The organism is Actinacidiphila sp. bgisy144, from assembly GCF_057708105.1.
The window spans coordinates 1-56,641 of sequence record NZ_JBYIRM010000026.1 but is presented as its reverse complement, the minus strand read 5'-3'; the positions used below and the strand labels follow the sequence as shown (position 1 = coordinate 56,641).

Annotated in this window: 48 protein-coding genes; 25 read left to right on the top strand and 23 right to left on the bottom strand. The window is 74.7% G+C overall.

Annotated features, from left to right (window positions below; translation table 11 throughout):
- Positions 1 to 108: 108 nt before the first annotated feature.
- The gene (locus tag AC3EVP_RS26545) at positions 109 to 1,122 is read right to left on the bottom strand and encodes an AfsR/SARP family transcriptional regulator (RefSeq protein WP_435133929.1); all 1,014 of its coding nucleotides are present in this window, start codon (positions 1,120 to 1,122) and stop codon (positions 109 to 111) included.
- A 350-nt stretch (positions 1,123 to 1,472) separates the two neighbouring features.
- Between AC3EVP_RS26545 and murJ the strand changes: the two genes are divergently transcribed.
- The 8 genes from murJ to AC3EVP_RS26505 all read left to right on the top strand — a co-directional run bounded on the left by murJ (position 1,473) and on the right by AC3EVP_RS26505 (position 12,605).
- The gene (gene murJ, locus AC3EVP_RS26540) at positions 1,473 to 3,551 is read left to right on the top strand and encodes a murein biosynthesis integral membrane protein MurJ (protein WP_435133926.1); all 2,079 of its coding nucleotides are present in this window, start codon (positions 1,473 to 1,475) and stop codon (positions 3,549 to 3,551) included.
- A gap of 157 nt (positions 3,552 to 3,708) precedes the next feature.
- Complete coding sequence (locus tag AC3EVP_RS26535) at positions 3,709 to 6,126, top strand: phosphatidylglycerol lysyltransferase domain-containing protein (protein ID WP_435133923.1); 2,418 nt, start codon at positions 3,709 to 3,711, stop codon at positions 6,124 to 6,126.
- A gap of 1,009 nt (positions 6,127 to 7,135) precedes the next feature.
- Positions 7,136 to 8,689 carry an ATP-binding protein gene (locus AC3EVP_RS26530; protein WP_435133920.1) on the top strand — a complete coding sequence of 518 codons (1,554 nt, stop codon included), beginning with the start codon at positions 7,136 to 7,138 and terminating at the stop codon, positions 8,687 to 8,689.
- A 1-nt stretch (position 8,690) separates the two neighbouring features.
- The gene (locus AC3EVP_RS26525; RefSeq protein WP_335976972.1) at positions 8,691 to 9,125 is read left to right on the top strand and encodes a roadblock/LC7 domain-containing protein; all 435 of its coding nucleotides are present in this window, start codon (positions 8,691 to 8,693) and stop codon (positions 9,123 to 9,125) included.
- Entirely contained in the window at positions 9,122 to 9,475 is a 354-nt protein-coding gene (locus AC3EVP_RS26520; RefSeq protein WP_335976974.1) for a DUF742 domain-containing protein, read from the top strand. Before AC3EVP_RS26525 ends, AC3EVP_RS26520 begins: the two co-directional genes overlap by 4 nt.
- Positions 9,453 to 10,103 carry a GTP-binding protein gene (locus AC3EVP_RS26515; protein ID WP_435133917.1) on the top strand — a complete coding sequence of 217 codons (651 nt, stop codon included), beginning with the start codon at positions 9,453 to 9,455 and terminating at the stop codon, positions 10,101 to 10,103. Before AC3EVP_RS26520 ends, AC3EVP_RS26515 begins: the two co-directional genes overlap by 23 nt.
- 23 nt (positions 10,104 to 10,126) lie before the next feature.
- Complete coding sequence (locus AC3EVP_RS26510; protein WP_435133914.1) at positions 10,127 to 11,347, top strand: cytochrome P450; 1,221 nt, start codon at positions 10,127 to 10,129, stop codon at positions 11,345 to 11,347.
- Positions 11,348 to 11,360: 13 nt separating this feature from the next.
- Positions 11,361 to 12,605 (top strand): cytochrome P450 family protein, encoded by a 1,245-nt coding sequence (locus AC3EVP_RS26505; protein WP_435133911.1) that lies wholly within the window; start codon positions 11,361 to 11,363, stop codon positions 12,603 to 12,605.
- Between the two features lie 96 nt (positions 12,606 to 12,701).
- Here the strand turns inward: AC3EVP_RS26505 and AC3EVP_RS26500 are convergent, their stop codons facing one another.
- Positions 12,702 to 16,136 carry a glycoside hydrolase family 3 C-terminal domain-containing protein gene (locus AC3EVP_RS26500; protein WP_435133908.1) on the bottom strand — a complete coding sequence of 1,145 codons (3,435 nt, stop codon included), beginning with the start codon at positions 16,134 to 16,136 and terminating at the stop codon, positions 12,702 to 12,704.
- A gap of 211 nt (positions 16,137 to 16,347) precedes the next feature.
- Positions 16,348 to 16,821, bottom strand: a complete 474-nt coding sequence (locus tag AC3EVP_RS26495) for a MarR family winged helix-turn-helix transcriptional regulator (RefSeq protein WP_335976987.1) — start codon at positions 16,819 to 16,821, stop codon at positions 16,348 to 16,350.
- Positions 16,822 to 16,894: 73 nt separating this feature from the next.
- On the opposite strand from AC3EVP_RS26495, the gene AC3EVP_RS26490 reads away from it, so the two are divergent.
- The gene (locus tag AC3EVP_RS26490) at positions 16,895 to 18,346 is read left to right on the top strand and encodes an MDR family MFS transporter (RefSeq protein WP_435133904.1); all 1,452 of its coding nucleotides are present in this window, start codon (positions 16,895 to 16,897) and stop codon (positions 18,344 to 18,346) included.
- Positions 18,347 to 18,395: 49 nt separating this feature from the next.
- Here AC3EVP_RS26490 and AC3EVP_RS26485 read toward each other — a convergent pair whose 3' ends face one another.
- A complete protein-coding gene (locus AC3EVP_RS26485; RefSeq protein WP_435133901.1) occupies positions 18,396 to 19,310 on the bottom strand; it encodes an oxidoreductase in 915 nt (304 codons plus the stop codon).
- Positions 19,311 to 19,334: 24 nt separating this feature from the next.
- Between AC3EVP_RS26485 and AC3EVP_RS26480 the strand changes: the two genes are divergently transcribed.
- The 3 genes from AC3EVP_RS26480 (at position 19,335) to AC3EVP_RS26470 (ending at position 23,192) form a co-directional block, all read left to right on the top strand.
- Positions 19,335 to 20,222: a MurR/RpiR family transcriptional regulator gene (locus tag AC3EVP_RS26480; protein WP_435133898.1), complete on the top strand. Its 888-nt coding sequence runs from the start codon at positions 19,335 to 19,337 to the stop codon at positions 20,220 to 20,222.
- The gene (locus tag AC3EVP_RS26475) at positions 20,222 to 21,076 is read left to right on the top strand and encodes an EamA family transporter (RefSeq protein WP_435133895.1); all 855 of its coding nucleotides are present in this window, start codon (positions 20,222 to 20,224) and stop codon (positions 21,074 to 21,076) included. Before AC3EVP_RS26480 ends, AC3EVP_RS26475 begins: the two co-directional genes overlap by 1 nt.
- 85 nt (positions 21,077 to 21,161) lie before the next feature.
- On the top strand, positions 21,162 to 23,192 hold the full coding sequence (locus AC3EVP_RS26470) for a WD40 repeat domain-containing serine/threonine protein kinase (RefSeq protein WP_435133892.1): 2,031 nt from the start codon (positions 21,162 to 21,164) through the stop codon (positions 23,190 to 23,192).
- A gap of 81 nt (positions 23,193 to 23,273) precedes the next feature.
- Here AC3EVP_RS26470 and AC3EVP_RS26465 read toward each other — a convergent pair whose 3' ends face one another.
- Positions 23,274 to 25,010 (bottom strand): aromatic amino acid lyase, encoded by a 1,737-nt coding sequence (locus tag AC3EVP_RS26465; protein WP_435133889.1) that lies wholly within the window; start codon positions 25,008 to 25,010, stop codon positions 23,274 to 23,276.
- 199 nt (positions 25,011 to 25,209) lie between these two features.
- Positions 25,210 to 26,184 carry an ABC transporter substrate-binding protein gene (locus AC3EVP_RS26460; protein WP_435133886.1) on the bottom strand — a complete coding sequence of 325 codons (975 nt, stop codon included), beginning with the start codon at positions 26,182 to 26,184 and terminating at the stop codon, positions 25,210 to 25,212.
- A gap of 369 nt (positions 26,185 to 26,553) precedes the next feature.
- Here AC3EVP_RS26460 and AC3EVP_RS26455 point away from each other — a divergent pair, with 369 nt between their 5' ends.
- The 5 genes from AC3EVP_RS26455 to AC3EVP_RS26435 all read left to right on the top strand — a co-directional run bounded on the left by AC3EVP_RS26455 (position 26,554) and on the right by AC3EVP_RS26435 (position 32,110).
- Positions 26,554 to 29,970 carry a sensor histidine kinase gene (locus tag AC3EVP_RS26455; protein ID WP_435133883.1) on the top strand — a complete coding sequence of 1,139 codons (3,417 nt, stop codon included), beginning with the start codon at positions 26,554 to 26,556 and terminating at the stop codon, positions 29,968 to 29,970.
- Entirely contained in the window at positions 29,967 to 30,425 is a 459-nt protein-coding gene (locus AC3EVP_RS26450) for a roadblock/LC7 domain-containing protein (protein ID WP_335977009.1), read from the top strand. Before AC3EVP_RS26455 ends, AC3EVP_RS26450 begins: the two co-directional genes overlap by 4 nt.
- A 161-nt stretch (positions 30,426 to 30,586) precedes the next feature.
- Positions 30,587 to 31,003 carry a DUF742 domain-containing protein gene (locus AC3EVP_RS26445; protein WP_335977012.1) on the top strand — a complete coding sequence of 139 codons (417 nt, stop codon included), beginning with the start codon at positions 30,587 to 30,589 and terminating at the stop codon, positions 31,001 to 31,003.
- Positions 30,987 to 31,565: a GTP-binding protein gene (locus AC3EVP_RS26440; protein ID WP_335977014.1), complete on the top strand. Its 579-nt coding sequence runs from the start codon at positions 30,987 to 30,989 to the stop codon at positions 31,563 to 31,565. Before AC3EVP_RS26445 ends, AC3EVP_RS26440 begins: the two co-directional genes overlap by 17 nt.
- A gap of 38 nt (positions 31,566 to 31,603) precedes the next feature.
- Positions 31,604 to 32,110: a DinB family protein gene (locus AC3EVP_RS26435; protein WP_435133878.1), complete on the top strand. Its 507-nt coding sequence runs from the start codon at positions 31,604 to 31,606 to the stop codon at positions 32,108 to 32,110.
- Positions 32,111 to 32,125: 15 nt separating this feature from the next.
- Here AC3EVP_RS26435 and AC3EVP_RS26430 read toward each other — a convergent pair whose 3' ends face one another.
- The 4 genes from AC3EVP_RS26430 to AC3EVP_RS26415 all read right to left on the bottom strand — a co-directional run bounded on the left by AC3EVP_RS26430 (position 32,126) and on the right by AC3EVP_RS26415 (position 35,789).
- A complete protein-coding gene (locus AC3EVP_RS26430; RefSeq protein WP_435133875.1) occupies positions 32,126 to 32,899 on the bottom strand; it encodes an alpha/beta fold hydrolase in 774 nt (257 codons plus the stop codon).
- Positions 32,896 to 33,633: a VOC family protein gene (locus tag AC3EVP_RS26425; protein ID WP_435133872.1), complete on the bottom strand. Its 738-nt coding sequence runs from the start codon at positions 33,631 to 33,633 to the stop codon at positions 32,896 to 32,898. Before AC3EVP_RS26425 ends, AC3EVP_RS26430 begins: the two co-directional genes overlap by 4 nt.
- 153 nt (positions 33,634 to 33,786) lie before the next feature.
- Entirely contained in the window at positions 33,787 to 34,494 is a 708-nt protein-coding gene (locus tag AC3EVP_RS26420; RefSeq protein ID WP_435133869.1) for a response regulator, read from the bottom strand.
- Positions 34,491 to 35,789, bottom strand: a complete 1,299-nt coding sequence (locus AC3EVP_RS26415) for a sensor histidine kinase (protein ID WP_435133866.1) — start codon at positions 35,787 to 35,789, stop codon at positions 34,491 to 34,493. Before AC3EVP_RS26415 ends, AC3EVP_RS26420 begins: the two co-directional genes overlap by 4 nt.
- A 310-nt stretch (positions 35,790 to 36,099) precedes the next feature.
- Here AC3EVP_RS26415 and AC3EVP_RS26410 point away from each other — a divergent pair, with 310 nt between their 5' ends.
- Entirely contained in the window at positions 36,100 to 37,053 is a 954-nt protein-coding gene (locus AC3EVP_RS26410) for a CPBP family intramembrane glutamic endopeptidase (RefSeq protein ID WP_435133863.1), read from the top strand.
- 71 nt (positions 37,054 to 37,124) lie between these two features.
- Here AC3EVP_RS26410 and AC3EVP_RS26405 read toward each other — a convergent pair whose 3' ends face one another.
- From AC3EVP_RS26405 to AC3EVP_RS26360, 10 genes are all read right to left on the bottom strand, one after another.
- Positions 37,125 to 37,529 carry a hypothetical protein gene (locus AC3EVP_RS26405; RefSeq protein ID WP_435133860.1) on the bottom strand — a complete coding sequence of 135 codons (405 nt, stop codon included), beginning with the start codon at positions 37,527 to 37,529 and terminating at the stop codon, positions 37,125 to 37,127.
- Between the two features lie 50 nt (positions 37,530 to 37,579).
- Positions 37,580 to 37,894, bottom strand: a complete 315-nt coding sequence (locus AC3EVP_RS26400) for a helix-turn-helix domain-containing protein (RefSeq protein WP_335977033.1) — start codon at positions 37,892 to 37,894, stop codon at positions 37,580 to 37,582.
- Positions 37,891 to 38,277: a type II toxin-antitoxin system RelE/ParE family toxin gene (locus tag AC3EVP_RS26395; RefSeq protein ID WP_435133857.1), complete on the bottom strand. Its 387-nt coding sequence runs from the start codon at positions 38,275 to 38,277 to the stop codon at positions 37,891 to 37,893. The genes AC3EVP_RS26400 and AC3EVP_RS26395 overlap by 4 nt, the downstream gene beginning before the upstream one ends.
- Complete coding sequence (locus AC3EVP_RS26390) at positions 38,267 to 39,151, bottom strand: FAD-dependent monooxygenase (protein ID WP_435133854.1); 885 nt, start codon at positions 39,149 to 39,151, stop codon at positions 38,267 to 38,269. The genes AC3EVP_RS26395 and AC3EVP_RS26390 overlap by 11 nt, the downstream gene beginning before the upstream one ends.
- Before the next feature lie 100 nt (positions 39,152 to 39,251).
- Positions 39,252 to 39,734, bottom strand: coding sequence for a GNAT family N-acetyltransferase (locus AC3EVP_RS26385; RefSeq protein WP_435133851.1), 483 nt, complete (start codon positions 39,732 to 39,734; stop codon positions 39,252 to 39,254).
- A 115-nt stretch (positions 39,735 to 39,849) separates the two neighbouring features.
- Positions 39,850 to 41,925, bottom strand: a complete 2,076-nt coding sequence (locus tag AC3EVP_RS26380; RefSeq protein ID WP_335977041.1) for an iron ABC transporter permease — start codon at positions 41,923 to 41,925, stop codon at positions 39,850 to 39,852.
- A gap of 4 nt (positions 41,926 to 41,929) precedes the next feature.
- Entirely contained in the window at positions 41,930 to 42,934 is a 1,005-nt protein-coding gene (locus AC3EVP_RS26375) for an iron-siderophore ABC transporter substrate-binding protein (RefSeq protein ID WP_435133847.1), read from the bottom strand.
- The gene (locus AC3EVP_RS26370) at positions 42,931 to 43,812 is read right to left on the bottom strand and encodes an ABC transporter ATP-binding protein (RefSeq protein WP_335977047.1); all 882 of its coding nucleotides are present in this window, start codon (positions 43,810 to 43,812) and stop codon (positions 42,931 to 42,933) included. Before AC3EVP_RS26370 ends, AC3EVP_RS26375 begins: the two co-directional genes overlap by 4 nt.
- A gap of 159 nt (positions 43,813 to 43,971) precedes the next feature.
- Positions 43,972 to 44,751 carry a VOC family protein gene (locus AC3EVP_RS26365; protein ID WP_435133845.1) on the bottom strand — a complete coding sequence of 260 codons (780 nt, stop codon included), beginning with the start codon at positions 44,749 to 44,751 and terminating at the stop codon, positions 43,972 to 43,974.
- A 221-nt stretch (positions 44,752 to 44,972) separates the two neighbouring features.
- The gene (locus AC3EVP_RS26360; RefSeq protein ID WP_435133842.1) at positions 44,973 to 45,374 is read right to left on the bottom strand and encodes a winged helix-turn-helix transcriptional regulator; all 402 of its coding nucleotides are present in this window, start codon (positions 45,372 to 45,374) and stop codon (positions 44,973 to 44,975) included.
- Between the two features lie 130 nt (positions 45,375 to 45,504).
- On the opposite strand from AC3EVP_RS26360, the gene AC3EVP_RS26355 reads away from it, so the two are divergent.
- Entirely contained in the window at positions 45,505 to 46,359 is an 855-nt protein-coding gene (locus tag AC3EVP_RS26355) for an NmrA family NAD(P)-binding protein (RefSeq protein ID WP_435133839.1), read from the top strand.
- Between the two features lie 188 nt (positions 46,360 to 46,547).
- Positions 46,548 to 47,561, top strand: coding sequence for an SMP-30/gluconolactonase/LRE family protein (locus AC3EVP_RS26350; protein WP_435133836.1), 1,014 nt, complete (start codon positions 46,548 to 46,550; stop codon positions 47,559 to 47,561).
- A gap of 13 nt (positions 47,562 to 47,574) precedes the next feature.
- Here AC3EVP_RS26350 and AC3EVP_RS26345 read toward each other — a convergent pair whose 3' ends face one another.
- Positions 47,575 to 48,153, bottom strand: coding sequence for a TetR/AcrR family transcriptional regulator (locus AC3EVP_RS26345; protein ID WP_435133833.1), 579 nt, complete (start codon positions 48,151 to 48,153; stop codon positions 47,575 to 47,577).
- A gap of 71 nt (positions 48,154 to 48,224) precedes the next feature.
- On the opposite strand from AC3EVP_RS26345, the gene AC3EVP_RS26340 reads away from it, so the two are divergent.
- The 4 genes from AC3EVP_RS26340 (at position 48,225) to AC3EVP_RS26325 (ending at position 54,059) form a co-directional block, all read left to right on the top strand.
- Positions 48,225 to 49,121, top strand: coding sequence for an NADP-dependent oxidoreductase (locus tag AC3EVP_RS26340; protein WP_435133830.1), 897 nt, complete (start codon positions 48,225 to 48,227; stop codon positions 49,119 to 49,121).
- Positions 49,122 to 49,234: 113 nt separating this feature from the next.
- On the top strand, positions 49,235 to 49,855 hold the full coding sequence (locus AC3EVP_RS26335) for a hypothetical protein (RefSeq protein WP_435133828.1): 621 nt from the start codon (positions 49,235 to 49,237) through the stop codon (positions 49,853 to 49,855).
- A gap of 145 nt (positions 49,856 to 50,000) precedes the next feature.
- Positions 50,001 to 50,402, top strand: coding sequence for an SH3 domain-containing protein (locus AC3EVP_RS26330; protein WP_435133825.1), 402 nt, complete (start codon positions 50,001 to 50,003; stop codon positions 50,400 to 50,402).
- Positions 50,403 to 50,717: 315 nt separating this feature from the next.
- The gene (locus tag AC3EVP_RS26325; protein ID WP_435133822.1) at positions 50,718 to 54,059 is read left to right on the top strand and encodes an AfsR/SARP family transcriptional regulator; all 3,342 of its coding nucleotides are present in this window, start codon (positions 50,718 to 50,720) and stop codon (positions 54,057 to 54,059) included.
- An 83-nt stretch (positions 54,060 to 54,142) separates the two neighbouring features.
- Here AC3EVP_RS26325 and AC3EVP_RS26320 read toward each other — a convergent pair whose 3' ends face one another.
- Positions 54,143 to 54,469, bottom strand: a complete 327-nt coding sequence (locus tag AC3EVP_RS26320) for an ArsR/SmtB family transcription factor (RefSeq protein ID WP_435133819.1) — start codon at positions 54,467 to 54,469, stop codon at positions 54,143 to 54,145.
- An 84-nt stretch (positions 54,470 to 54,553) separates the two neighbouring features.
- Here AC3EVP_RS26320 and AC3EVP_RS26315 point away from each other — a divergent pair, with 84 nt between their 5' ends.
- Positions 54,554 to 55,804, top strand: a complete 1,251-nt coding sequence (locus AC3EVP_RS26315) for an MFS transporter (protein WP_435133816.1) — start codon at positions 54,554 to 54,556, stop codon at positions 55,802 to 55,804.
- A gap of 10 nt (positions 55,805 to 55,814) precedes the next feature.
- Here AC3EVP_RS26315 and AC3EVP_RS26310 read toward each other — a convergent pair whose 3' ends face one another.
- Positions 55,815 to 56,459, bottom strand: a complete 645-nt coding sequence (locus AC3EVP_RS26310; RefSeq protein ID WP_435133813.1) for a hypothetical protein — start codon at positions 56,457 to 56,459, stop codon at positions 55,815 to 55,817.
- Positions 56,460 to 56,641: the final 182 nt, after the last annotated feature.

The following is a 56,641-nucleotide window of genomic DNA, read 5'->3' as shown; positions in this document are numbered from 1 at the left end:
GTCCGACGGCGTGTTGGCGAGGCGGTAAGGGCGCGGCCCGTGGACCAGGACGGGGACCGGGGCCCGCGTCCTGCTGATCCGCCCGGCCGGGTACGGCGCCCGCGGCGCTCAGCCCGCGCTGCCCGCCGCGGCGTCGCGGCCGAGCCACGACCCGTCCGCCGCACCGAACCCGCCGGCCCCGGCCGCCAACCGCTCGATCGCCGACCGCAGCAGGCTCTGCTCCGACATCAACTGCTCGACCTGGAGCCGCAGTCGGAAGACCTCCAGCGCGCTCGCCGGGTCGTCGGGCGCGGGCTGGACGCTCCCGGGGCGGACCGGCGACGGGAACGGCAGTGCCACCGAGGGGAGTTGACCCGCCCGCGCGACCTTCACGGCCGTACGGTCCGCCTCGCGCACCTCGCGCCGCCGGTCCACGTCCCGCGCCGCGGACGGCACCGCGGACGGCGCCACGGCCGACGGCACCACCACCGGCGGCGCCCCGCGCCGCCCGCTCCTGCCGCGCGCGACCGCCAACTGGCGCCGGAACCGCTCCCGACCCGGGTGCGCGGCCACCAGCGCCTCCAACGGCCCCACCACCTGCCGTTCGACGCCCAGCCGCAGCGCCGCGTCGTACAGGTCCTCCGTCGCCTGCAACCGCTCCTCCTCCAGCCGAGCGGCGGCCCCGGCACACAGCGGGCCGCCGCAGCCGCCGTCCATCGCCGGGCCGCGCCACAGCTTCAGCGCCTTCGTCAGCAGCGTGTACGCGGTGCGCGGGTCGCCCGCGGCGAACCGGCGGGCCTGGGCGGCCTCCGTCCGGAACTGCGTGCTGTCGATCTCGTCCGGCCGGACCTGGAGCAGGTAGCCGGCGCCGCGGGCGACCAGCCGGGGCGCCTTGGCCCGCGCGGGCTCCACCTCGGTCAGCACCTGGCGCAGCCGTGAGACGTGCGCCTGGAGCGCGTTGGCCGCCTTGTCGGGCGCGTCGTCGCCCCACAGCTCGCGTAGGAGCAGGACCGTCGGCACCGGCGTGCCGGGCCTGGTCGCGAGCGCGCCGAGCAGCATGCGCTGCTTGGGGCTGTTCAGCCGGACCCGCCGCCCTCGCGCGTCGTCGTAGATCTCGGCGGGACCCAGGATTCTGACCTGCATGACGTCCTCCACCCCTCGGTGCGGCCCAGGTTTCCCGGTCCCTTACAGCTCAGCACGCGCACCCGGGCGCGGACCTGAGTGGGCGGTACTCAAAGCCGCGCCGGGCGCGCGGCTGGGACCGCGCGCCAGGGGTGCCGACAAGCCCCAAGCGCCCCCGCGCGGCGCCCGTCGCCGCCCCGCCCTGCTCCCGCGTCCCGTCCGGGGTGAGTACCGACCACTCAGGCCACGGCCCGCGGCCGTGTGATCGGCCGGATGCGCACGGGCCGCCGCCGCGGATGAGAAGGTATGCCGTACGGGTGGCGGACCGGGGGTGTCGACCGCGCCCTGGCGCAGCGGAAGCGGAGAGTCCTATGAGCACGCCGGACGGCGGCGACGGTCGGCGTGACCTGCACGGCGAAGGCCCGTACGGCGAGTACCCGCAGTACGGCGAGCAACAGTACGGCGAGCAGCCGCCCGGCCCGTACGAGCAGCCGTACCAGCCCTACGACCATTACCAGCAGGACGAACAGCCCTACGGCCGCCAGCAGTACGGCCAGGAGCAGTACGGCCCCTACGGCTACACCTCCGTGCCGCAGCAGGGCCCGCCGGCCGCGGACCCGTACGCCCACCTGTACCGGGACCAGTACCGCGGCGAGTACCGCGACGACGACGCCGACTACTCCCTCTACTACGCCCCGAACGTCTACGGCAGCGCCAGCGGCGACGTGGCGGCGGAGGCGACGGGGACGTTCCCGGTGATCGACGTCGACCGGGCGCCGCCGCCCGAGGCGGGGCGCGGGCAGACCGCCGGCGGCACCCGCAAGGGCTCGGTGCTCGGTTCGAGCGCCGTGATGGCGCTGGGCACCATGGTCTCGCGCGGCACCGGCTTCGTCCGCAACATGATGATCGCCGCCGCGATCGGCCAGGGTGTGATGGGCGACTCCTACCAGGTCGCCTACACGCTGCCGACGATGGTGTACTTCCTGGTCGGCGGCGGAGCGCTCAACGCGGTGTTCGTGCCGCAGCTCATCCGCAGCATGAAGAACGACGCCGACGGCGGCGAGGCGTACGCCAACCGGCTGCTGACGCTGGTGATCACCGCGCTCGGCGGGGTGGTGCTGGTGATGGTGCTGGCCGCGCCGCAGCTGGTGCGGCTGCTGTCGCCGTCGCTGATGTCCACCCCCTCCAGCGCGCACGTCACGGTGGAGATGGCGCGCTACTGCCTGCCGACGATCTTCTTCATGGGCGTGCACGTGGTGGCCGGGCAGATCCTCAACGCGCGGGAGCGGTTCGGCGCGATGATGTGGACCCCGGTGCTCAACAACGTCGTGGTGATCTTCACCTTCGGCATGTACATCTGGGTGTTCGGCAGCTTCGGCCACACCGCGGTGAGCCCGGGCACCATATCCCCGCAGGGCGTGCGGCTGCTGGGCGTGGGCACCCTGCTCGGCCTGGTGGTGCAGGCCCTGTCGATGATCCCCTACCTGCGCAAGTCGGGGCTGCGCTACCGCCCGCGGTTCGACTGGCGCGGCCACGGCCTGGGCCACGCGGTTAAACTCGCCCGCTGGACCTTCCTGTTCGTACTCGCCAACCAGGCCGGGCTGATCGTGGTCACCCAACTCGCCACCGCCGCGGAGAAGTCGGCGGCCGCGCACGGCTTCGCCAGCGGCACCGGCCTGGCGGCGTACACCAGCGCCCAGACCATCTGGCAGCTGCCGCAGGCGGTGATCACCGTCTCGGTGATGAGCGCGGTGCTGCCCCGGATCTCGCGCGCGGCCTCCGACGGAGACGCGGCCGCGGTGCGCGCCGACATCTCGCACGGGCTGCGCACCTCGGCGGTGGCGATCGTGCCCGCCGCCTTCCTCTTCCTGTCCCTGGGCCCCTGGATCGGCGCGCTGATCTACGGCACCGGCGCCAACGGCGGCCGCTCGGTGGGCTACATGCTCGCCGCGTTCGCCCTCGGCCTGATCCCGTACTCGGCGCAGTACGTCACGCTGCGCGGCTTCTACGCCTACGAGGACACCCGCACGCCGTTCTTCAACACGGTGTGGATCGCGGCGGTCAACGCGGCGGTCGCGGGGCTGTCGTACCTGCTGCTGCCGCCGCAGCGGGCGGTGATCGGCATGGCGTTCGGCTACGGCGTCGCCTACTTCGTCGGGCTGCTGGTGGCGCTGCCGCGGCTGCGGCGCCGGATCGGCACCCTGGACGGCCCGCGCATCCGCCGCACCTACAGCCGGCTGGTGGCGGCCGCGCTGATTCCCTCGGTGCTCGGCTACTTCCTCGCCCGCGCCACCGAGAGCGCGCTGGGCGGCGGGCTGGTGGGCGCGGCCGGGGCGCTGCTCATCGGGCTCGTGGTGCAGGTCGGGCTCTTCCTGGCGATCGCGAAGCGGATGCGGATCGAGGAGCTGAACGCGCTGCTGGGGATGGTGCGCGGCCGCCTGGGCCGCTGACCCCGTCCGCGTCCGGCGCGCATCCCGGCCGGGTCCCGCCCGCGCCCGGCGGATCGCTCGTCTGATCGTCATACAACGTGCCCCATATGCGGCAAGCGTGCCGATCCGTCCCGCGCGTCCCGGTCGGCGCCGCGGCCGCGGGACGCACCCTGGGGCCATGACGTACTGGTTCGGCCGCGCGCACGGCACGCAGACCTCGGGCGCCGGGCGCGAGCAGCTGTTCCTGCTGCTGGGCGGGCTGGTCTGCTCGTTCCTGTTCATCAGGTTCAGCACCCGGATGATCCGGCGGCAGGTGTCCTGGTGGCCGGGGAACGTGCAGCCCGGCGGGATGCACATCCACCACGTGGTGTTCGGCCAGGTGATGATGATCGTCGGCGGGGTGGGCGCGTTCGGGGTGACCGGCGGGCCGGTGGCGCACGACGTGCTCGCGGTGGTCTTCGGGATGGGCTGCGGCCTGGTGCTCGACGAGTTCGCGCTCGTGCTGCACCTGGAGGACGTGTACTGGAAGGAAGAGGGCCGCCGGTCGGTCGACGCGGTGATCCTCGCGGTCGCGGTGATCGGGCTGCTGGTGGCCGGCGAGGCGCCGCTCGGCGGGTACGTCGGCGGCCGGTCCTACGGGTCGTACGTGGTGGCCGCGGTGCTGCTCGGGTTCGTGGTGCTGTGCCTGCTCAAGGGCAAGGTGTGGACCGGGCTGCTGGGCGTGATGGTGCCGCTGCTCGCGGTGGTGGGCGCGCTGCGGCTGGCCCGGCCGCACAGCCCGTGGGCGCGCTGGCGCTACGCCGCCCGGCCGCGCCGGATGGCCCGGGCCGAACGGCGCGAGGAGGGCGCCCGGCGGCGGGTGATGGCCGCGAAGACCGCGGTGATGGACGCGGTGGCCGGGGCGCCGACCCCGGTGTCGCTGGCGAAGCGGGCCGGGCGGGCGCCGGTGGTGCCGACGGTGGTGGAGGTGCCGCCGTCCCGGCTGGAGGTGCTGCTCGCCCGGGTGCTGCGGCCGCTGCGCGCGCCCGGCGCGGCCACCGCCGTGTGGTACCTGCGGCTGGCGGGCGTGGTGGACCTGGTCACCGGGCTGGTCGGGCCGCTGCGGGACCGGGTGCGGGCGGCCACCGGCGGCGAGTACGTCACCGCGTTCCTGGTCGGGCCCGGGTTCACCGGCGCCGCGCTGGCGTTCGTGCTGTCGGTGAGCCTGCGGCGGCGCAAGCGGGCGGCGTGGCTGCTCACCACGGCGGCGGCGGCCGCGTACACGGTGGCGATCGCGGTCTCCATGGCCGCGGTGCCCGGCGCGCACCGGCACGCCGTCAACTGGCTGGCCGTCGGGCTGACGTTGCTGCTGCTGTGCGCGCTGCTGGTCTCGCGCCCGGTCTTCAACGTCCGCGGCGAGCGGCGCAACGTCGCCGTGGGGCTGCTCAGCCTGGTGGTGGGCGCGGCCGTCGCGGTCGGCGCCGGGACGCTGCTGGTGCACGCCACCGACCAGGACCCGCCGTCCCGTTGGGGCCCCAGCGCCCGGTACGCGGTGGTGCGCACGCTGACGCTGTCGGCGATCTTCGACCACCCCGGGATCAGGGTGCCGTGGTGGGCGGACGTGCTGATCAACCTGATCAGCGTGGCGCTGCTGCTGCTCGTGGTGCTGGCGTTCCTGCGCGCGCCGCGCGGCCGGGACCGGTTGCAGCCGGCCGACGAGCGGCTGCTGCGGGAACTGCTGCGGGCCGACGGCGGCCGGGACTCCTTCGGGTACTTCGCACTGCGCCGGGACCGCGCGGTGTGCTGGGCGCCGGGGCGGCAGGCGGCGATCGTGCACCGGGTGGTGAACGGGGTCACGCTCGCCGCGGGCGACCCGGTGGGGCCGCCCGCCGCCTGGCCCGCGGCCGTCGCGCACTGGCTCGCCACCGCTCGCGCGCACGCCTGGGTGGCCGCGGTCGCGCACGCGGGCGACGGCGCCGCGGGCGTCTACACCGCGGCCGGACTGCACGGCATGGACTCCGGCGCGGAACCCGTGGTGCCGGTCGGCGCGCTGCCGCCGGGACCGGCCCGGGTCCGGCAGGCGATGGCCGCCGCCGGCTACGGGGTGGTGGTGCGCCGCCAGCGGGACGTCGCCGAGCCGGAGTGGGTCCGGCTGCGGCAGCTCGCCGACGCCTGGCGGCGGCACGGGCGGGCGGCGGGCGGTGTGCAGTTGGGGCGGCTCGGCGACCCGGCCGACCCGGACTGCGTGGTCGCGGAGTGCGTGGACCGGCACGGCCGGACCTGCGCGCTGCTGGTGTTCGTCCCCTGGGGCGCCGACGGGCTGACGCTGTCGCTGCTGCGGCACGACCAGGAGTCCGGGCAGGGCCCGGTCGACCTCGCGCTGACCGAGGTGCTCTCGCGGGCCCACACCGGTGCCTCGCCGCTGGCCGGGGTGACCCGGGTGTCCCTCAACCTCGCCCCCGCGGGCGGCGATCCGGCCTACGCCGCCTACGGCCCGCACTGGTCGGCCCGCCATCTGCTGTACGAGCGCCGCGCCGAGCTCCCCCGCGTCATCGCCGCCGCGGCCTACACCGAATCCCTCCGCCTCAGCGCCGCCCTCACGCCGCACCATTCCTGACCGGCGGTCGGTTCTTCAGGTCATGTTTTCAGGTCATGTTTTCGGGATGTTTTCAGGTCATGGGCCGGGCGGAATTCGGGAGCCGACACGTCGGGCGGCACGGAGAAACACCGGAATGCGGCGGCGGGGAAAGGGAATTCGGGTCGCGAGCGGCGCCGGCCGGCCGGTCCGTTCCCGGTCCACGCCCGATGGCGCACCCGATGCGCACCCGGACCGCGGGCTTGGCGGGCACGGCGGGGCCGGGCCGCGCGGGGTGGCGGGGGCGGGCCGCACATGCCGACGGCAGCCGTCCGGGTCATTTCCGAAAACGCGGCCGCGCACGCACCGGAAGCGGCGCCGTCGAACGCACCGTCAAGGTGACGGAACATCAACTCCCTTTCTGGTGAACCGTGTTGAATACACCCGGCGAAGCCCGTGGCTCGGGCCACCAGGGGTGATCGGCCCCGCGGGGGCGGGCCGCACCCGAAAGGTGCCGCCGCTGCCGTACTCCGAGACGCCCGGCCACCGGTCACGGTAGGCTCTCGCCCCGTACCTGACCGCGACCGCCCGCGACGCCGGTCGTGAGCCCGTGCGCCCGCTCGGCGCGCCCGCCCCCACCACCCTCGCGGGCCACCGCAACACCCCCCGGAGAAGTGGAGGATTCGGTTGCCCGATCGAACGACTCCCCCGATTCCGCCGCGTTCTCCCGCACCTCCGCACGGCGTGCAATTGCAGCGACTTGGCGCCGTTCAGCCGGCTGTATATGATCGCGAAGTGGCCGCACCAGGGCCGTCCGAAATCGGCCGGGCACCTTCGAATCCAGCACGGCACCTTCCCGCACCGACCGCCCCGCGCGGCCGGTCCGCCGGGACATCACGTCCGCGCATTCCGGCCACCGGCCGGCGCGCCCGCCCGTATGGCACCGGGCCCGCCCGCCGCCGTCGCCACCTGTCAGCGTCCCCCGACCCCGCCACCGCCCGCGGCCGGGCGTCGCGCCGTGCCCTGACTCCTGATTCCCGATGAGGATCTGATGACCACGTTGATACAGGAGGCGGCCGCCGCGCTGCTGCTGGCGCTCGCCCTGGCCGGCGGCGGCACGGCCCTGCGGTTCCGCCGGAAGGCCCGCACCGGGCTGGCCCGGGCCGAGCAGGAACACGCCCTGACCCGGTCCGCGCTGCGGGCCGAGCAGGAACGCGTACGCCAACTGGCCGCCCGGCAGCGGGCGGTGGAGGACGCGCTGGGCTACCTGGCCGGCTCCGGGCTGGCCGAGGCCACCGCCGCGGCCCTGGAGCCGGGCGAGGAGCGCGAGGTCGAGTTCGTGCTGCCCGAGCCGCTGGCCGGCACCCCGCTCGCCCAGCACGTCGAGGACTTGGTCTCCCGGCACACCGCGCTGGTCCGCCGGACCCGGCGCGACGCGCAGGACACCGCGGAGCAGCAGGTGGCGCAGGCCCACGAGGACGCCCGCGACGCGACCCGCGCCGCGGTGCTCACCTTCGCCTCCGCCCTGGTCAGCCTCGGCTCCGAACTCGCCGAGGAGGTCAGCGTCGGCGTGCGCCGCCACGACGGCGACGACGCGTACGAGACGCTGATGGCGATCGACCACACCGCCCAGCAGATGCTGCGCATCGCCCAGGGCTACATGGTGCTGTCCGGCGGCACCCTCGGCCGCCGCCTGCCGGCCACCGAGTTCACCGACATCGCCCGCGCCGCGATGGGCCGCATCCAGAACTACGACCGGGTGCGCACCCAGGAGCTGGACCGGGCGGTGGTGCCGCGCGCGGTCGAGGCGCTGGTGCACACCCTGGCGATCCTGCTCGACAACGCCGTCCGCTACGCCCCGCCGACCTCCTACGCGGAGGTCTCCTTCCGCACCGGGCACAACGGCGTGACGGTGGTCGTGGACGACGCCGGGTTGCAGATGAGCCCCGAACAGCTGGAGCGGGCCCGGGAGATCCTCAGCGGCCGGCAGCCGCTGGACATCCACGCCCTCGGCGCCTACCCGCAGACCGGCTTCCGGGTCGCCGCGCAGCTCTCGGCGCGCTACGGCTTCCGGATCGACCTGGAGGCGCCCAACCTGTTCGGCGGCACCCGCGCGCTGGTCTTCGTACCGGCCGCGCTGCTGACCACGCTCCCGGTCGAGCAGCCGGGCGGGCACCTGCCGGTCCGCACCGCCGCTCAGCCCTACGTGCCGGCGCAGGCCGCGCAGGACCCGCAGCCGTACGAGGCGCCCGCGCCGCGCCGCGCCGAGGCGCGGACCGTCCCGGCCGCCGCCGACCCCCAACCGGCCACCACCGCCGGCGGGTTGACCCGGCGGCGGCGCCGGCCGCAGCCCGCACCGGCGGCCGAGCCCCCGACGCCCCCGGCCGAGGCGAGGCCCGGGCGGCCCGACATCGCCGCCGCGTGGGCCGACGGGTCGCGGCGCGGCCGGGCGCTGTCGGAGCAGCAGGAGCGGGAGCCGTCGGCGCACACCCGGTCGGAGCAGGTCCCGGCGGAGCAGGAGTCCGTACGGGACGCCGGCGCGCGGGAGACCGCCGGACCGGACACGTCGCAGCACTCGTCGGCCACTTCGAAGGGCGGTTCCTGACATGCTCAAGACTCACGACGACAACGCGCTGGGCTGGCTGCTCGACGAGCACCTCGGCACGTGCCCGGGCGTGCGGTTCGCCGTCCACATGACCTCCGACGGCCTGCTCAGCTCGTACACCAAGACCGTCGACAAGGACACCGGCGACAAGCTGGCGGCCGTCACCGCGGCGCTGCGGGCGGCGGGCCTGGCCTGGGCGGAGGTCACCGGCCGCCGCGGCGAGCCCAACGCGGTGCGCCAGCACCTGATCGAGACCGACCAGTGGATCGGGCTCGCCTCGGCCGCCGCGGAGAACTCGCTGCTCGCGGTGTGCGCCGCGCCGGACAGCGACATCGGCCTGATCAGCGAGCGGATGAACGCGCTGGCGCAGCGGGTCGGCCACGAACTGGCCAGCAGGGAGCGCCGACCCGTCGGCGAGGGCGGCAGGGCGCGGTGAGCGGACCGCGGCGGGACCCGGACCTGGTCCGGCCCTACGTCCGCGCCGGCGGGCGCAGCCGCCCCTCGCGCGACGTGCGCCTGGAGTCCCTGGTGATCGCCGCGCCCGCCGCCCCGCCCCAGGGCCTGGCCCCTGACGCCCGCCGGGTGTTCGCCCTCTGCCGGGGCGGCGTGGTCGCGGTGGCGGAGATCGCCGCCGCGCTGGAGCTGCCGCCGTCGGTGGTCAGGATTCTGGTCTCCGGCCTGATCGACTCCGGCCACCTCGCCGCGCCGGTGCGGCGCACCCGCGCCGACGCGCCGTCCACCGAACTGCTGAAGGAAGTACTGCATGGCCTCCGCTCCATCGCCTGACACCGACCGGCCGAAGGCGGCCGGCCCGCCCGGCGACTCCGCTGCCCCACCGGGTTTCGACTATCTGCCGCCCACCATCACCCGCTCGGCGAAGCTGCTGGTCACCGGCCCGTTCGGGGTCGGCAAGACCACGCTGGTGGGCACCGTGGCGCCGCTGGTGCTGCGGATGGACGAGGCCATGACCGAGGCGAGCCTCGGCGTGGACGACCTGCGCGGCACCCCGGAGAAGACCACCACCACCGTCGCCATGGACTTCGGCCGGCTGCACCTCAACGAGAGCCTGGTGCTGTACCTGTTCGGCACCCCCGGCCAGGTCCGCTTCAAGCCGCTGTGGGAGGGGCTGGCCGACGGCGCGCTGGGCGCGCTGGTGCTGGTCGACACCCGGGACCTGGACCGCTGCCACGACGTGCTGGACCTGCTGGAGGAGTACGACACCCCGTACGCGGTGGCCGTCAACCGCTTCGAGGACGGCGTCGACTACCCGCTGGACGAGGTCCGCCAGGCCCTCGACCTGGCCGAGACGACACCGCTGACCACGTGCGACGCGCGGGACCGGCAGTCCTGTGTGGGTGCGCTGATCACGCTCGTCGAGTACCTGAACTCCCGCGAACTGGAGCCGAGCCCGTGACGTCCCCGCCGTACACCGGCCCTGTGCCGGCCCCTGCCGCGCCCGGCCGGCGCGTGCCGCTGCACACCGAGGAGTTCGCCGCCGACCCGCACGGCGCCTACGCCCGGATGCGGGCGGAGTTCGGCCCGCTGGTGCCGGTGGAGCTGGCCCCCGGCGTCCCGGCGACCCTCGTCATCGGGTACGCGCAGGCGCTGCGCATCCTCAACGACCCGCAGCGCTTCCCGGCCGACCCGCGGGTGTGGCAGCGCGACGTGCCCGACGACTGCCCGGTGAAGCCGATGATGGAGTGGCGGCCGAACGCGCTGCGCTCCTCCGGCGCGGAGCACCACCGCTACCGCGGGGCGAACACCGCGAGCCTGGACCGGGTCAACCAGCACCAGTTGCGGGCCACCGTGGAGCAGGTCGCCGCCGAGACGATCGGCGCGTTCAGCCCCACCGGGCACGCCGACCTGCTCACGCAGTACGCCTGGCCGATCGCGTTCCGGGTGCTCAACGAGATGCTGGGCTGCCCCCCGGAGATCGGGCAGCGGGTCGCCGCGGGCATGGCCGCGATCTTCGAGGGCGTGGACGCCGCCGCCGGCAACCTCCTGCTCGGGCAGGCGCTGCGCGACCTGACGTCCGGCAAGCGCGAGGCGCCCGGCGCGGACATCACCAGCTGGCTGATCGGGCACCCCGCGGAGCTGACCGACGAGGAGATGGACCACCAGCTGGTCACGCTCTACGGCGCGGGCATCGAGCCGACCACCAATCTGATCACCAACACGCTGCGGCTGCTGCTCACCGACGACCGGTTCTCCGGCGACCTGCACGCGGGCAGCCTGTCGGTGCGCGACGCGCTGGACGAACTGCTCTTCACCGACCCGCCGATGGCGTCGTACTGCGTGTCGTACCCGCCGCGGACGGTGGACGTCGAAGGGGTGCTGCTGCCCGCGCACCAGCCGGTCGTGATCTGCATGTCCGCCGCGAACAACGACCCGGCGATCGGCGCCGCGCCCACCCGGCGGGTCGGCAACCGCGCGCACCTGGCGTGGAGCAACGGCCCGCACGCCTGCCCGGCCAAGTCGCACGCCTACCTGATCGCCGAGACCGCGCTGGTCCACCTGCTCGACGCGCTGCCGGAGATGGATCTGGCCGTGCCCGCCGAGGAGTTGACCTGGCGGCCGGGCCCCTGGCACCGCGCGCTGACCGCGCTGCCGGTCACCTTCCCGCCCGTCCCCGCACCGCCCGCCGCCTCCCCGAGCTGAACGGAGCACCGCCGTGTCCCAGTCCACCCCGTTCGTATTGGACCCCACCGGCTCCGACCCGGACTCCGAGCACGAGAAGCTGCGCGCGCAGGGCCCGGCCGCCCGCGTCGACGTCCTGGGGGTGCCGGCCTGGGCCGTCACCGACCCGGTGCTGCTCAAGCAGCTGCTGACCGGGCCCGACGTCTCCAAGGACGCCCGGCAGCACTGGCCGGCGTACGAACACGCCGTCGCGACCTGGCCGTTGGCGCTGTGGGTGTCGGTGCACAACATGTTCACCGCGTACGGCGGCGACCACCGCAGGCTGCGCCGGCTGGTGGCGCCCGCGTTCACCGCCCGCCGGATATCCGCGCTCGGCGCGCGCGTGGAGCAGATCGTCACCGACCTGCTCGACGGCCTGGGCACGCTCGCCGACGAAGCCCCCGGCGAACCGGTCGACCTGCGCGAGCACTTCGCCTACCCGCTGCCGATCCGGGTGATCAGCCACCTGATGGGGCTGCCCGAGGAGCAGCAGGCGGACTTCCGCACCGTGGTGGACGGGGTCTTCTCCACCACGCTCAGCCCCGAGGAGGCGATGGCCAACACCGTCCGCCTGTACGGGGTGCTGGACGACCTGATCGCCGCGAAGCGCACCGCGCCCGGCGACGACATGACCTCGCTGCTCATCGCCGCGCGCGACGACGAGGGCGACGGCTCCGCGCTGGACGAGACCGAGCTGCGCGACACGCTGCTGCTGATGATCAGCGCCGGCTACGAGACCACCGTCAACCTGCTCGACCAGGCGATCGCCGCGCTGCTGACCCACCCCGACCAGCTGGACCTGGTCCGCTCCGGCGGCGCCGACTGGTCGTCGGTGGTGGAGGAGACGCTGCGGCTGGAGCCGGCGGTGAAGAACCTGCCGATGCGGTTCGCGGTGCGCGACATACCGCTGCCCGACGGTCAGGTGATCGCCGCCGGTGAGCCGATCCTCGCCGCGTACGGTGCCGCCAACCGGCACCCGGACTGGCACGGCGAGAGCGCCGGGGAGTTCGACGTCACCCGCAGCGCGCCCGGCCCGGAACACCTCGCCTTCGGCCACGGCGTGCACTTCTGCCTCGGTGCGCCGCTGGCCCGGCTGGAGGCGGAGGTCGCGCTGCGCGCGTTCTTCGCCCGCTTCCCCGGCGCCCGGCTCGCGACGCCGCTGGGGGCGCTGCCGCGGGTGCCGTCCCTGATCACCAACGGCCACCAGACGCTTCCGGTGGTGCTGGGCCCGGCCGGCTGAGCAGCGGCGGGCCGCCCGGAACTCCCGGACGGCCCGCCGCCGTTGGGCCGTTGCGGTGCCTCAGCCCCGCGATGCCGGCTCAACGCGCGGAGACGCTCAGCCCACGGAGAGCGCGAACACGTGGATGCCGGAGTCGGCGGGCAGCGTCACCGTGGCCACCGTCTTCGAGGCGTCGAGGGCGCCCCCGGTGGTGTACAGGCTCACCGCGTGCGCGCCGATGGTGTCGGTGGCCGGGCGGTTCCAGTTCGCGGTCGTCACCGCCAGCCGGCTGTTGCCGCCGGCCGCGTTGGCGTACCAGTCGGGGAAGTCCACGCTCAGGTCCTTGCTGGTGCCGTCGGTGTAGGTGACGGTGACCGTGCCGGAGTGCGCGGAGCCGACCCCGGCGCCGAGCAGGCCCAGCTTCGTGCCCTTGCCGCTGACCTCGATGACCTGCCCGTTCGCCGCCACGTTGTCCGGTTGGCCGGGCTGGGTGTCCGGCCAGGTGTAGTCGAGCCCGTCGGCGGTGACGGTGGCGCCGGGGGTGTAGCCGACCGCCGCGAGCTGGGTGGCGGAGTAGCTGTAGCCGCCCGGGTCGAGGTTCCCGGTCGACGGGTCGCTGTCGGCGCTGATCCCCTCGTTGTCGTACGCGGCCGCGAGGGTGCGGTAGGGCACCACGGTGGTGGCGGTGCCGGTGCGGGTCTGCCGCCCGTCCAGGGTGTACGCCGCCTTGCCGGTGAGGGTGGCGGTTCCGGCGGCCGCGTCCGCGGGGGCGGTCACGGTCCAGGAGGTGCTGACCGCGGAGTGCGCGGCCACGGTCGGGTACGACGTGGTGCTGCCGGCGGCGGGCGCGGCGGTCCACCCGGCCGGCACGGTCAGCGCGAGCCGCGCGCCGCGTACCGCGGTGTCACCGGTGTTGGTGAAGGTCTGCCGCACCGTGGCGGTGCTGCCCGCCCCGGTGGTCGCCGCGGCGGTGACGGCGGTGGCCTGGACACCAGCGGTGCGGTGGACCGTCAGCGACGCGGTGAGCGGGGTGTCGGCGGAGGACTCGCCGACGTACACCGGGTAGCTGCCGTCCTGCACGGTCCAGTCGTGGTGGGCGCTGTCCCACACCCGCAGCGCGTCGGCGCCCAGGGTGAGCTGGACCCGCTTGGTCTGGCCGGGCGCCAACCGCACCTTCGCGAAGGTCTTCAGCTCCTTGGGGGGTTCGCCCGAGCCCTTGGGGTGCCCGAGGTAGACCTGCACCACCTCGGCGCCCGCGCGCTTGCCGGTGTTGGTGACGTCCACGCTCAGGCGCACCGGGTCGGTGGTGCCGCTGCCCGCGGTGAGCGTGCCCGCGCCGGGCGAGAGCACGGACAGGTGCGAGAGGCGGAACGTGGTGTACGTCAGGCCGTAGCCGAACGGGAAGAGCGGGGTCTGGTCCTCGTCCTGGTACCAGCGGTAGCCGACGTCGAGCTGCTCGCTGTAGTCGTAGACGCCGTTCACCGCCGGGTAGCGGCCGGGGGCGGCGGCAACCGCGGTCTGGGTGTCGGTGGCCGGGAAGCTGACGGGCAGCCGGCCGCCGGGCGAGGCGTCGCCGGTGAGCAGGGCGGCCAGCGCGTTGCCGTCCTCCTGGCCCGGGTACCACATGTCGAGCACCGCGGGCACGTCCGCGAGCCACGGCATCAGCACCGGGGCGCCGGCCCGCAGCACCACGACCGTCTTCGGGTTGGCGGCGGCGACCGCCTCGATCAGGTCGTTCTCGTTGCCGGGCAGCGCCAGCGTGGTGCGGTCCGACCCTTCGCTGGAGTAGTCGCCGACCACCACGACGGCGGCGTCCGCGCTCTTCGCGGCGGCGACCGCGGCCTGGATCGAGGGGTCGGGCAGGCCCGGGGCCGACCAGCCGACGCTCACCGACGCGCCGCCGGCGTTCTCGTAGTACTCCACGCGCAGGGTGTGCGGCTCGCCCGCGGTCAGCTGGACCGGGCTGCTGGTGGCCGTCTGGGCGCCGTGGTCGCCCCAGTTGTCGACGATCAGCTTGCCGTCGAGGTAGATCCGGCTGCCGTCGTCGCTCGTCGCGGCGAAGGTGTAGGCGGCGGTGGCCGGCGCGGTGACCGTACCGGTCCAGCGGGCCGAGAACCCGTCGGCGGGGATGCCGTCGCCCGGGGAGCCGTTGCCCCAGTCGAAGTCGATGTCGGTGTCGCTGCGGGTGAGGGCCGGGGTGCCGCTGAGCGTGGTGTTGGCGAAGTACTCGCCTTTCAGCCCGGTCAGCGCGGACGCCGGGATCGCCGGATACCCGCTGCCGTGCCCGGCCTTGACCGAGGTGATGTCCACGCCGCTGCCCAGCCGCGCGGTCAGCCCGCTCAGCGGGTCGACGGTCTTGTACGGGGTGACCGCCGAGCTGCCGCCGCCCCCGGTGACCGCGGTGTCGGCGTTCGGGCCGATCACGGCGAGCGAGCCGAGCTTGCCGGTGTCCAGCGGGAGCACCGAGCCGCTGTTCTTCAGCAGCACGCTGCCGTCCTCCGCGGCGGTGCGGGCGAACGCACTGTCCGCGTCGAGGTCGGCCGTGACCGGCGCCTTCGGGTCGAACTGCCCGGTGCGGAACTCCAGCCGCAGGATGCGGCGGGCCGCGTCGTCCAGCACCGACTGCGGCACCTGCCCGGCGGCGACGGCCGCGGGCAGCTGGGCGAAGTACGTGGTGCCGGCGAACTCCTGGTCCAGGCCGGCGTTCGCGGCCGCGACGGTGCTGTGATTGGCCGGGTAGTCGGTGTCCACCACCCCGTCGTACTTCCACTCGTCGAGCAGGATCTCCCGCAGGATCTGCGCGTTCTCGCACGCGTAGGTGCCGTTGACCTTGTTGTACGCGCACATCAGCGACCAGACGTGGCCGTCCTTGACCGCCTTCTCGAACGCGGGCAGGTAGATCTCGTGCAGGGTGCGCTCGTCGATGTCCGAGCTGGACGTGGTGCGGGCGTTCTCCTGGTTGTTGCCCGCGTAGTGCTTGACCTGCGCGGCCACGCCCTGGTCCTGGATGCCGCCGATCTCGGAACTGGCGATGTCGCCGGCGAGTTCGGGGTCCTCGCCGAGCGTCTCGAAGTCGCGGCCGCCCAGCGGGGTGCGCACGATGTTCACCATCGGGCCGTAGATCACCTGGTAGCCGCGGGACCTGGCCTCGGTGCCCATCACCGCGCCGTACCGCTCGGCCAGTTCGGTGTCGAAGGACGCGGCCAGCGACACCGGGGCGGGCAGCGCGGTCGCCGGCTGCCCGTCGCGGACCCCGCTCGGCCCGTCGGTGAACTGCATCCCGGGGATGCCGAGCCGGTCGACGCCCGGGATGTAGCCGGTCGCGTGCGAGCCGCTCGGCTTGGCGACCGCCGTCATCAGCGACGCCTTCTCGGCGTTGGTCAGCTGTGCCAGCAGCAGGTCGACGCGCTTCTCCAGGGGCAGGTGGGCGTTGAGCCAGGGCCGCGCGGTGGCGGCGTCCTGCGGGTGTCCTGCGGCGACGGCCGCCGGCATCGCCATCGGTACGGTCAGAGCGACCGCGGCGGTCGCAGCGGCGACCGCGAGTCGAGCCATGCGCATACGATTTCTCCCAGGTGGGAACGATGCCCCGACCGCTTACGACCGGGCCATCTGCGGGTACCGAGTCGCGCTGTGTCCGCGTTCACAGGGTTCACAGGATGAACGCAAACGCCTGGAAGTGTGCGCCCGACGCATGGCAGCGTCAAGGAAGTGAACAGACCCGCACAACGCGGCGGCCCGCGGCCCAGCCGCCGCTGTCGCCGCGTCAGGCCGGCTGCGACGGAGTGATCTTGCGCAGGAGGTCGCGGAGCGTGGTGACCTCGGCGGAGGTCAGACCGGCGAACGAGCCGGGCGGGGTGGCATCGGCGAGTTGGGCGCGGCGGGTGAGCGCACGGCCCTCGTCGGTCAGGACGATCACCTTGATCCGCCGGTCGGTGGGGTGCTGTTGGCGCGTGGCCAGCCCGCGCCGTTCGAGCGCGTCGACCAGCGAGGTCACGTAGGAGTTGTCGCAGCCCAGCCGCTTGGCGAGCTGCCGCATCGGGACCGGCTCGTCGAGCGGGAGGACGAGCAGCGCCCGTAGGGGCGCCAGCGGCAGCCCCGTCTCCTGGACGATCTGGTGGAAGGCCGCCATCGCGGCCGGATTGTGGCTGATCGCGCGGATGCGCTGCCACGCCTCGGCCGCGGCGTCGTCGCCGTGGTCGTCCGGGACCGGGATCGGAAGGTCTGACGCCGTGATCACAGCGCCACCATAGCCCATGTCGCTGGCATCATCAATAGTTGAGTATGTCAGTGATAGTGCTAGCGTTTTTCCCATGAGCCTCCGCCTGGATCAGAAGCCCGTCGTGGCGACGGTCTACGTCGCCGCCATGTTCATGGCCGTCATGGACACCACGATCGTCAACGTCGCCCTGCCCACGATCGGCAGCGACCTGCACGCCCGCGCCGGCAGCGTCGGCCTGGTCTCGATCGCCTACCTGGTGAGCCTGGCGGTTTTCATCCCCGCCTCCGGCTGGCTCGGTGACCTGATCGGCGGCAAGCGAGCGCTGCTGGGCGCGATCGGCCTGTTCACGCTCGCCTCGGCCCTGTGCGGGATCTCCACCGGCCTGGACGAGCTGGTCGCGTTCCGCGTCCTGCAAGGCGTCGGCGGCGCGGTGATGACCCCGGTCGGGCTGGCGATGCTCTTCCGGGTCTACCCGCCGGCCGAGCGGGTCCGGATCTCCGGTGTCCTGGCGCTGGTCACCGCGCTGGCACCGGCGCTGGGCCCGATCCTGGGCGGGGTGTTCACGACCTACGCATCCTGGCGGCTGGCGTTCTTCGTCAACGTGCCGATCGGCGCGGCGACGTTGGCGTACGGCGTCGCGGCCCTCGCCGGCCACGTCCCCGCCCGCCCCGGGCGGCTGGACGTCAAGGGCCTGCTGCTGTCCGGGCTGGGGCTGGGCTCGGTCATGTACGGCATCTGCGAGGGGCCGTCGCGGGGATGGACGGCCGCACCCGTCCTGGCCGCGGTCGGCGCGGGCGCGGCGCTGCTGGCGGCACTGGTCCTCGTCGAGTCGCGGGCGGCGCACCCGCTGGTCGACCTGCGGCTGTTCGGCAACCGCATGTTCGCCTGCGCGACGGGCCTGTACGGCCTCGGCTCGGTCGCCTACCTCGGCGCGCTGTTCCTGGCCTCGCTGTTCTTCCAGGACGCGCTCGGCCTGTCCGCGGTGCGCGCGGGCCTGACGGTGTTCCCGTCCGCGCTCGGCGTCATGGCCGGTGGCCAGCTGGTGACCCGCGTGCTCTACCGGCGCTTCGGACCGCGTCGGATCGCGGCCGCCGGGCTGCTGGTCATGGCGGGCACGCTGGCCTCGATGACCGGGGTCGGCACCGGCGCCGCCACCGGGAGCGGCACCGTGCCGGTGCTGCTGGCCATGCTCGGCCTGGGCCTGGGCGTCTCCTTCGTGTTCATCCCCAGCCAGGCCGCGTCGATGGCCACGGTCTCCAAGGAGCGGACCGGGCGGGCGTCCTCGCTCTTCAACGCGGGCAAGCAGCTCGGCGGCGCCGTCGGGGTGGCGCTCCTCAGCAGCGTGCTCGCGGCCACGGGTCCGGCGCGGGGCGGCAGCGCGGGCCGCGCCGCCGCGGACCTTGGCGCGTACCACGCCGCGTTCCTCGTGGCCGCGGCCGTGTCGCTGCTGGCCCTTCCGGTCGCGCTCGCCGTCCGCGACGCGGACGCCGCCGCGACCATGGCGCCGCGTCAGGCCCCGCGCCCCGCACGGCAGTCGGGCTGACCGTCGCGACGTACCGCCGGCCGCCGGACCGGAGTCGGTGCGGCCGCGGTCACCCGGGGCCGTCGCTCGCGGCGGCCAGCAGCGGGACGAGGACGTCGCTGATCGGGGTGGGGATGCCGTGGGCGCGGGCGCGGCGCGGGATGACGCCGTTGCGGATGTCCCACTCGAGCGGGCGGCCGGCCTCGCGGTCGGCGAGGATGGAGGTGCCCAGGTCCGGCGGGAACGCCCGGAACGCGTCGACGATCTCCTGCGGCACCTCGTCGCCGAGCACCGCGCCCTCGGCCCGGGCGACCCGCAGGCACTCGCGCAGGTAGTCCGCCGTCAGCCGGGCGATGTCGGCGCGGGCGTACATGCCGGCGCGGCGCCCGGCCAGGACCATCAGCCCCGCACCCGCGTTCTGGAGCAGTTTGCGCCAGGCCACGGAGGTGAAGTCCGCGGCGAGGTCGACCAGGCACCGGGTGCCGTGCAGCGCGTCGACGACCACGCGGGCCGCGGGCACGTCCGGCAGCGTCAGGCGCGCCTGGCCCCGCAGCCGCACCGCGCCGTCCGGCTGGGCCTCGGCCGGGAACCACACGACCGAGGGCAGCACCGGGCAGCCGGGCGCGTACGGGGAGATCGCCGCTTCCTGCTCGACGCCGTTCTGGAGCGCGCAGACCACGGTGCCCGGTGCGCACAGCGCCGCCAGCCACGGTGCCGCGGCGGCGACCTGGGTGGACTTGACTGCCAGCAGCACCAGGCCGACCGGTTCGGCGTGTGCCGGGTCGGTGCGCACCGGGCCGGGCACGGCCACCAAGCCGTCCTCGTCCCGCAGTTCGAGGTGCGCGCGGGGTGTGCGGCCGTAGAGCGCCGGGGTGCGGCCGGCCTCGTGCAGGGCCGCCGCGACGGTGGTGCCGATCGCCCCGGGGCCGACCACGGCGACGGCCGGGCCGGTGGGCGGGTGCTGGGGATCGCCGGTCTGAGCCATGACCGCCACGTTACTCTGTTACACGTGGACGACAAAAGAGGTAACGATGTTTCGTCGCGGGCGGACGACCCGCTCACCCGCTGGCTCGGCACCGTACGGGCGCGCAGCGGCGCCCTGCCCGCGAGCGAGGCGAAGGTGGTCGAACTCCTCCTCGCCGACCCGCTGTTCGTCGGCACCGGCACCACCGCGCAGGTCGCCGCACGCGCCGGGGTGTCCGCCCCGAGCGTGGTCCGCGCCGCCCGCGCGATCGGCTACCAGGGCTTCACCGAACTCAAGTTGGAGATCGCCCGCGCCCGCGGCACCACCGAGTTCTTCGCGCCCTCCGCCGCGCTCACCGAGGACGCCACCCCCGCCGCGGTGGTCGAGGCGGCCGTCCGCGCCGGCCACGACGCGCTGACCGCGCTCGCCGGCGCCCTGGACCCGGCCGCCGTGGACGCGGCGGCCGACGCGGTGCGGGCGGCCGGCCAGGTCCTCGTCGTGGGCGCGGGCACCTCCGCCGCGGTCGCCGCGGACGCCGTCTTCCGGCTGCGCGCGCTCGGCGCGCGGGCCACCGGCATCGCCGACCACGAGTCGGCGATGATCGCCACGCGCCTGCTGCACGCCGGCGACGTCGTCATCGCGGTCAGCGCCACCGGCCGCACCTCCTCCACGGTCGCCGTCGCCGACGCCGCCAACTCCGGCGACGCCACGCTGATCGCGATCACCGACCACTACGGCACACCACTGGCGTCCCTCGCGGACGTCGCCCTCGTCGTCGGCGGCTCGCCGCTGCCCGCGCAGATGGCCGCCGCGGGCAGCCGCCTCGCCCATCTCGTCACCGTCGACGCCCTCGCCGCCGCGCTCGCCCTGCGCGACCCCGAGCGCCGCCGCCTGGCCGACCGCGCCGGCATCGACCTCCCCGACATCTCCTGATGCGCCCGGGCACGATATCGATCGTCCTCGTCGCGGCCGCCGCCCACGCGGTGTGGAACACGGTGTCGAAGTACAAGCGGGGCGACACCGCCGTGTTCGTGTGGGCCTACACCTGCGCCGCGACCCTGCTGTGCGTACCGATCGGGGCCGTCCCCCTCATCACCGGTGCGCAGCACGCCACTTGGCGGCTCGGGGCCACCTGCCTGGTCTCGGCCGGACTGCACGCGGTGTACTCGCTGACGCTCCAGACCGGTTACGACCGCTACGAACTCGGCGTGGTCTACCCCGTGGCCCGCGGCACCGGGCCGGTGCTGACGATGTGCTTCGCGATCCTCCTGCTCGGGGAGCGGCCCACCGCGGTCGCGGTGCTCGGCGCGGCCGTGGTGGTGGCCGGGGTGGCCGTCGTGACCGGCAACCCGTTCCGCGGCGGCGGGGCCGACCCCCGCGGGGGCGTGCTGTGGGGCGCGGCCACCGGTGCCACGATCGCCGCGTACACCCTCTGGGACGGCTACGCGGTCGCGTCGATCGCGCCCGTCACGTACTTCACCGGCACGTTCCTGTTGCAGAGCCTGGTCCTCACCCCCCGGGCGCTGCGCCGCCGGGAGCGGATACCAGCCGCCCTGCGCACCGACACCGGACCGATCCTGACGGTCGCGGTGTTCTCGCCGCTCGCCTACATCCTCGTCCTCACCGCGATGCGCACCGCGCCCGTCGCCCTCGTCGCCCCGCTGCGCGAGTCCTCCATCGTCCTCGGCTCCTTCCTCGCCTGGCGCCTCTTCCACGAGGGCGACCTCGCCCGCCGCGTCCTGGGCGCCGCCATCGTCCTGGCCGGCATCGCGGCCCTCAGCCTCTGACGGCCGGCGCGGCGCCCAACACGCCCGCGAGCCCGCGCTGTTCGGGGAGTGGTTGGGGCGTGGGGGCGGGGCTAGGGTGGCGGGCGTGACGGAGCGGGCGGGGAGCGTGGTGGCGGGGCGGTACCGGCTGGTCGAGGTGGTCGGGCGGGGCGGGATGGGGCGGGTGTGGCGCGGCCTGGACGAGGTGCTCGGGCGCGAGGTGGCCGTCAAGGAAGTGGTGCTGGCACCGCAGTTGGCGGAGGACGAGCGGCAGGCGCTGATCCGGCGGGCGACGGCGGAGGCGCGGACGGCGGCGCGGCTGAGCCACGAGGGCATCGTGACCGTGCACGACGCGGTGGAGGACGACGAGGTCCCCTGGATCGTCATGGAGTTCGTCCGGGGCGGGTCGCTGGGCGACGCGGTCCGGCGCGAGGGACGGCTCGACCGGCACCGGGTGGCGGCGGTCGGCGCGCGGATGGCCGAGGCACTGGCGCACGCGCACGCCGCGGGCGTGGTGCACCGCGACCTGAAACCGGACAACGTGCTGCTGGCCGCGCAGGGCGCGGTCCTCACGGACTTCGGCATCTCCCGCATCCTGGACGCCACGACCCGGCTGACCCGCACGCACACCATGGTGGGCACCCCGCAGTACATGGCGCCCGAGCAGTTGGAGGGCGGGCCGGGCGGACCGGCGAGCGACGTGTGGGCGCTGGGGACGACGCTGTACACGGCCGTCGAGGGCCACCCGCCGTTCGACGGGCCGACGTTGACCGCCGTCATCGCCGCCGTGCTGACCCGCGAACCCGAAGCGCCGCGCGAGGCGGGGCCGTTGGCGCCGCTCATCCTGGCCGCGCTGGCCAAGGACCCCGAGCAGCGCCCCGACGCCGCGACCCTGGGGCGCCGCCTGCGCGACCTCGCCGGCACGGAGGACGCCGTCCCGGCCCCCGCCGACCCGACGCCCACCGCACCGGCCACCCCGGCGCACCCTCCCACCGCATCTCCGGCCCCCGCCTCCGACCTCACCACCGAAACCGCCCTGGTCCCGCCCCCGGTCACCAACCCCCCGGCCCCGCCCGCCACCCGCCGCCGCGCCCTCCTGCTCGGCGCCGCCGGCCTCGCCGTGGCCGCCGCGGGCGCGACCACCGCCGCGCTCCTGGTCCCCGGCGGCCACCACGGCGGCGCCGACGCCAAGTCCACCCCTGCCCCCGGCGCCAAGTCCACCGCGACAGGCAGCGCCGCGGACTTCACCAGTTACCAGGGCGGCGTGAACTCGATCGCGTTCAGCCCCGACGGCAGGACCCTCGCGGGCGGCTGCGACGACCACGCCGTACGCCTGTGGGACGTCGCCACCCGCCGTACGGCCACGCTCACCGGCCACACCGGCGCCGTGAAGGCCGTGGCGTTCAGCCCCGACGGGACCATGCTGGCCACCGGAGGCGAGGACAGCACGGTGCGGCTGTGGCACGTCGCCACCCGCACCGCGTTCTCCACCCTGTCCCCGGGGGACACGGTGGAGCACCTGGCGATCAGCCCAGACGGGAAGACGCTGGCCACCTCGGGCACCCTGTACCCGGCCCTGTGGGACCTGCCGTCCGGCGCGTTCCGCACCCTGCTCACCGGGGACGGCGTCATCCTGGACTCGCTGGCCTTCTCCCCCGACGGCCGGACCCTGGCCAGCGGCGCCTTCGACAGCCGCGACTACCAGGTGGGCCTGTGGAAGGTCACCGCCCACCCCGGCCGCACCCTCGACTACACGGCGCTCCTCGTCAGCGGGAAGACCGGCCTCGTCGCCACCATGGCCTCCGTCGCCTTCAGCCCCGACGGCAGGAACCTCGCAGGCGGCGGCAGCACCCTGTCCGGCAACGGCACCACGGTGTGGGACCTGGCCGGCCGCTCGGTGGTCACCACCGTCACCACCCCCTCCGGCGCCCCGAACGCGGTCGCCTACAGCCCCGACGGCAAGGCGCTCGCCGGGGGCATGAGCGACGGCACCGCCTGGCTGTGGAACCTCCCCACCTACGCCGTGATGGCCACGAGCAAGGGCCACCCGGGCGGGGTGCGGTCCCTCGCGTTCAGCCCCGACGGGAAGACGGTCGCGCTCGCGAGCAGGACGGTACGGCTGTGGGACGTGGGCTGAACCCGGGCCCTACCGGCGGTCGGAGCAGGCGATCAGAGCCGGCGGAGCCCGCTGGGGCAGCCCGCGGTCAGAGCGCCGCGGTCACAGCGCCGCGAGCGCGGGCAGCAGGAGCGTGGCCGCGGTCACGTCGGCGGTGAGCGCGCGGTCCCCCGGCGCCGACGGCAGCCCGGGCGAGTCCAGCACCGCGCGGACCGGCGCGTCCGCGGCGAGCAGCGCCGACGGCTGGGTACGCAACGCCCGTACAGCCGCGACGAGTTCGCAGGCCAGCACCAGCCGGTAGGCGCCCGCCGCGCGCAGCGCCTGCCGCGCCGCCTGCGAGGCGAAGCTCGCCGCCTCCTCCAGCCCGCGGGAGATGACGGCGTGCCCGGCCGAGGCGGGCGCGGACGCGGCGGCCCGCAGCTCCGCGAGCGCGGAGTTGGCGCTGTACTCCAGGATCATGATCCCCGAACTGGCGGCCGGGCCGTCGGCGAGGAAGGGCCGCAGCCCGGTGATGTCGGGGTCGCCGAGGTGCCCGAGGCGCGCGGCGGACAGCCGCGCGGTCTGGAGCACCGACAGCGCGAGCTGGTCGAGCCCGAGGCCGAGCGGCGCGGCGAAGAACCCGCCGTGGTGGTGGACCGCGGGCCCGCCGTCCGGCCCGCCGTCCTCGCTGATCAGCGGGTTCTCCGGCGGGCAGTTGATCTCGACGCCGACCACCCGGCGCAGCGCCCCGACCGACTCCAGCGCGGGCCCGTGCACCTGCGGGAACGCCCGGAAGCCGTACGGGTCCTGGATGCGCCGACCCGGCACCTGCGGCCGGTCCGGCTGCCCGAGCAGCCGGCGCACCTCGGCGGCGGCGTGCCGGGTCCCGGCGTACGGGCGCAGAGCGTGCACCGGCGCGGCGTACGCCTCCAGGGAGCCGCCGACCGCGGCGAGCGAGAGCGCGGCGACCGCGTGCGAGGCGCGCAGCAGCACGTCGATGTCGTGGCAGACCAGCGCGGCCTGGCCGAGCGCCAGGGCGTTGCTGCTCATCAGGGCGAGGCCGTCGCCGCGCTGGAGGGCGACGGGCGCGGGTCCGGGCGCGGTCGCGCTGGTCCGCGGCGGCACCAGCGGCCCGCCGCCGGGGTACGGATCGGCGTGCACCCCCACCGGCGCCTGGTCGTACGCGCCCGCGCCGTCCGGCGAACCGCCGCCGTACGCACCGGCGCCGCCGTCCGCACCCGCGCCGGCCTCCGGCCCGATCGGGTCCAGTTCCGGGCCGAGCGGCCCCACCGGGTCGGCCAGCCAGGGCCGTTCACCGATGAGCGTCAGCCCGGTCTGCGCCAGCGCCGTCAGGTCGCCGGTGCCCACCGCCCCGAACTCGTTGACCGCCGGGTGCACATGCAGCCGCAGCGCCTCGACCATCGCCCGCACCAGCGCGGGTTGCAGTCCGGAGCCGCCGGCGAGCACCTGGTTGGCGCGGACCGCGAGCATCGCGCGGACCTCGCGGGCCGGCAGCAGCGCGCCGACGCCCCCGGCGTGGCTGCGCAGCAGCCGCAGGTCCTGCTCGTCCTTGTCCTCGTCGCTGAGGAAGACCATCCGGTTGGCGCCGACGCCGGTGTCGCGGCCGTAGATCCGGCCGGAGGCGGCGAGCCGGCGGGCAGTGTGCCAGGAGCGCTCGGCCCGGGCGTACGCCTCGGCCGGGACGGCGGGCTCGGTCACGCCGTCGGCGAGGAGCGCGACGCCGTCGGCGTCGAGGCCGAAGCCGTCGAGGACCGCGTTTCCGGGCGCCGCACCCGCGCGCCGGGGCGCGGGGGGAGCCTCGGGGCCGCGGTGCGACGACGACTCAGGGGGTGTTCCCATGGTCGCCTCCGGCGGGGCCCGTGCTGAGAGGTGGAGGGTGAACTCGCGTGCCGCACGGCCGGATCGACCGTGCGCGTCGAGATGCTACGCCGGGCCTTCGGCGCGTCGCGCGCCGCCCCCGGGGTTCCGTGGTAGCGGGACCCCGGGGCCCGGGACGGCCGGCGACTCGGCCGGCGGCCCGGGTGGTGCGGCGCCCGGTTCAGCTGGTGATGCCGATGGACTTCAGCCACGCCTGCGCGACGGCCAGCGGGTCCTTCTTCTCCGTCTGCACCTGGGTGTCGAGGTCGAGCAGCTTCGCGGTGTCGAGCTTCGCCGACACGTTGTTGAGCGCGTCGATCCCGGTCTGGTTCAGCCCGGTCTTGTAGTACAGCGGCAGCACGTTGCCGAAGCCGAAGAGGTTCTTCGGGTCCTGGAGCGTGACGAACTTCTCGGCGGTGATCGTCGGGTCCGTGGTGAAGATGTCCGCGGCCTGGACGTTGTTGTTCTTCAGCGCCGACTCGGTGAGCGGGCCGCCGGCGTCCAGCGCCTTGAACGACTTGGGCACCACGTTGTACTCGGACTTCAGGCCCACCAGGCCCTGCTGCCGGGTCTGGAACTCCGGCGAGCCGCCGATCACGATGTCCTTGCTGATCGCGGCGAGGTCGGCGATCGAGGACGACCCGGTCAGGTGGTACTTCTTCGCGGTGGCGGCGTTGACCGTCACCGAGTCCTTGTCCTGCGCCGGGGAGTCGGAGAGCACGGCCAGCTTCGGGTCGAGCTTGGCGGTGATCGCGGCGTCGGTCTCGGCCGCGGTCTTCGCCACCGCCTTCGGGTTCAGGTACGACAGCAGGGCGCCGTTGAACTCCGGCAGCACCGTGAGCGTGCCGTTCTTCAGCATCCCGTAGGTGGTCTCGCGGGTGCCGATGTTGAGCTTGTAGCTGACCTTGATGCCCTTGGCCTTGAGCGTCTCGCCGTAGATGTAGGCGAGCACGGTGCTCTCGGCGAAGTTGTTGGAGCCGACGACCACGGTGCCGCCGGACGCCTTCTTCCCGGCCAGCGGGTCGCCGCCGCTGCCGCTGTCCGACGAGGAGGAACAGCCTGCCAGCAGTGGCGCCGCCACGGCAGCGACCGCCGCCACCGCGGCAAGTCGGCGGTAGCTCGGGCTGGTCCAGGTGCTGTTCTCGCGAGTTGTCACGGTTTCCGCTTCCGCCTCGGTGTTCGAAAGATGATCAACGGTGTTCGAAACATGCCTGCCGACGATCCAATCCAGCAGCTTCCGTCGCAGTCAAGCGAACCCTGGTCACTGATTGGCATCGGCGCGACCGCGGCGGCCGGCCGGGCGGTCGGAGCGCACCGCGCTGACCTGCGACAAAGTCGATTTTCTGCCGACTCGGGCGGGTACGTGCGTAACAGGATCTTGATCTGCCGGCCAGTTGCCGTACCGCAAGACGAGGTAGTCTCCGGGCAGTTGGCGACCATTCCCGGACTGGCACGGGAAGTTTTTCGGCCACTTCCACACAGCTAGAGTGCTCCGGGTGGTCGAAGTCACGGAGGAGGGCGCGTCGTGTCCGCGAACGGAGCGAACGGACCGGAGCAGGAGCATCCGGTACCGGATGTCCCGGCACCAGGGGGCCGTTCACCGCGAACATCCGCACTCGCCCGGTTCGCCGACCGCCGGCCCTTCCGCCGCAAGCTCGACGTCCTGCTCGGCGTTCCGCTCGTAGTGATCGCCCTGCTGCTCGGCTATGTGATCTACGGATTGGTCGGGCAGGCCAGGGACGCGGGCTCCGCGGCCCAGCTGGTCCGCAGCAGCCGCCAGGTCGCCACGCTGGTCGACCGGGTCGAGTCCGAGCACCAGCAGGCACTGCTGCTGTCAGTCCGCTACGAGTCCGCCACCAACGGCTCCCGGCCCTCGCTGACCGCCTACCGCGGCGCCCAGAGCGCGGTGGACCGCCAGGTCACCGCGGTCCGCAAGGCGTTCGGGTCGCGACTGCCGTCCGCCGAGAGCCAGGTCCTCAAGGAGATCGCGGGCCTGAGCAGCCTGCGCAGCACCGTCGAGCAGAGCTACCTGCCGGCCGACAACATCGACCCGGCGTACACCTCGGTGATCGACGACCTGATCGACGGCCTGGGCCTGGACACCGACACCAACCTGTCCACGTCCCGCACCGGCAACCTGCTCGACTCGCTGCTGCGCGCCGAGGCCTCGCACAGCTCCTTCGAGACCAGCGTGTTCTCCGCCCAGACCGGCGACGCGAACGCGCTCATCGAGTTCGTCAGCGCGGTCGGCGCCGAGCAGGTCTACACCACCGAGGCGGCCCGGTTCGGCCGGTACGCCACCGCGCGGCAGGCGTCCGAGCTGGGCGCCATCGAGCAGGGCACGGCCTGGAACACCATCTCGCAGCAGTACGCGGGCCTCCAGGTGGACCCGAGCACCCTGGTGGCCAACGGCCCGGGCGCGATCAAGGCCGCGTTCACCTCCGCCCTCAAGGCGTACCCGCAGTACCAGCAGCAGGCCGAGAGCCGGCTGCGCGTCACCAACTCGCTCATCGGCCAGATCGCCGACCGGGCCGACAGCGCGTCCAGCAACGCCTGGTACCGGGCGGCCTGGCTGCTGGCCGCCGCGCTGGTCGCCTTCGCACTGTGGCTGGCGCTGTCGGTCGCGATCCGCCGCTCGGTCATCCGGCCGGTGCAGGCGCTGACCGGGGTGGCCGCGGAGGTCGCCGAGGTCGCCGGGCGCGAACTGGCCCGGGTCGCCGACGACGACGCGTCGGACGACAGCCCGGCGCTGCTGCGCGAGATGCCGGCCACCGCCCGCGACGAGATCGGCGACCTGGCCGCGGCGTTCAACCGGGTGCAGACCACCGCGGCCGCGCTGCTGGAACGCCAGGTGCTCAGCCGCCGCAACACCGCCGAGATGTTCGGCAACGTCGGCCGCCGCGTCAGCAACCTCACCGCCCGCCAGCTCTCGCTGATCGACGCGATCGAGCGCGGCGAGACCGACCCCGCGCTGCTGGAGCGGCTCTACCGCATCGACCACCTCGCGGTCCGCCTCCAGCGCAACGCCGACAGCCTGATGCTGCTCGCCGACATCCGCGAGTCCGGCTCGGAGACCGAGCCCACCCCGCTGACCAACGTGGTGCGCGCCTCGCTCGGCCAGATCGAAGGCTACGAGCGGGTCGTCCTGCACGCCGAGACCGAGGTCACCGTCGCGCCGGACATCATCGCCGACCTGACGCTGATGCTCGCCGAACTCCTGGAGAACGCGGTCGCGTTCTCCCCCGCCCGCAGCCCCGTCGAGGTGGTCGTGGGCGCCCGCGCGGACGGCGCGGTGGTCGAGATCGCCGACCACGGCCTGGGCATGAGCGCGGACCGGCTCGCCGAGGAGAACGCCCGGCTGGTGCGCCGCGAGCGCCTCGACCTGGTGCCGACCAAGGTGCTCGGCCTGTTCGTGGTCGGCAGCCTGGCCCGGCGCTGGGGCGTGCGGGTCGTGCTGACCCGCACCCAGGGCGGCGGCGTCACCGCGCAGGTCGCGATCCCGGCGGCGCAGCTGCTGTCGGCCAGCCCCTACGCCGAGTCGCAGCAGCCCTCCGGCGCGCAGGCCGGGGCGGGAGCCGGCATCGGAGCAGACGGCCGAGCTGCTGGGCGAGCCGGCGGGCGAGCCGGTTTCGAGCACCCGAGCGGCGCCGGACGCGAGCCGCGCGGCGGCAGGTCGTACGAGGTCGCCCCGTACGACAACAGCCCGCGCGAGGTCCGGCCCTACCGCGAGGAGCCGCAGCCCAGCGGTACGTACGACAGCGCCCCCTACGGCAACGGCGCGTACGGCGGCGGGGCCTACGCCAGCGGCGCCTACGGCAACGGCCGGCCGCAGGGCGAGGCGTACCAGGCCGGCCCCGCGTACGGGGACCTGCCGTACGGGGGCCGGGCCGCGGAGCTGGAGCGCGGCGACCTGGCCGAGCGCGGCGAGCGGGCCGCGCGCACGCCCCGCCACGCCTCCCGGATGCCGCAGTTGACCGACGGCCGCGAGCACCCGGCCCCGCCGGCCGAGTCGCGCCGCGGCGGCGGGCGGCACGCCGCGCCGCCGCGCGAGGACGACTTCCGCGGTGACGCGCCGCGCGAACAGGCCCCCCGCGAGGAGCCCTTCCGCGGCGAGCAGCCGCACCGGCCTGAGCAGCACCGGCCTGAGCCGCGCCCGTCGGCGCCCCGCGAGGAGGCACCGCGCGAGGGCGGGCCCGCGCCGCTGCCGCGCCGGGTGCCGCAGCGCACCGCGGCGATCAGCTCCGCCGCCGTGCCGTCCGCGCGGGTGCAGCCGGGCGGCGGCCCGGTCCTGGGGTACGGGATGGGCGTGGACGGGGTGATGGGGGCTCCGAACCTGCCGCGCCGCTCCGGAGCCGGGGCCGGGGCCGGGGCCGCGCCTGGCGCCGTACCCGGTGCCGGGTCCGGGTCCGGCTCCGGTGCGAACCGTCCGGGCGCCCCCGCCGGCTTCGCCGGGCCGCAGGGCGGCGCGGGCGCGCCCGCCGGCCGGCCGGCCCAGCCGCAGTCCCAACCCCGTCCGCAGCAGCCCCAGCAGCCCCAACCCCGGCCGTCGGCGGCACCGCTGCCGCCCATGGCCGCCACCGGTCCCCACTCCCCGCGTCCCCCCGCGTCGCCGATGTCGCCGACGTTCCCCACGGCACCGTCCGCCCCGTCGTCACCCTCGTCCGGTCCGTCCGGCTCCTCGCCGGTCGACCGGGGCGCGCCGCGCCCGCTGCGGCGCCGGGTGAAGGGCGCGACCCTCCACGCCACGCTCGGCGCGGCCGCCGGTGCCGGCCCCTCCCCCACCGCCCACCGCCCCGCCGCCGACGCCGAGCAGGTCCGCTTCGAGCTGGACGAGTTCGAGGCCGCGGTCGAGCGGGCCAACCGCGACAGCGCGGCGGCCGACACCGGCCACAGCCGCCACACCACACCGACCACGGGGTTCCCGGAAGGAGCCGAAGAGTGACAACGCCGACAGGTGGCCGGCCCGACGATCTGCGGGCCGCCGCAGCCGATTTCACCTGGCTGCTGAACCGTTTCGCCACGGAGACCGCGGGGGTGGTCGACGCCATCGCCGTCTCCTCCGACGGCCTGCTCATCGCGGTGTCCCAACTGCGCGACTCGGCGGACTCCGAGCGGCTGGCCGCGATCGTCTCCGGCATGACCAGCCTCGCGGCGGGCGCCGCCGGCAGCTACGGACTCGGCCCGCTGAACAAGGTGATCATCGACCTGGCGCAGGGCCACATCCTGGTCTCGGCGATCGGCAGCGGCGCCGTCCTGGGCGTGGTGACCTCCAAGGAGGCCAAGCTCGGGAACATCGCCTACGAGATGACGGTGTTCGCCAACCGGGCCGGGGCCGCGCTCAACCCCGAGCTGGTGCTGGAGTTGAAGAACTCGGTCGGCCTGCCGTCGCGCCGTTGACGTAACGGCCGTTCCCGTATGGGGTGTCCTCGTACGGACCGGCGCCGTGCGGGTGGTCGACGCACGGGTGGCCGCCGTGCGGGCAGTTGACGTAAGCGCGGCCGCGCGTGCCGCCCCCGCCGGGGACACGCCGGCGGCTCACGACGAGGAGGTGCAGGCCCATGGGCGCCGGTGACGAACCGGTCGGCCGGGCACCCGCCGTACGGCCGTTCCTGGTGACCGCCGGCCGGGTGGCCGGCACGGACGCCGGGACCGGAGCCGTGCCGCCGATGCCGGTCGAGACCCAACTCGTGGCGACCGCCACTGGGTTGGAACGGCTCAACCTGATGTCGTTCGAGCGCCACGACATCGTGGCGTCCTGCCGCCGGCCGCAGTCGGTGGCCGAGATCGCGGCACGGCTGCATCTGCACCTGAACGTGGTCCGGGTGCTGGCCGAGGACCTTTCGGCCGGCGGCCACCTCTCGGTGTACGTGCCGAAGGCCGACATCGGCCGCGACGTTTCCGTATTGCGAAGGGTTATTGATGGTCTCCGCACCATCCCCGATTCCCGGGGGACGCTCCATGACACCGCCTACTGAGGCGCCCGGCGGCACCGCACCGCTGCCGGTGAAGATGGTGGTGGCCGGCGGGTTCGGGGTCGGCAAGACGACCGCGGTCGGCTCCATCTCGGAGATCAGCCCGCTCACCACCGAAGCGGCCATCACCGAGGTCGCGGCCGGGGTCGACGACCTCAGCCACACCCCGTACAAGACCACGACCACCGTGGCGATGGACTTCGGCTGCATCACCATCGACGCCGGTCTGAAGCTGTACCTCTTCGGCACCCCGGGCCAGGAGCGGTTCGGCTTCATGTGGGACGACCTGGTGGAGGGTGCCCTCGGCGGCCTGGTGATCGTGGACACCCGGCGGCTCGACGACTGCTACGCCGCCGTCGACTACTTCGAGCACCGCCAGATACCGTTCGCGGTCGCCGTCAACGCTTTCGACGGGCGCGTGGAGCACTCCCTCGACGAGGTCCGCTGGGCCCTCGACGTCGGCGCGCACGTCCCCGTCATCGCCTTCGACGCCCGCGAGCGCGGCTCGGTCCGCGACGCCCTCCTCGTCGTCCTGGACGTGGCCCTCACCCGCGCCGAGAGCTGACCGCGCGCGGCCGCGGGCGCGGGTGGTTGGATGGGGGGATGAGCAGAACGGACATGCCCGCGCGTTTCGACGAGCGGACGATGCTGACCACGTTTCTGGACTACGCCCGGGCCACCGCGGTGGCCAAGTGCGCGGGGGTGTCCGCGCAGGACGCGGCCCGGGCACCGCTGCCGGGGTCGCCGCTGATGACGCTCGGCGGGCTGCTGAGCCATCTGCGGTGGGTGGAGTACTGGTGGATGCAGGTCATCTTCCTCGGCGAGGAGGACACGCAGGCGCCCTGGACGGACGAGGACCCGGACCGGGAGATGCGGGTGGGCGCGCAGACGCCGCTCGCGGAGCTGGTGGCCGCGTACGAGGAGCAGAGCGCCCGCTACCGGGAGCTGGTGGCCGCGACGGAGCTGTCCGCCATCGCCAAGCGCCCGGTGCGGGACGGCACCCATGTCACGCTCGGCTGGGTGCTCATGCACCTCATCGAGGAGACCTCGCGGCACAACGGCCACATCGACATCCTGCGGGAGATGGCCGACGGCACCACCGGCGACTGAGCCGCCCGTTCCTGCTCAACCCGCCGCCGGATAGGCGTCGTTGAGGAAGCCGGCCACCAGTTCCGCGGTCTCGGCCGGCCGCTCCATGCCGGGGAAGTGCCCGGCCCAGGGCAGTTCGACGTGCCGGACGTCCGCGCCGCGCAGCACCTGCGGCAGCCCCGCCGCGATCGCGCGGAAGTCGGCGAGGTCCTGCCCGCCGGACACCGCCAGGCACGGCGCCGCCACCGCCGCGAGGTCGACCGGCACCTCGCGCCGCCCGGCGCCGTCGGGCGCGGCGAGCTGGACGTCGAAGGCGCGGCGCTGCATGGTGCGCAGCGCCGTACGGGCCGGCTCGTCCGCCTCGGGCCCCAGCCAGGTCGCCACGTTCAGCTCGACGGCGCCGGCCACGTCGCCGGCGGCGAGCAGCGCGTCCTCCCGCTCGCCGAACGCGCGGAGTTCCGCGCTGGGTTCGTACCCCGGCTGCCCGGCGCACAGCAGGGCGAGCGCGGCCACCCGCTCGGGGTGGCGCGCGGCGATCTCCAGGGCGACGTGGCCGCCGTAGGAGGAGCCGAGCAGCGCGGCGCGGGCGATGCCGAGGGTGTCCATCAGCGCGAGGACGTCCTCGGGGTCGTTGTGGGGCCCGCCGGTCAGCGGGGACGCCCCGAAGCCGCGGAAGTCGCAGCGTACGACCCGGTATCCGGCGCCGGCCAGCATCGGCCACTGCGGGTCCCACATGCGGCGGTCGCACACGCCGGAGTGCAGCAGCACCAGTGCGGGGCCGTCGCCGGTCACGTCATGGGCGAGGGTCATGCGCCGGCCTGCTTCCCGCGGTCCGCGCGCACCCGGAACTCGTTGCCGTCGGGGTCGAGGAGGTCCACCCACCCGGGCTCGGCCGCGGTGGTACGGCCCCGGGTCGCGCCCAGCGAGAGCAGGCGCCCGACCTCCGCGTCCAACTCCTCGCCCTCCCCCGCGACCAGTTCGAACCTCACCCGGTCCCGGCCGGAGCGCGGCATCAGCGGCGGGCCGCCCCAGGTGAGTTTCGGGCCGCCGCGGGGTGAGCGGATCGCGGTCTCCTCGTCCTGGTCCCACACCAGCGGCCAGTCCAGTGCCCGGCTCCAGAAGTACCCCACCTCCCGGGTGCCGTCGCCGGCCAGGGCGCCGACGAAGCCGCAGTCCGCGAGGAAGGTGTTGCCGGCGGCGATCACGCAGAACTCGTTGCCCTCGGGGTCGGCGAGGACCACATGCGTCTCCTCGGGCCGCTGCCCCACGTCCGTATGCCGCCCGCCGAGCTCCAAGGCCCGTGCCACGGTGCGCCGCTGCTCGTCCGGGGAGCTGCTCGTCAGGTCGAAGTGCGCCCGGTTCTGGCCGTCCTTGGGTTCCTTCACCGGCAGGAAGCGCAGCAGGAAGCCGGTGTCGTCGCCGGGCACCAGTACGGTGCCGGCCCCGCCCTCCTCCGGTTCCCACCCCAGCAGGGCGGACCAGAAGCGGGCCAGCCGCTCCGGCGCGGTCGCGTCGATACTCAGGGCGAGGAGCTGTGACGTCATGACGGCAGTACGTCTCCGATGCGCGAGGGCAGGCCGGCCGTGGCCGCGCGGAACGCCGTTCCCGCCCCGCCCCCGCACCCTAGCCACCGCCCCCGCCCCGCGCATCCGGGTTAACGGCATGCCGCCGCCCCTCCGATCGGACGAAGGCGGCCGTCAGCTCCGCCGGTGCCCCTCACCTCCCCCGGCCAGCCCCGCCCGGTACGCCAGGACGACCGCCTGGACGCGATCGCGGAGGTCCAGCTTGGTGAGGATGCGGGAGACGTAGGTCTTCACCGTCTCGTGGCTGATCACCAGCGCGGCGGCGATCTCCGCGTTCGACAGTCCCTCGCTGATCAGCAGCAGCACCTCCTGCTCGCGGGGGGTGAGGACCTTGAGCCGGTCGCGCTCGGGGGAAGCGGCGGCGGCCGAGGGGCGGACCCGTTCGGCGAAGCGGCCGATCAGGGCGCGGGTGACCGCGGGGGCCAGCAGGGACTCGCCACGGGCCACGGTGCGGACCGCGTTGATCAGTTCGGGCGGCGGGGCGTCCTTGAGCATGAAGCCGCTGGCGCCGGCCCGCAGCGCCTCGTAGACGTACTCGTCCACGTTGAAGGTGGTGACCACCAGGATGCGCGCGGGACTTGCCGACTCCGGGCCGGCCAGGTGGCGGGTGGCTTCGATCCCGTCGAGCAGCGGCATCCGGATGTCCATCACCACCACGTCGGGCTTCAGATGCTCCGCCTGCCGGATCGCCGCCCTGCCGTCCACCGCCTCGCCCACCACCTCGATGTCGGGCTGGGAGTCGAGAATGGTGACGAAGCCGGCACGCACCAGCCCCTGGTCCTCGCAGACCAGCACCCGGGTCACCGCGGCCGGCACACTCATGACGCCTCCTTCTGATCGCACTGCGCTTCGGCCGGTTGCCCACCGCGCCGGCCGGGCAACGAGCTCCCGGTGGGAATCCGCGCATACACCCGGAACCCGTCCGGCCCCGGCCCTGCCGCGAACTCCCCGCCCAGCATCTCCACCCGCTCCCGCAGCCCGGTCAGCCCCCGACCGCCGGAGAGGTGCGGGCCGCCCGCCCGTACCGCCGCGGACGGGGGCACGCCGTCGGCGGTCCCGGCCGTGGTGACCTCGACGTCCGTCCAGTCGGCGGTGTGGATCAGCCGCACCAGCGTGCGCCGGCCCGCCGCGTACTTCACCGCGTTGGTGAGGGATTCCTGTACGACGCGGTAGGCCGTCAGCCGGGCGCCTATGGCCATGGCCGGCTGCTCTCCGTCCTCGACCAGTTCGACCGGCTGGCCGCCTGCTCGGGTCTGCTCCACCAGATCGGGCACCCGGCCCGGCACCGGCGTACGCGCTCGGGGGTCCGCGTCACCGGTCGCCTCCAACACGCCCAGCAGAAAACGGAGTTCGGCCAGGGCGCGGCGGCCGGTGCCGTTGATGGCGGCCAGGGCCTCGCCGACGCGGTCCGGCGCCCCGGTGAGGTACTGGGCCGCTCCCGCCTGCACCACCATCGCGGTCACATGGTGGGTCACCACATCGTGCAACTCCCGGGCCAGCCGGTGCCGTTCGGCAGCGACGGCGGCTTCGGCGGACAGCCGCCGGCGCTCGGCCTCCTGCGCCCGCCGCCCCCGGACCAGCAGCCCCAGGCCCCAGACCGCGGCCAGCGCCAAGTAGAACAGAACGTAGTCGGTGAGCCCCTCGGGCGACCCCAGCGCGTGCAGCACGACGCTGAAGACCACGTAACCGCCGGTCGCCAGCGCCGGCACCACCCGCCGCAGGCGCGGCTGGAGGGCGCCCACCGAGTACAGCGCGATGTACAGCCCCAGGCCGCCGACGGTCGGCGGGCAGCCGAGGGACTCGTGGACCGCGAACGAACTCCCCGCCACCGCGAGGCAGATGGCCGGCCAGCGGGTGCGCACCACCAGCGGCAGGGTCTGCCCCAGGGTCAGCAGCACGCTCGCCACCGAGGCGCCGTGCGTGGGCAGGTCGCCGAACCGCGCCCCGATCCGGGAGAGCGGCTCGGTGAACGACAGCACGCTGAAGACGACGGCGAACTCGCGGTCCCTGGTCGCCGCCGGGCGCGACCCCCACCACCGCGCCACCATGCGGAGTCGGTCGACCGCGGCGGCCAACGGGCGTACGCCCGCCGGTGTTTTTGGCACTTGCCCTGCCATGGTGATCATCCCGGTCCGGTAGTTCCCGCTCTGAAACGGCGTCGCCGGGGGCCGGAAAGTGGTCCAGGACCCGTCCGCGCGGTGCCGCCGGTCCGGCCCCACTGGGCCGGACAGTCTTACACGGCGAACGTAGCGCCCGGTGGCCGGGGCCGGGGTCCCTCGGAGGAGGACATCCGGTAGCTCGCTCGGGGGACCCGCGGGGGCGCCGACTGCCCACCCGGCGGTGACGATCCGAGGGTGCCGCCGCCCGTAGTTTTCCGTCATCGACAGCGCAGACCGCTCACCAGGAGCGGCCCCTGAGGAGGCAGCCATGCCGGCCGACATCCACCCGTCATCGATCCGCCTCGACGACCACGGACCCCAAGGGACCGCGTCGACCGCTGCGGCCGCCTCCCCCTCCACCGTGCGGGACGGCGCCCGCCGCCCGGCCCGCTGGGCGAGGTCGACCTGGGTGCGGCTGGCGGTGCTCTTCGTGGCGATGCTGGGCGTGGACGCGATCGCCGGCGGGATCAACAAGGTCGCCGACGCCACCCCGCTGACCGCCCTGATCGGAGGGGTGGCCACCGGCGGTCTCGCGCTGGCCGCCTACCTCTGGCTGGTGCGCTACCTGGAGGGCCGCACCCGGCTGGAGGAACTGGCGCCGGCCAGGGCGCGGCCGGAGCTGCGCCGGGGGTTCCTGGTCGGGCTCGGCCTGTTCGCCGTCACCATCGCGCTGGTGGCGATGACCGGCGGCTACCACGTCCACGGCTGGGGCTCGTTCGGTGGCGCGCTGACCACGTTGGGCCTGATGAGCTGTGTGGCGGTGACCGAGGAACTCGCCTTCCGCGGCGCCCTGTTCCGGGTCCTGGAGGAGAAGACCGGCACCTGGGGAGCGCTCGTCGTCTCCGGCCTCGCCTTCGGCGGCCTCCACCTGGTCAACCAGCACGCGACCCTCACCGGCGCCCTGGCCATCGCCGTCGAGGCCGGCCTGATGTTCGGCGCCGTCTACGCCGCCACCCGCTCCCTGTGGCTGCCCATCGGCATCCACCTCGGCTGGAACCTGGCCGAGCAGGGCGTCTTCGGCACCACCGTCTCCGGCTCCGACACCCGCACCGGCGGCCTCCTCCACGCGACCGTGACCGGCCCCCACACCCTCACCGGCGGAAGCTTCGGCCCCGAGGCCAGCGTCTTCGCGGTCCTGGTCTGCCTGGTCCCCACCGTCTTCTTCCTGCTGATGGCGAAGCGCCGCGGCCGGCTCCGCCCGCGGCCCGCACGCAAGCACTGACCCGAAGCCGAACCCGAAGGGGCGGGCCCTGCGGCCCGCCCCTTCATCCGCGCCCGTACCACCCCGAGCGGTCAGCTGAGGGCGCGGCGCAGGGTCGTGGTGACGTCCAGGCCCGGGAAGTGCCGGGAGATCTCCGCTCGGGCCTGCTTGATCAAGTCCTCCAGCAGGACGGGCGCCGCGCCGTACAGCACGTCGTGGAGGTAGGGGACGAGCGCGGCCTCGTCGGCGGGCAGGACGAGTTGAACGGCCGGGGCGGTGCCGTCGCTCTTGTACCGGCCCGCCGGGAGCCCGACCTTCTCCGGATGGACGCACACCGGCACCCGTTCCGCGGTGTACCGGTTCCCGTCCGCCGGGTCGAACGGGCAGTCCCGGGTGGGCCGTTCGTACACGTCGAACTCCCCGACCGGAAAACGGCGGGAGGGGCAGATCCCGCACGCCAGGTGGTGAACGTCGTCACCGACGAAAGCGTCCGTCACAGCCCGAGGCTATCCCGTGACAACCAACCCGCACCGACGCGCCCCGCGCTTCAGGCGGCACTGCCGTGCGGGGTGAGGTTGATCGTCAGATCCGCGTCGAGCGCCCGGGCCAGGCGCCGCAGGAGGGGAATCGTGGGCACGGTGCCGCCGCCCTCGATGCGGGAGATCTGCGGCTGCTTCATGCGGCAGCGGTCGGCGAGTTCGGCCTGGGACAGGCCCAGCGCGATCCGCCGGTCGTAGACCATCTGCCCGAGATCGTGCGCGAGTTCGGCCTCTTCGTACAGCCGGTCGTACTCGGCGTTCTCCTCGGTGGCCTCGCCCAGCAGCTCACGGCGGCGGCGGGTCTTCCACTCAGCGTGGTTCATCGCGGTTCCTCCTTGATGTCGCGGCTGTAGACGGCGTGCTCGGCAGCCGGTTCATGGCCTGCCTCGCAGACGGCCTGAGCGGACCGGGCTCGCACCACCTCCGCCGCCTCGCGCATCCTGGTCTTGCGGAACACCGTCAGGAGCACGATGCGGCGGCCCGGCGCGAGCCAGTAGGTGAGGCGCTGGGCGTTGCCGTCGAGGTCGAAGCGCAGCTCACGGAGCTTGCCGCCGAGATGACGAGTGTACGGCTCGCCGAGCGTCGTGGGGTTCTCCGACAGCCGGTCGACCTTCTGCTCGGTGACGACGTAGTGGTGGGCAGGGATGTTCGCCAGCCAGAGGCGCACCTCGGGCTCGATCTCGAGCGTGTACCACTCATCCCCCATAACGTCGATGATATATAACATCGATGTTATGGGCCAGTCGCGCCCCGCCGGAGACCCGGCGCAGCCGCGCCTGGAGGTCCGCGCTGGTGACCGGTGCGTCCCGGTCGGCCGGCGGGCCGCCGAACTCGACGGTGACGATGCGGCCCGGCATCGGCCCGTACGCGTACACGCCGGTGTCCGTGGCGGTCCAGCCGACCTTCAGCTCCTCGGCGCCGGTCATCCCCACGACCGCCTGGTGGCAGGTGGTCTCCGGGTCGGTACCGGGAAACGCGAACCCCGCGTGCTTGCGGACCGTGCTGCGGCCGCCGTCGCAGCCCACGAGCCAGCCGGCACGTATCGCCCCGCGGCTGGTCCGCACCGTGACGGCGCCGCCGTCCGGGTCGAAGCCGGTCACCTCCACTCCCCGGCGCACGTCGACGCCGAGGACGTCCGCCCGGCGGCCGAGCAGCCGCTCGATGTCCTGCTGCGCGACGAAGGCGATCTCAGCGGCGGGTCCGGCGTCGCCGAGGTCCGGCTCCGTACGGTCGACGAGGTCGGCGCGCAGCATGATTCCGGCGAAGTGCCCGACGATCCCGAGCCCTTGGCCCCCGTCTCCGCCCGCGGCTCCGTCCCCGCTCCCGCCGTCCTGTGCGCGGATGAAGGCCCGGAACCGGTCCACCGTCCGCCGCTGCACCTCGGCCAGCGCGGGCAGCATGCCCCGGCGGTAGAGCGCCTCGGCGCAGGGCGTGGTGATCGCCCCGCCCTTGATCGTCGGGTCCACGTCGGGCAGGCGCTCCAGGACGGTCACCCGCGCGCCCCCGAGCCGCAGCTCGCACGCCAGCATCAGTCCGACCGGGCCGCCTCCGGCCACTACTACGTCTACGTCACAGTCCACGGCGCCGACTATGGACCAGGGGCGAAAAGGCCAAGAAGCCGCCGCGATGTCAAGGGAGCGGACCGGGGGAACGGCCGGAGGAAGAGCTCCCGCGTGCTCGTCATGCCCCGGCGGGCGGGCCGTCGAGGGGGAGTTTGAAGCCGACGTGGCTGGGGTGGAAGCCGAGCCGTTCGTAGAAGCGGTGGGCGTCCTCGCGGCCGGCGTTGGACGTCAACTGCACGACCGAGCAGCCGCGTTCACGCGCCTGCTGCACGCACCAGCCGATCAGCGCGCTGCCGAGGCCGGCGCCCCGGGCGGCGCTGCCGATGCGGACGGCCTCGATCTGGGCGCGGGTCACGCCCTGGTGGGACAGGCCGGGCAGGAAGGTGAGCTGGGCGGTGCCGACGACCTCGCCCGCCCGGTCCGCGACGAGCAGGAGGTGCTGGGGGTCGCGGTCGATCTCGGCGAACGCGGCTTCGTACGGGGACAGGTCGCCGGGTGACTCGCGGGTGCTGCCGAGGACGTCGTCGGCGAGCAGGGCCACGATGGCGGGGAGGTCGGCGCGGGTGGCGCGGCGGAAGGAGACGTCCGTCGTAGAGGTCACAGCAGGAACCGTACGAGGTACGCGGCCGAGCGGCGCGGCCCGGGCTCCGTCGGCGCACGGAACCGCCGTACGGCACCCGGGCACCGGACCCGGGTGCGGCGGCTCCCCCGGCGGGCTACTTACGGGTGCGGAAGAGCAGGCGGATGAAGTACGGCGTGCCCACGACCGCTGTCATGAGGCCCGCGCCGAGCTGCGCGGGGGCGATGACGGTGCGGCCGAGCAGGTCGGCGGCGCAGACCAGGGCGCCGCCGAGGAGCATCGCGACCGGCAGGACGCGGACGTGGCGGCGGCCGACGAGCGCGCGGGCGGCGTGCGGGGCGACGAGGCCGACGAAGCCGATCGTGCCGGCCGCCGCGGTGGCGGTCGCGCTGAGCAGGACCGCGACCGCGAGGAAGCCGAACCGGGTGGGGGCCAGCCGCAGTCCGAGGAGGTGCGGGGTGTCCTCGTCGAGCGCGACGAGGTCGAGCGCGCGGCGGCGTACGACGGCGTAGCAGGTGCCCGCGGCGAGCACGACCGCCACCGGCAGCAGGTCGGGGGCAGTGCGCCCGTAGGTCGAACCGGACAGCCAGGTCAGCGCCTTGGTGGCGTTGAAGGGGTCGGTGAGCACGATGACGAGGCTGATCAGCGCGGTGGTGGCCGCGGACACCCCGACGCCGACCAGGACCAGCCGGTTCTGCCGGAACCCGCCGCGCGCGGCGAGCCCGAAGACGACGAGCGCGGCGAGCGCGGCCCCGCCGAACGCGGCCCCGGCGATGCTCCACGCACCGGCCGCCGGCACCGAGGTCACCAGCAGCACCGCGCCGAGCCCGCCGCCCCCGGAGACCCCGAGGATGCCGGGTTCGGCGAGCGGGTTGCGGGTGACGGCCTGGACGAGGGTGCCGGACAGCGCGAGCGCGGCGCCGGCCAGGAGCGCGGCGAGCACCCGCGGCACCCGGGTGTCCAGGACGAAGGTGACACCGCGGCCGGCGCGCCCCAGCGCCCAGTTGGTGACGTCGCCCATCAGCAGCTTGGTGTCGCCGAGCAGCACGCCCGCGACGACCACGCCGACCAGGACGGCGGCGAGCACCGCCACGCACAGCGCGAAGCCGGCCCGGCCGGGGATGCGCATCCGGTCGGTCTCGGCGGCGCCGCCGGACTCGCGGGCCCGCATCGCCATCGCGATGAGGAAGACCGCGCCGAGGATGCTGGTGACGACGCCGGTCGGCACGGAGGGGGCGACCTGCTTGGAGACCATGGCGCGCAGCAGCACGTCGGCGCCGAGGACGAGCGCGGCACCGACCAGCCCGGCGAAGGGCACGGCGGCCCGGGCCCGGACGAGGGCGCGCAGCCGGCGGGCGAGCGGCCGGGCCAGCGCGGGCGCGCACAGCCCGACGAAGCCGATCGGTCCGGCGAGGGTCACGGCGGCGGCCGACAGCAGCGCGGCGAGCACCACGACGGTGATGCGGGTGCCGCGGACCGGGATGCCGACGCCGCGGGCCGCGTCGTCGCCGAGGGCGAGCGCGTCGATCCGGCGGGCGACCAGCAGCAGGCCGAGCAGCCCGGCGGCGACGACCGGCGCCATCTGGTCGACGCCGCCGAACCCGTTCTGGCTGATGCTGCCCTGGCTCCACTGGTAGAGGCCGTTGGTGCGCTGCGGGAAGAGCAGCAGCAGCGCGTCGGTGACGGCGCCGAACCCGAGCGCGAGGGCGCTGCCGGCCAGCACCAGCCGTACGGTGCCGGCGCCGAGGCCGGACAGCCCGAGGACGACCGCCGCGGCGGCCAGGCCCCCGACGAAGGCGACGCCGGAGGACGCGAGGAGCGGCATCGACGCGCCGGTGACGGTGAGCACGCCGAGTGCGAGGTAGGAACCGGCGTTCACCGCAAGGGTGTCGGGGGCGGCCAGCACATTGCGGCTGACCGCCTGGAGTGCGGCGCCCGCGCTGCCGAGGGCGACGCCGACGAGCACGCCGGCGACCATCCGCGGCAGCCGCGAGGCGATCACCACGGAGGAGTCGGTCTGGTCGGCCTGGCCGGTGAGCGCCTTCCACACCTCGTGGGCGCCGACGGCGGCGGTGCCCTGGGTGATGTCCACGACCGCGAGGGCGGCGACCACCAGCAGCAGCCCCGCCGCGGCCGCGGCCGCCGGCAGGCCGGACCTGGCGGCGGCCGCACCGGCGGCGGGGGCGGTGGCGGTTGTCTCGGTGACGGCCACGGCGCTACTTCGTGAGGGCGGCGACGAGGCCGTCGATGTACGCCTCCATCGACTCCGGGCCGCCGAACATCCACATGCCGTCGGGCAGCCGGTGGACCTGCCCGGCCTTCACGAACGCCAGCGACTTCCACACCGCGTTCTTGGCGAGGTTGGTCGCGAACGGGTCGCCGTCGGAGTCGTTCTGCTCGTACACGAACTGGACGTCGCCCAGGCCCGTGAGCCCTTCGACGTCGGTGCTGGCCAGGCCGTACGCCTTGTCGCCCTTGAGGGTCCAGGCGTTCTTCAGGCCCAACTCCTCGTTGACGGCGCCGATGAGGGAACCGCTGGTGTAGCCGCGGACGGTGACCTGGTTGGAGACCACGTAGCTGTCGGCGAAGGCGACCTTCTTGCCGGCCAGGCCGGCGGCCTTCAGCTTCGCGGCGCCGTCGGCGACCTTGGCGGTGAAGGCGTTCTTCACCTCGGTGGCCTTGGCGGTGGTGCCGGTGGCCTTGGCGATCAGGTCCAGGCCCTTGGTCATCGTGCCGATCTGGTCGGCGGCGTCGGCGGGCTTGACCACCAGGACGGTGGAGACCTTGCGCAGCTGCTTGATCACGGACGCCGACAGGTCGGTGGTGGCCACCACGAGGTCGGGGGTGAGGGCGGCGATGGTGTCGGTGCTGGGTTCGCCGCGGGTGCCGATGTCCTTGGGCGAGCCGGTCAGCGGGGCGGCCTTGTCCCAGGTGGTGTAGCCCTTGACGTCGGCGACGCCGGCCGGGGCGACGCCGAGCGCGACCAGGTCCTCGACGACGTCCCACTCGGTGGCGACGACACGGGTGGCCGGGTGGTCGAGGTGGACGGTGGTGCCGGAGGCGTCGGTGAGCGTGACCGGGCCGGCGGCGGCCGTCGAACTCCCGGCGGTCGACGAGGACTTCGCGGAGTCGTCGGACTTCTCGGTGGTGCCGCAGCCGGCCAGCACCAGGGCGGCGGCGACGGCGGCGGATACGGTCGCGGCGGCGGGAAGACGTCTCATGACGGGGTGTGGTGCCTTTCGCTTCGTGCGTGGTGGCGGCCGATCGCGCGGGTGCGCGGCCGGCCGGTCGCGGGGTCGGTGTCCACGGTGATCCGGATGCCGTAGACCTCGGTGAGGCGGTCCGGCGTCAGCACCTCCTCGGGGGTGCCGTCGGCCACGATGCGCCCGTCGTGGAGCAGGGCGACCCGGTCGGCGACGGCCGCCGCCTGGTCGAGGTCGTGCAGGACCACGCCGACGGCGATGCCGTGGTCGTCGGCGAGGTCGCGGATCAGGTCGAGGAGTTCGACCTGGTAGCGCAGGTCGAGGTAGGTGGTCGGCTCGTCGAGCAGCAGGACTCCGGTCTCCTGGGCGAGGCAGCCGGCGAGCCAGACCCGCTGGAGCTGCCCGCCGGACAGGTGGTCCACGCCGCGGCCGGACAGCTGCTCCAGCCCGGTCAGGGCCAGCGCCCGCGCCACCGCCTCGGTGCCGCCGGGGTCGGCCCGCCCCCACCGGCCGCGGTAGGGGTAGCGGCCGAACTCCACGACGTCGCGCACCGTCAGGCCGCTCGGCGTGGGCCGGCTCTGGGTCAGCAGCGCGATCCTGCGGGCGAACTCCCGCGCGGACAGCGCGATGCAGTCCGCCGCGTCCTCGGTGCCGCCGTCGAGCGTCAACGACCCGGTGCGCGGCTGCTGGAGGCGCGCGAGGGTGCGCAGCAGCGTCGACTTCCCGCTGCCGTTCGGCCCGACGAGCGCGGCGACCTCGGCCGGCCGCAGGGTGATCGCGACGTCGTGGACGACGTCGACGCCGTCGTACGCCACGGTCACGCCCTCGGCAGCGAGCTCGTGCCCCCGCCGTGGCGGCGCTGCCGCCGGCCTGGATGTCCCTTCCCCAACTCTCACGCGAATTAGGATAGCCTTACTTTACTTTCTGCTGTTCAACGGGGGTGTTCCCGGCGGTGAACGGCCACGCAACAGGCGCCGCCGCTCCCGGAGTTCGGAGCGGCGGCGCCTGGGGGAAACCGCGGTGCGGTGCGGCGGTACTACGGCGGTACGGCGGTACTACATCGGCTTCGGCTTGATCATCGCGAACGCGGCGCCCTGCGGGTCGGCCACCACGGACATCCGGCCCGCGACCATGTCGAACGGCGGGAGCAGGACGCTGCCGCCGCCCCGCACCAGGGCGTCCACGGTGGAGTCCACGTCGTCCACCGCGAAGTACGACAGCCAGTGCGCGGGGGTACCGGGCGGGTCGTTGTCCAGCTGGGTGGCGCCGCCGACGGTCCGGTCGCCGGCGCGCAGCTCCCAGTAGCCGTCCGCGCCCTCCATCGGCTTGATCTCCATGCCGAACACCTCGCCGTAGAAGGCGGTGGCGCCCGGCACGTCGGTGGTGTGCAGGTCGTTCCAGATCAGCGCGCCGGGCTCGTTGGCGATGCCGACGCCGGAGAAGTCGCCGGGCTGCCACACGCCGAAGACGACGCCCTGCGGGTCGGCGGCGATCAGCATCCGCCCGAGGCCGCCGACGTCCATCACCGGCGCGATGAGAGTGCCGCCCGCGCCGACGATCGCGTCCTGGGTGGCCTGCGCGTCGGTCGTGGCCAGGTAGGCGGTCCACACGGTCGGCGGCACCGGCTGGCCCTCGGCCGCCATCGCCCGGCCGATCCCGGCGACCGGCCGGCCCTTCAGCTCGCAGACCGCGTACCCGCCGAACTGCTCCCCGCCGACCTCGCCCTGCCAGCCGAGCAGGTCGCGGTAGAAGTCCAGCGCGGCCTGCTGGTCCTGTGCCATCAGATCGATCCAGCACGGGGTGCCGGTCGCGAACGGAGTGGTGACTTCGGACATTCTCGCCCTCTCTGGGTGCGGCCTCGGTACGGCTCACCGCGTACGGCCCACGGCTCTACGGCTCACGGCTCACCGCGTACGGCTCACGCTTTACGGCTTGACGGCTCCGGGCGCCCAGCCTCCCGCCGCACCCACCGCCCCCGGGCCCCCGACACGCGGGCGCAGCCGGCACGCCCCCCGGAAGGCGGTCCGCCGCCGGGCACCACCGGCGGCGGGTACGGCTACCGCCCGCCGTCGCGCCCGTCGTACTCCTCGCGCGCCGCGAGCACCTCCTCGACGTGCCGCACCGACCACTCCGTCAGCGCCTTGAGCGGCTCCCGCAGCGTCTGCCCGAGCCCGGTCAGTTCGTACTCCACCCGGATCGGCACCTCCGGGTACACCGTCCGCCGCACCAGCCCGTCCCGCTCCAGCGTCCGCAGCGTCTGCGTGAGCATCTTCTCGCTCACCCCGGCGAGCGCCTGCCGCAGCCGCGTGAAGCGGCAGGCCCCGTGCCGGGCCAGCTCGCCGAGCACGAGCACCGCCCACTTGCTGCCGATCTGGTCGAGCAGGTCACGCGACGGGCAGCCCCGCGTGTACGGGTCCCAGGACGGTGTGGGCTCGATCACCTCGCCTACGCGCACCACGCGCCTCACCTCGTTCCTTTCGCAGAGGTGGCCACCTTACCCGGAAGTGGCTCCTTACTGAAGGAGAGCGACCAGGTCATCCTGGGTTTCTCGGCGCGGAAAGCCCGCGTCGGAGAGGAGTTGAAGACCTATGACGACCGTGGTCACCGCGGCCTCAGGACAGCTGGGGCGGCTCACCGTGGAAGCGCTGCTGGCCCGCGGGGTGGCAGCCGCCGACATCGTGGCGACCAGCCGCGACCCCCGCCGGATCGCGGACCTCGCCGATCGCGGCGTGACCGTGCGCCGGGCCGACTTCGCCGACCCGGCGAGCCTGCCCGCGGCCTTCGAGGGCGTGGACAAGCTGCTGCTGGTCTCGACCACGACCCCGTCCGAGCGCGTCGCCAACCACCGCCGGGCCGTCGACGCGGCGGTGGCGGCGGGCGCGTCACTGGTGGCGTACACGAGCATGCTGCGCGCGGACACCTCCGGCACGATCCTGGCGGCCACCCACCACGCCACCGAGCAGTACCTGCGCGAGCGCGTCCCGACGGTGCTGCTGCGCAACGGCTGGTACCTGGAGAACTACACCGTCCAGCTCCCGCAGGTGCGCGCCGCCGGGGCGCTGGTCGGGGCGGCCGGGCGGGGCCGGATCAGCGCCGCCACCCGGGCCGACTACGCCGACGCCGCCGCGGTCGCGCTGAGCACCGACGGCCACGCCGGGCAGGTCTACGAACTGGGCGGCGACGAGACGTTCACCCTCGACGAGCTGGCCGCGGTGGTCGCCGCCGCCACCGGGGAGCCGATCGCCTACCGCGACCTGGCGCCCGAGGTGTTCGCGAAGGTGCTGGTCGAGACCGGGGTGCCCGCCGAACTGGCGGAGGTCCTGGTGGACGCCGATCTGGCCGCGGGCCGCGGCAAGTTGTTCACCGACTCCGGCGATTTGCGCCGCCTGATCGGCCGCCCGACCACCACTCCCGCCGAGGCGGTCGCCGCCGCACTGGCCTGACCCGCCGCCGGGCGCCGCCCCGCCGGACCCGGGCCCGTAAGCACCACCCGCCCGACGGCACCCACCCGGCGGCGCCTGCCCGGCCGCGGGTCCCGCCGGTCCCCTCCCCCGGACGGCGCCTTTCGGTGCGGCCGCCCGGACGTATCCACTTCCTCCCGGCCGCGACGGCCGGGGAAAGGTCCCATGCCATGTCCCACCGCACGCTCAACCGCACCGTCGCACCCGCCACTTGGCGGCGCGGCGCCCTCACCCTCGGCGCCCTCGCCGCGGCCTCGGCCGCGCTGGTCACCACCGCGTTCCCCGCCGCCGCGACGCCCGCCCACCGGCCCGGTGACGCCTCCGCCACCTACCCGATCACGGTCGACGGCAGCGACGCGTTCCCCGAGAGCATCGCCGCCGACCGCCACCACGTCTACACCGGCAGCATCGCCGACGGCACCGTCTACCGCGGCAGCCCCGGCGCGAAGAGGCTCGAACCCTTCCTGCCCGCGGGGCAGGACGGCCGCACCCAGGCCACCGGGATCAAGACCGCGGACGACCGCCTGCTGGTCGCCGGCGCGTTCACCGGCCGCTTCTTCGTCTACACCGACGCCGGGCAGCTCGTCTCCTCCTACCGCGTCCCGGACACCGGCGAGAAGACGCTGGTCAACGACGAGGCCGTGGCACCGAACGGCGACGTCTACCTCACGGACTCCCTGCGCGCGGTGGTCTACCGGGTGCCGGCCGCCGAGGTGCACGCCCCCGCCACCGGCGCCCAGCGCACGCTCCAGGTCGCCTACCGCCTGCCGGACTACGTGGCCGGGCAGTCCAACGGCAACGGCATCGTCACCAGCCCCGACGGCAGGTCGCTGATCATCGGCTACTGGTACAGCGGCGCGCTCTACCGGCTCACCCTCGCCACCGGCGAGGTGCACCGGATCGCCGCGCCCGCGCTGCCCAGCGCCGACGGGATCGTCCGGCGGGGGAACACGCTGTACGTCGCGCGCTCCGTCGACAACGAGGTGGACACCCTGCGGCTGTCCGCGGGCGCCGACCGGGCCGACGTCGTCGCCACCCGCACCTACCCCGGGGCCGACACCGTCACCGGCGTGGCGGTCAGCCGCGGACGGCTGCTGGTGACCAACTCCCAGATGGACACGTACCTCTACGGTGATCCGCAGACCAGCCCCGACTTCACCGTCGAGAGCCTGCCGCTGCGCTGACCCCGCGGCGCGGTCAGGTGCGGGCGGACGCCTGCCAGGCCGCCTCGACCATCACGAAGACCTCGTCCACCGCGGCCTGCGGGTCGGGCGCCTCACGCGCCACCGCGTACGCGTCGATCACGAACCTGGCGATCGCCCGGCAGGCCGTGGGGGTCCGGGCCAGGGCGGGGTCGGCGGCCATGGCCGCCGCCAGCGACTCCGCGTGCCGCAGCCGCATCGACTCCTCGTACTCCCGCAGGGCGGGCGAGGAGTCGATCATCCGCCAGGTCGGGGCGGCGGCGTCGGCCGTGCAGTGCCGCACCAGCGCCTGGATCTCGCGGCGCAGCGCCGGGACGAGCGGTTCGTCCGGGGCCCGTTCGCCGACCGCCCGCAGGAGGCTCTGCTCGAACTGCGTGTCCTGCTCGAAGACCAGCGCCTCTTTGGCGGCGAAGTGGGAGAAGAGCGTGGTCACGGCGACATCGGCCTCGGCGGCCACGTCGCGGATGCCCACCGCGTCGTATCCCCGCTCCAGGAAGAGCCGCATCGCGGTGTCCGCGATCTTCTGGCGGGTCGCGGCCTTCTTGCGCTCGCGGCGCCCGGGCGGCGTGGTCATGATGATCACCCTAGCAGATCCAAAACAATAACCGTTTCGAAAACCTAACCGTTAGTGCTACCGTCGGCGGCATGAGGAAAGTGAGCTACGCCGAGTTCGGCGGTCCCGAAGTGCTGCGCCTGATCGACGCCGAGGAGCCCCACGCGGGCCCGGGGCAGGTGCGCGTCGCCGTGCGGGCGGCGGGCGTGAACCCCGTCGACTGGCGGATACGCGAGGGCCAGAAGCTGTCCGCGCACCCGGTCGAACTGCCCGCCGGGGTCGGGCTGGACGCCGCCGGGGTGGTGGACGAGGTCGGCCCGGGCGTGACGGGCGTCGCCGTCGGCGACCACGTGTTCGGCGAAGGGACCGACACCTACGCCGAGTTCGCGGTGCTGTCCGCGTGGGCGCGGATGCCCGCGGGCCTGAGTTTCGAGGAGGCGGCCGGATACCCGTCGGTCGTGGAGACCGCGCTGCGCGTCCTGCGCGAGGTGGGGATACAGCCCGGGCAGACGCTGCTGGTCAGCGGCGCGGCCGGCGGCGTCGGCTCGGCGGTCCTCCAGATCGCCCGCGAGCGCGGCATCGCGGTGGTCGGCACCGCGGGGGCCGCGAACCAGGACTACCTGCGCGAGCTGGGCGCCGAGGCCATCACGTACGGCGACGGCTGGGCCGAGCGGGTCCGGCGGCTCGGCCGCCCCGTCGACGCGGCCCTCGACCTGGCGGGCGCCGGCGTGGTCCGCGAACTCGTCGAACTGACCGGCGACCCGGGCGCGGTGCTCACCATCGCCGACCTCACCGCCCCGCGGTACGGCGTCCGCTTCTCCGGGGTGGCCGGGAGCGTGCCGGACGCCCTCGCCGAGGCGGCCGACCTCATCGCGCGCGGCCGGCTGCACATCCCCGTCGCGCGGTCGTACCCGCTCGACGAGGCGGCCGCCGCACACGTCGACAGCCAGGCGGGCCACACCCGGGGGCGCCGCGTCATCACCGTCTGATCCCGCGGCACCCGGCGGCCCGGAGTATCGTCCGACCGCCGCCGTCCACTTCGGCGACAGCACGAACATGACGCTGCGTCAGTAGGGGGCAACGGGTGGGCGGAGTAGCCGGGTTGGCCGGATTGGCCTACACGGCGGCAGGCGGTGTGGTGGGGGCGGCGGTCACCACGTACGTGTCCCGCGTGCACGAGCGGCGCCGGCTGCGCGCGGACGTCATGCGGCAGTTCCACCAGATCACCGCGGTACGGGACGCGGTGAGCGATGTGGTGCCGCGCCCCACCGGGCGGGTCGGCCGCGGAATCGGCACCCAACGGCGCACGGCGTCCCTGGAGTTGGGGGTCATGGCCGTGCTGGAGGACGGCGCCGACGCGGAGCGCGCGCTGCGCGCCGCCTTCTCCGGGCTCGTGGTGGCGGCGCTGTCGGCCGGAGTGCCGCGCCGGGTGCTGGACTTCGCGGGCGGCGCGGAGGAGCGCGCCCTCCAGTGCGAGGCGATCCGGCTGGCGGACCTGCGGGCCGGCGGCGTGCTGGGCGAGTCGCTCGACGTCCTGGTGACGGCGTGCGAGGAGTACCGGCGGGCCACCGCCCAGCTCCTGCTCCAGGCGCTGTGGCACCCCTGGCAGGCCAGGTGCCTTATGTACGGGCGGCTGCGCGGGCTGCGCCGGGCAGTGGACGCGCTGCACCGCCGGCAGCAGGAGGCGGTGGCCGCGCTGACGGCTGAGCTGAGAGGTTCCTGAGAGGCTGCTGAGAGAACGTGCCGCTTGAGTGGTCGCATGCCCGGCGGTGAGCAGGACGGACGGGGGACGGCAGTCGTGCGGTCATGGCTGCCGCGTCGTCCTGGGCCGCCGGGCGTCCGAATCCGCGTCAAGCTGAGGGAGAACGATGACCCGGCACACCACCCGGTTCCGCAGCCGCGCCACAGCGGTGGCGGCCGTCGCGACGGCGGTCCTGGCGCTCGGCGGCCTGTCCGCCGCCACCGCGCAGGCCGCCCCGCAGAGCGCCGGGACGCGGGCCGCCGCCACCGCGGCGCCCGCGACGCAGGCGGCGCCGATGACCACGACCACGGGGTTCTTCACCGCCGGCGGCGTCAACATCCGCTCCGGGCCCAGCACCGCCTACACCATCCTCGGCCAGGGCCAGCAGGGCCAGGCGGTGTACATCTACTGCGAGGCCCCCGGCGACTGGTACCACATCCTGGACCGCGCCACCGGCGTCAACGGCTGGTCGTACTGGCCGGACAACATCCTGATCGACTCGCTGTCGCCGAACCCGCCGGGCTGCTGACGGGCCGCGCCCCTCGTACGCGCCCGAGGCCGCACCTGGTCCGCGCACGAGCCGGGCCCGGCCGATCACCCCGTTCCGCCCGCAGGTGACGATGCGGGCGGGTCTGCCGGACCCTCGCCCCCTTCTCCGCCGCCATGGACGGAGGAGGGGGCTCGCCGCGTGCCCTCGGCCCGACCACGTGTGCCCTCCGCCCGACCGCGCCCGCCCGGGCGCCCGCTCCGCGTAAGGTGGTCGTCCCATGCGGGCGTCCACCGCCCCGCCGTGGCTCCGGTCCGCCCCGCATGGCGCTACGCACCGGGGTACGGCAGGAGATCCATGGCCACGTTGGACATCGCCGTACTCGGCCCTTTCCTGCTGCGCCTGGACGGCCACCCGGTGGAACTGCCCAGCATGCGCCAGCGCGCACTGCTCGCCGCGCTCGCGCTGCGGGCCGGCCGTACCGTGGCGAAGGGCGAACTCGTGGAGTGCGTCTGGGCGCAGCAGCCGCCCCGGCATGTGGCCTCCAGCCTGTACACGCTGGTCAACCGGCTGCGGACGCTGCTCGGTGAGGAGTCGGTGCGGACCGCGCCCGCGGGCTACCGGCTGGACGTGCCGCCGGACCGGGTGGACGCGCTGCGGTTCGAGCGGCTGCTCGACGCGTCCCGGGCCGCGTGCCCCGGCCTCCCCGCACCCGGCGCGGCCTCGCCTGCCTCGCCCGCCGCGGACGTCCCGGCGGCGCACCGGCTGGTGTGCGACGCGCTCGCGCTGTGGCGCGGCGCCCCGCTCGCGGACGTCGGCTCCCCGCACGTCGAGGACGCGTACGCCGCCGCACTGGTCGAGCAGTACCTCGGCGCGGTGGAGCGCCGCGCCGACCTGGAACTGCGGCTGGACCGCGAGCCGTCGGCCGAACTCCTCGCCGACTTGCAGCAGTTGACTTCCCGCCACCCGTTGCGGGAGTCCCTGTGGCTGCGGCTGCTCACCGCCCTGGATGCCGCGGGCCGCCTCGCGGAGGCGCTGGAGACGTACGAGGCGGTGCGGCGGCTGCTGGACGACCAGCTCGGCACGCTGCCGTCGGCCGAACTGCGCGCCGCCCATGAGCGGTTGCTCCGCCAGGACACCGGACCCCGGTCCGCCCGGGGGATCGCGCCGACCGGCTCGCCCACCCGACTCCCGCCGCAGGCGCCGGAGTCCGGCCCCGCCACCGCTCCTGCCCCCGCGCCGCCCTCGCTCCTGCCGGCCCGCACCGACGGCTTCGTGGGCCGCACGGCCGAACTCGCCCTGCTCGACGCGCTTCCGGCCGCCGTGGGCGACGGCAGCGGGCGCGCCGCCGTCGCCGTCGTGCACGGCATCGGCGGCGCGGGCAAGACCACGCTCACCGTGCACTGGGCGCACACCGCCGGGCGGCACTTCCCGGGCGGCCGGCTCTACGTGGACCTGCACGGCTTCGGCCCGGACACCCCGGTCGGCGCGCACCACGCGCTCGGCCTGCTGCTGGCCCAACTCGGCGTCGACCCCGACCGGATGCCCGCCGACGCCGACGAACGGCGCGCCCTGTGGCGGACGTCGCTGGCCGGGCGGCGCGCGCTGGTCGTCCTGGACAACGCGCACAGCGTGCAGCAGGTGCGGCCGCTGCTGCCGGGGGCCGGCTGCTGCGCGGTCGTCACCAGCCGCAACCGGCTCAGCGGGCTGGTCATCCGCGACGGCGCCCGCTCGGTGCCGCTGGGCGAGTTGACCGACAGCGAGGCGGCGGCGGTGCTGGCCACCGCCGTGGGCGGCGACCGTACGGCCGCGGAGCCGGAGGCGGCGGCCCGGCTGGCCCGGGTGTGCGGGCGGCTGCCGCTGCCGCTGCGGATCGTCGCGGAGCAGGTCTCCCGGCAGCCCGGGGCGACGCTCGCCGGGTTCGCCGCCCAGTTCGAGCAGGCCGCGGCGGCGGGCGGCACCGGGCCGGGCGGCAGCCTGGACGCGCTGGCCGTCGCGGACGACCCGCTCAGCGACGTACGCACGGTGCTGTCCTGGTCCTACGACCAACTCGACCCGGCCGCCGCCCGGTTGTTCCGGCTGCTGGGCCTGGTGCCCGGCGGCACCGTGGACGTCGCGGCGGCCGCCGCGCTCGCCGGGCGCCCCGCCGCCGAGACCCGCGCCTGCCTGACCGGGCTCGCCGGGCTGCACCTGCTGGAGGAGGACGGCCCGGGCCGCTACCGCGCGCACGACCTGCTGCGGGAGTACGCCGCCGAGCGCACCACCGCCGAGGACCCGGCCGAGGAGCGCGCGGCGGCCCTGGAGCGGCTGCTCACCTGGTACCACCACGCGGTGGACGCCACCGTCCGCGTCCTCGCGCCGCGCTGGAACAGCCTGTGCGCGCCGGCCGGCACCCCCGCGGCGCCGCTGCCCGCGTACGACGGGGACGTGGTCGGCGCGCGCGGCTGGCTCGACGAGCGGCGCGGCGCGCTGGTCGCCGCGGTCGAACACAGCGCGCGCCAGGGGCCGTACGCCTTCGCGTGGCTGCTCGCGGACCGGCTGCGCGGGTACTTCTGGCGCAGCGTGCGGGTCGCGGAGTGGCAGGCCGTCGCCGATGCGGCGCTCACCGCGTCGGCCGCGCACGGCGACGCGGGCGCCCGCGCGGTGGCCGCTCTCAGCGCGGCCGACATGCACATGCACACCAGCCGGCCCGCCGAGGCGGTGCCGCTCTACCGGCGGGCGGGGGCGCTGGCACGGGAGGCCGGGCGGCCGGACCTCGCGGCGACCGCGCTCAACAACCTCGCCGGGACCCTGTGGCGGGCCGGGCGGCTCGCCGAGAGCGCGGAGTGCCTGCGGGAGGTGCTGGTGCTCAACCGCGAACTCGGGCGGGCGCACAGCGAGTTCGGCGCGCACCTGAACCTCGCCGCGGTGTGCTTGCCGATCGGCCGCACCCGGGAGGCGCACGAACACCTGCTGAAGAGCCTGGAGTTGGCCGACGGGCCGCAGGAGCGGGCCCGCGCGATGGTCAACCTGGTCGGTACGACACACGCGTTGGGCCGCCTGGACGAGGCGCTGCGGTACGCGGACATGGCGCTGCCGGCCGTCCGCGCGTCGCACGACACGACGTGGCAGGCCGACTGCCACTCCCACCTCGCGGCGATCCACTGCGACCGCGGGGCGCGGGAGCCGGCGTGGGAGGCGGCCGAGGCCGCGCTGCGGGTCGCGGGCACCACGCAGGACCCGCTGGTCCAGGCGGAGTCCCTGCTCACCGCGGGCGCGGTGCGGGTGCGGTTCGCCGCCGGCGAGCCGTCGGGCGCCGAGCCCTTCTACCGCCAGGCGCTGTCCGTCGCCCGGGAGAACGGCCTGCCGTATGTGGAGGCCGGGGCCAGGACCGGGCTGTCGGAGGTCGCGGCCGCCGCCGGGCGGCTCCAGGACGCTTCCGTGCACGCGTCGGCGGCCGCCGCCTTCGCCGAGGAGCACGGGTTCGTCGTCCGCGCCGCCGACGCGCTCCTCGCGCTGGCCCGGGTCCGGCTGCGCCAGGACGACCCGGCCGCGGCGGCGGGCCTCGCCGACCGCGCCGCCCGCGGCTACGCGTCGGCCGACCGGCCCGTCGGCGCGGCCCGCGCCCGCCTGCTGCGCGCCCGCGCGCTCGCGGCCCCCGCCGACCTCGCCGAGGCCGAGGCGGCCCTGACCCGCCTCGGCTGCCCCGCCGCCGACTGACCGCGCGGGGCCGCCGCACCCGAGGCTGCGGGCGGCCGCCGGGAAGCAGCCGGCACCCGCCGTACCGCCGGGTCCCGAGAGCGTCAGCCCTCGCGCGCGATGGCGGTCATCAGCGCGTCCAGCAGGCCCGGTGCCGCTTCCTGGAGGGTGGAGCGGCGCAGCCGGTGCCCGCGGGACGGGCCGACCATGACCGGGTGGAGGACGCCCGCCTCGACCAGGACCTTGAAGTGGTGGGTGGCGGTGGACTTGTTCAGGCCGTCGTAGAGGTCCGAGCAGGGGGCTTCGGCCGCGGGGTGCGTCGCCAGGCGGCGGACCATCTCCAGGCGCACCGGGTCCGCGAGGGCGCGCAGGAGTTTCTGGACGGGGGCGACGGGCGGCAACTGGTCGGGCGGGATCTCCCAGGACGGCATCAGACGGCTCCAAGTTTGACGTTCATCGTACTTCTCCCTAGCATCCCCGAAGTACGACCCACATCATACTTTCCTGGAGTCCTCGTGAAGGCACTCTCCCCGGGCCGCCGCGCCCAGCCATGGCGCTACGCGGCCCTCCTCGCCCTGCCCATGCTCGGGCAGGCGACCTCCGCCATCCCCTCGCCGCTCTACTCCCTGTACGCCGACAAGTGGCACTACCCGCCCTTCCTGACCACCGTCATCTTCGCCGCGTACGGGGCCGTGGCGGTCGTCGCGATCCTCGTCTCCGGGCCCCTGTCCGACCGGTACGGCCGCCGGCCCGTCCTCGTCGCCGCCGTCCTGCTGCTGCTCGCCGGGCTCGCCGTCTTCGTCGGTGCCGCGGGGCCCGGATACCTCGTCGTGGCGCGGATGCTCAACGGCCTGGGGATCGGCACGATCGTCGTCGTCGGCGGGGCCGCGCTGCTGGACGTGGACCCCGAGCGGGCCGCCCGCAGCGGGACCCTCACCGCCATCGCGTTCAACGTCGGCATCGCCGTCGCCGCGCTCGGCACCGCGGGCCTGGCCCAGACCGGCTTTCACCCCCTGGTCCTGCCCTACCTCGCCGACGCGGCCATCGCCCTCGTCCTGCTCGTCCTCCTCCTGGCGATGCGCGAACCGCACCCCTCGGCCGGTGCCGCGCCACTGGGAATCCCCCGTCCGCAGGTGCCCCGGGAGATCCGCGGGCGCTTCGTCTTCGCCGTGATCGGCGCCAGCGCCGCCTGGGCCGTGCTCGGGGTCTGCTTCTCGCTGGAGCCGTCGATCGCCGCCGACGCCGCGCACGTCCACGGATCGTTCTTCGGCGGTGTCGTCATCGCGGCCGTGACCCTCGCCGCGGCGCTCACCCAGGTCATCAGCGCCCGCCACCCGGCCCGCACCGTCGCCCTCGTCGGCGACACGGCGCTCGCCGTGCTCATGCTGGCCGGGGTGGGCGGCTTCGCGACCGGCAACGCCGTCGTCATCATCGCCACGGTCGCACTCCAGGGCGGCGCCTACGGGCTCGCCTTCGGCGGCTCCCTGCGCCACCTGACCGCACGCATCCCCGCCGAACGGCGCGGGGCCGTCATGTCCATGTTCTACCTGCTCGCGTACGGTGCGCTCATCACGCCCACGCTTCTCGTCGGCATCGGCGCGACCGTCTGGAGCGCCACCGCGATCTTCCCGGTCTTCTCCGTGCTCGCGGCCCTGCTGTGCCTGTCCGCCGTGGCCGTCGAGCGCGCGCCGGGGCGCCGAGCAGGGCGCCTCACGCCCACGCAGGCGCCGGTGGCCGAGGCGGCGCGGATGAGCGAGGTCGACTGACCGCGCGGCCTCACCGGATGCGGTGGGTGGCCCGGTCGAAGGTCAGCCGGAACTGCGGCAGCCGTATCCGCTTCGGGTCGAGCAGGTCGATCAGCTCGACCAACTGCTGCTGGACGACCTGGAGTCGGGCCACGGCGGGCGCGGTGTCCGCCGCGAGGCGGTCCACATCGGCCAGCAGCACGGCGAACCAGCCGGCGAAGGCGGCGTCCTGGTCCAGCTTCGCGCAGAACTCGGCGTAGCCCAGGCAGCGCCTACGGCCCGGCTCGCCGTCGGGGTGGATCATCAGCTCGCCGATCGCCCGCTGCTGGGCGCGGAACAACCGCAGTTCGCTGCTCGCCGCGTCGATCTTCGACAGGCTCGACCCGATCCGGGAGATGTGCAGCGTCACCTGCGAGTTGAGCCGGCTGGTGCCCAGGTCGAGGAACTGCACGTCCCGGCGCAGGATCTCCACCCAGCCCAGGTACTCCGCGAGCACGAACACGGTGCTGCGCCGCACGAACTCCGCCTCGCGGTCGGTGCCACGCGTCAGGAAGGACGTCAGGAAGCCGGACCCGCGCGACGTTTCGCGGTCGAGCACGTGACCGTGCAGGATGTTGTACAGCCGGGTCTGGAGGTCGTACGCGGCCCACACCAGCGACGCCCCGTACCGGTCCATGTACGTGCGCTGCTCCCACGAGCGCAGGCGCCGCTGCTGCCATTGACTTCCGCTCCCCGGGCTAAAGCCCGGGGATTCCTACCACGGTCGACTGACCGTCTCGGTGGGTTCCTGCTTCACCGCGCTGGGCCGGTACGCGTACCGGTCTTACCTGCGCTCCACAGGCTGACACCGCCAGTCCG

What these genes read in the sequence shown, in the direction of transcription:
- AC3EVP_RS26350 (WP_435133836.1), top strand. Translation starts at nt 46,548, where the DNA reads ATGTCCCACCGCACGCTCAACCGCACCGTCGCACCCGCCACTTGGCGG.
- murJ (WP_435133926.1), top strand. Translation starts at nt 1,473, where the DNA reads ATGAGCACGCCGGACGGCGGCGACGGTCGGCGTGACCTGCACGGCGAA.
- AC3EVP_RS26415 (WP_435133866.1), bottom strand. Translation starts at nt 35,789, where the DNA reads ATGGCAGGGCAAGTGCCAAAAACACCGGCGGGCGTACGCCCGTTGGCC.
- AC3EVP_RS26410 (WP_435133863.1), top strand. Translation starts at nt 36,100, where the DNA reads ATGCCGGCCGACATCCACCCGTCATCGATCCGCCTCGACGACCACGGA.
- AC3EVP_RS26365 (WP_435133845.1), bottom strand. Translation starts at nt 44,751, where the DNA reads ATGTCCGAAGTCACCACTCCGTTCGCGACCGGCACCCCGTGCTGGATC.
- AC3EVP_RS26485 (WP_435133901.1), bottom strand. Translation starts at nt 19,310, where the DNA reads ATGGCTCAGACCGGCGATCCCCAGCACCCGCCCACCGGCCCGGCCGTC.
- AC3EVP_RS26515 (WP_435133917.1), top strand. Translation starts at nt 9,453, where the DNA reads ATGGCCTCCGCTCCATCGCCTGACACCGACCGGCCGAAGGCGGCCGGC.
- AC3EVP_RS26525 (WP_335976972.1), top strand. Translation starts at nt 8,691, where the DNA reads ATGCTCAAGACTCACGACGACAACGCGCTGGGCTGGCTGCTCGACGAG.
- AC3EVP_RS26355 (WP_435133839.1), top strand. Translation starts at nt 45,505, where the DNA reads ATGACGACCGTGGTCACCGCGGCCTCAGGACAGCTGGGGCGGCTCACC.
- AC3EVP_RS26330 (WP_435133825.1), top strand. Translation starts at nt 50,001, where the DNA reads ATGACCCGGCACACCACCCGGTTCCGCAGCCGCGCCACAGCGGTGGCG.
- AC3EVP_RS26420 (WP_435133869.1), bottom strand. Translation starts at nt 34,494, where the DNA reads ATGAGTGTGCCGGCCGCGGTGACCCGGGTGCTGGTCTGCGAGGACCAG.
- AC3EVP_RS26530 (WP_435133920.1), top strand. Translation starts at nt 7,136, where the DNA reads ATGACCACGTTGATACAGGAGGCGGCCGCCGCGCTGCTGCTGGCGCTC.
- AC3EVP_RS26490 (WP_435133904.1), top strand. Translation starts at nt 16,895, where the DNA reads ATGAGCCTCCGCCTGGATCAGAAGCCCGTCGTGGCGACGGTCTACGTC.
- AC3EVP_RS26445 (WP_335977012.1), top strand. Translation starts at nt 30,587, where the DNA reads ATGGGCGCCGGTGACGAACCGGTCGGCCGGGCACCCGCCGTACGGCCG.
- AC3EVP_RS26320 (WP_435133819.1), bottom strand. Translation starts at nt 54,469, where the DNA reads ATGCCGTCCTGGGAGATCCCGCCCGACCAGTTGCCGCCCGTCGCCCCC.
- AC3EVP_RS26340 (WP_435133830.1), top strand. Translation starts at nt 48,225, where the DNA reads ATGAGGAAAGTGAGCTACGCCGAGTTCGGCGGTCCCGAAGTGCTGCGC.
- AC3EVP_RS26325 (WP_435133822.1), top strand. Translation starts at nt 50,718, where the DNA reads ATGGCCACGTTGGACATCGCCGTACTCGGCCCTTTCCTGCTGCGCCTG.
- AC3EVP_RS26375 (WP_435133847.1), bottom strand. Translation starts at nt 42,934, where the DNA reads ATGAGACGTCTTCCCGCCGCCGCGACCGTATCCGCCGCCGTCGCCGCC.
- AC3EVP_RS26440 (WP_335977014.1), top strand. Translation starts at nt 30,987, where the DNA reads ATGACACCGCCTACTGAGGCGCCCGGCGGCACCGCACCGCTGCCGGTG.
- AC3EVP_RS26425 (WP_435133872.1), bottom strand. Translation starts at nt 33,633, where the DNA reads ATGACGTCACAGCTCCTCGCCCTGAGTATCGACGCGACCGCGCCGGAG.
- AC3EVP_RS26400 (WP_335977033.1), bottom strand. Translation starts at nt 37,894, where the DNA reads ATGAACCACGCTGAGTGGAAGACCCGCCGCCGCCGTGAGCTGCTGGGC.
- AC3EVP_RS26500 (WP_435133908.1), bottom strand. Translation starts at nt 16,136, where the DNA reads ATGGCTCGACTCGCGGTCGCCGCTGCGACCGCCGCGGTCGCTCTGACC.
- AC3EVP_RS26430 (WP_435133875.1), bottom strand. Translation starts at nt 32,899, where the DNA reads ATGACCCTCGCCCATGACGTGACCGGCGACGGCCCCGCACTGGTGCTG.
- AC3EVP_RS26535 (WP_435133923.1), top strand. Translation starts at nt 3,709, where the DNA reads ATGACGTACTGGTTCGGCCGCGCGCACGGCACGCAGACCTCGGGCGCC.
- AC3EVP_RS26545 (WP_435133929.1), bottom strand. Translation starts at nt 1,122, where the DNA reads ATGCAGGTCAGAATCCTGGGTCCCGCCGAGATCTACGACGACGCGCGA.
- AC3EVP_RS26310 (WP_435133813.1), bottom strand. Translation starts at nt 56,459, where the DNA reads ATGGACCGGTACGGGGCGTCGCTGGTGTGGGCCGCGTACGACCTCCAG.
- AC3EVP_RS26395 (WP_435133857.1), bottom strand. Translation starts at nt 38,277, where the DNA reads ATGGGGGATGAGTGGTACACGCTCGAGATCGAGCCCGAGGTGCGCCTC.
- AC3EVP_RS26435 (WP_435133878.1), top strand. Translation starts at nt 31,604, where the DNA reads ATGAGCAGAACGGACATGCCCGCGCGTTTCGACGAGCGGACGATGCTG.
- AC3EVP_RS26345 (WP_435133833.1), bottom strand. Translation starts at nt 48,153, where the DNA reads ATGACCACGCCGCCCGGGCGCCGCGAGCGCAAGAAGGCCGCGACCCGC.
- AC3EVP_RS26475 (WP_435133895.1), top strand. Translation starts at nt 20,222, where the DNA reads ATGCGCCCGGGCACGATATCGATCGTCCTCGTCGCGGCCGCCGCCCAC.
- AC3EVP_RS26465 (WP_435133889.1), bottom strand. Translation starts at nt 25,010, where the DNA reads ATGGGAACACCCCCTGAGTCGTCGTCGCACCGCGGCCCCGAGGCTCCC.